Annotated in this window: 57 protein-coding genes (2 of these 57 cut by a window edge); 31 read left to right on the plus strand and 26 right to left on the minus strand. The window is 72.9% G+C overall.

Features of this window, described 5'->3' with window-relative positions; all coding sequences use genetic code 11:
• From glgA to VKA29_RS14595, 5 genes are all read left to right on the plus strand, one after another.
• Positions 1 to 124: the 3' portion of a glycogen synthase gene (glgA, locus tag VKA29_RS14575; protein ID WP_324785947.1), read on the plus strand. It extends 1040 nt beyond the left edge of the window; only the last 124 of its 1164 coding nucleotides appear in the window; its start codon lies beyond the left edge, outside the window; the stop codon is at positions 122 to 124.
• Positions 125 to 227: 103 nt separating this feature from the next.
• Complete coding sequence (gene glgC / locus VKA29_RS14580; protein ID WP_324785948.1) at positions 228 to 1448, plus strand: glucose-1-phosphate adenylyltransferase; 1221 nt, start codon at positions 228 to 230, stop codon at positions 1446 to 1448.
• 250 nt (positions 1449 to 1698) lie between these two features.
• Positions 1699 to 3018, plus strand: a complete 1320-nt coding sequence (locus tag VKA29_RS14585; RefSeq protein ID WP_324786087.1) for a wax ester/triacylglycerol synthase family O-acyltransferase — start codon at positions 1699 to 1701, stop codon at positions 3016 to 3018.
• Between the two features lie 104 nt (positions 3019 to 3122).
• Positions 3123 to 4598 (plus strand): SDR family NAD(P)-dependent oxidoreductase, encoded by a 1476-nt coding sequence (locus VKA29_RS14590; RefSeq protein WP_324785949.1) that lies wholly within the window; start codon positions 3123 to 3125, stop codon positions 4596 to 4598.
• A gap of 73 nt (positions 4599 to 4671) precedes the next feature.
• Positions 4672 to 4905, plus strand: coding sequence for a hypothetical protein (locus VKA29_RS14595; RefSeq protein ID WP_324785950.1), 234 nt, complete (start codon positions 4672 to 4674; stop codon positions 4903 to 4905).
• A gap of 141 nt (positions 4906 to 5046) precedes the next feature.
• Here VKA29_RS14595 and VKA29_RS14600 read toward each other — a convergent pair whose 3' ends face one another.
• Positions 5047 to 5460 carry a hypothetical protein gene (locus tag VKA29_RS14600; RefSeq protein WP_324785951.1) on the minus strand — a complete coding sequence of 138 codons (414 nt, stop codon included), beginning with the start codon at positions 5458 to 5460 and terminating at the stop codon, positions 5047 to 5049.
• 430 nt (positions 5461 to 5890) lie between these two features.
• On the opposite strand from VKA29_RS14600, the gene VKA29_RS14605 reads away from it, so the two are divergent.
• Positions 5891 to 6064 (plus strand): hypothetical protein, encoded by a 174-nt coding sequence (locus VKA29_RS14605; protein ID WP_249834998.1) that lies wholly within the window; start codon positions 5891 to 5893, stop codon positions 6062 to 6064.
• Positions 6065 to 6154: 90 nt separating this feature from the next.
• Here VKA29_RS14605 and VKA29_RS14610 read toward each other — a convergent pair whose 3' ends face one another.
• From VKA29_RS14610 to VKA29_RS14625, 4 genes are all read right to left on the minus strand, one after another.
• A complete protein-coding gene (locus VKA29_RS14610) occupies positions 6155 to 6802 on the minus strand; it encodes a LysE family translocator (RefSeq protein ID WP_324785952.1) in 648 nt (215 codons plus the stop codon).
• 129 nt (positions 6803 to 6931) lie between these two features.
• Positions 6932 to 8305 carry an amidase gene (locus VKA29_RS14615; RefSeq protein WP_324785953.1) on the minus strand — a complete coding sequence of 458 codons (1374 nt, stop codon included), beginning with the start codon at positions 8303 to 8305 and terminating at the stop codon, positions 6932 to 6934.
• 101 nt (positions 8306 to 8406) lie between these two features.
• Positions 8407 to 9312, minus strand: coding sequence for a helix-turn-helix transcriptional regulator (locus tag VKA29_RS14620; RefSeq protein ID WP_324785954.1), 906 nt, complete (start codon positions 9310 to 9312; stop codon positions 8407 to 8409).
• A 162-nt stretch (positions 9313 to 9474) separates the two neighbouring features.
• Positions 9475 to 9717 carry a DUF397 domain-containing protein gene (locus tag VKA29_RS14625; RefSeq protein ID WP_324785955.1) on the minus strand — a complete coding sequence of 81 codons (243 nt, stop codon included), beginning with the start codon at positions 9715 to 9717 and terminating at the stop codon, positions 9475 to 9477.
• 244 nt (positions 9718 to 9961) lie between these two features.
• Between VKA29_RS14625 and VKA29_RS14630 the strand changes: the two genes are divergently transcribed.
• Positions 9962 to 10510, plus strand: coding sequence for an ATP-binding protein (locus tag VKA29_RS14630; RefSeq protein ID WP_324785956.1), 549 nt, complete (start codon positions 9962 to 9964; stop codon positions 10508 to 10510).
• A gap of 136 nt (positions 10511 to 10646) precedes the next feature.
• Here the strand turns inward: VKA29_RS14630 and VKA29_RS14635 are convergent, their stop codons facing one another.
• Together VKA29_RS14635 and VKA29_RS14640 are read right to left on the minus strand one after the other, a co-directional pair.
• Positions 10647 to 11450 carry an SAM-dependent methyltransferase gene (locus VKA29_RS14635; protein WP_324785958.1) on the minus strand — a complete coding sequence of 268 codons (804 nt, stop codon included), beginning with the start codon at positions 11448 to 11450 and terminating at the stop codon, positions 10647 to 10649.
• 99 nt (positions 11451 to 11549) lie between these two features.
• Positions 11550 to 12971 (minus strand): lipase maturation factor family protein, encoded by a 1422-nt coding sequence (locus tag VKA29_RS14640; RefSeq protein WP_324785959.1) that lies wholly within the window; start codon positions 12969 to 12971, stop codon positions 11550 to 11552.
• A 169-nt stretch (positions 12972 to 13140) separates the two neighbouring features.
• On the opposite strand from VKA29_RS14640, the gene VKA29_RS14645 reads away from it, so the two are divergent.
• Together VKA29_RS14645 and VKA29_RS14650 are read left to right on the plus strand one after the other, a co-directional pair.
• Positions 13141 to 15234, plus strand: coding sequence for a SpoIIE family protein phosphatase (locus VKA29_RS14645; protein WP_324785960.1), 2094 nt, complete (start codon positions 13141 to 13143; stop codon positions 15232 to 15234).
• Positions 15235 to 15423: 189 nt separating this feature from the next.
• Complete coding sequence (locus VKA29_RS14650; RefSeq protein WP_324785961.1) at positions 15424 to 16287, plus strand: Fpg/Nei family DNA glycosylase; 864 nt, start codon at positions 15424 to 15426, stop codon at positions 16285 to 16287.
• A gap of 37 nt (positions 16288 to 16324) precedes the next feature.
• Here VKA29_RS14650 and VKA29_RS14655 read toward each other — a convergent pair whose 3' ends face one another.
• The 3 genes from VKA29_RS14655 to VKA29_RS14665 form a co-directional block, all read right to left on the minus strand.
• A complete protein-coding gene (locus tag VKA29_RS14655; RefSeq protein ID WP_324785962.1) occupies positions 16325 to 16981 on the minus strand; it encodes a zf-HC2 domain-containing protein in 657 nt (218 codons plus the stop codon).
• Between the two features lie 151 nt (positions 16982 to 17132).
• Positions 17133 to 17642, minus strand: a complete 510-nt coding sequence (locus tag VKA29_RS14660; RefSeq protein WP_324785963.1) for a hypothetical protein — start codon at positions 17640 to 17642, stop codon at positions 17133 to 17135.
• Positions 17643 to 17799: 157 nt separating this feature from the next.
• Entirely contained in the window at positions 17800 to 18345 is a 546-nt protein-coding gene (locus VKA29_RS14665) for a sigma-70 family RNA polymerase sigma factor (RefSeq protein ID WP_324786088.1), read from the minus strand.
• A 257-nt stretch (positions 18346 to 18602) separates the two neighbouring features.
• On the opposite strand from VKA29_RS14665, the gene VKA29_RS14670 reads away from it, so the two are divergent.
• Positions 18603 to 19757 carry a CapA family protein gene (locus tag VKA29_RS14670; protein WP_324785964.1) on the plus strand — a complete coding sequence of 385 codons (1155 nt, stop codon included), beginning with the start codon at positions 18603 to 18605 and terminating at the stop codon, positions 19755 to 19757.
• A gap of 155 nt (positions 19758 to 19912) precedes the next feature.
• Here the strand turns inward: VKA29_RS14670 and VKA29_RS14675 are convergent, their stop codons facing one another.
• The gene (locus VKA29_RS14675) at positions 19913 to 20374 is read right to left on the minus strand and encodes a universal stress protein (protein ID WP_324785965.1); all 462 of its coding nucleotides are present in this window, start codon (positions 20372 to 20374) and stop codon (positions 19913 to 19915) included.
• Positions 20375 to 20822: 448 nt separating this feature from the next.
• Between VKA29_RS14675 and VKA29_RS14680 the strand changes: the two genes are divergently transcribed.
• Positions 20823 to 21680 carry a polysaccharide deacetylase family protein gene (locus VKA29_RS14680; protein WP_324785966.1) on the plus strand — a complete coding sequence of 286 codons (858 nt, stop codon included), beginning with the start codon at positions 20823 to 20825 and terminating at the stop codon, positions 21678 to 21680.
• Between the two features lie 32 nt (positions 21681 to 21712).
• On the opposite strand, the gene VKA29_RS14685 is transcribed toward VKA29_RS14680, so the two are convergent.
• Complete coding sequence (locus tag VKA29_RS14685) at positions 21713 to 22378, minus strand: class F sortase (RefSeq protein WP_324785967.1); 666 nt, start codon at positions 22376 to 22378, stop codon at positions 21713 to 21715.
• A 333-nt stretch (positions 22379 to 22711) separates the two neighbouring features.
• Between VKA29_RS14685 and VKA29_RS14690 the strand changes: the two genes are divergently transcribed.
• Positions 22712 to 23251, plus strand: coding sequence for a hypothetical protein (locus VKA29_RS14690; RefSeq protein ID WP_324785968.1), 540 nt, complete (start codon positions 22712 to 22714; stop codon positions 23249 to 23251).
• Positions 23252 to 23416: 165 nt separating this feature from the next.
• Here the strand turns inward: VKA29_RS14690 and VKA29_RS14695 are convergent, their stop codons facing one another.
• On the minus strand, positions 23417 to 24181 hold the full coding sequence (locus VKA29_RS14695; protein ID WP_324785969.1) for a hypothetical protein: 765 nt from the start codon (positions 24179 to 24181) through the stop codon (positions 23417 to 23419).
• Positions 24182 to 24197: 16 nt separating this feature from the next.
• Positions 24198 to 24326, minus strand: a complete 129-nt coding sequence (locus VKA29_RS14700; protein ID WP_324785970.1) for a hypothetical protein — start codon at positions 24324 to 24326, stop codon at positions 24198 to 24200.
• Positions 24327 to 25074: 748 nt separating this feature from the next.
• Here VKA29_RS14700 and VKA29_RS14705 point away from each other — a divergent pair.
• The 4 genes from VKA29_RS14705 (at position 25075) to VKA29_RS14720 (ending at position 30333) form a co-directional block, all read left to right on the plus strand.
• Positions 25075 to 26022 (plus strand): SCO0930 family lipoprotein, encoded by a 948-nt coding sequence (locus VKA29_RS14705; protein ID WP_324785971.1) that lies wholly within the window; start codon positions 25075 to 25077, stop codon positions 26020 to 26022.
• A gap of 305 nt (positions 26023 to 26327) precedes the next feature.
• On the plus strand, positions 26328 to 27140 hold the full coding sequence (locus VKA29_RS14710; RefSeq protein ID WP_324785972.1) for an SAM-dependent methyltransferase: 813 nt from the start codon (positions 26328 to 26330) through the stop codon (positions 27138 to 27140).
• On the plus strand, positions 27137 to 29281 hold the full coding sequence (locus VKA29_RS14715) for a putative bifunctional diguanylate cyclase/phosphodiesterase (RefSeq protein WP_324785973.1): 2145 nt from the start codon (positions 27137 to 27139) through the stop codon (positions 29279 to 29281). The genes VKA29_RS14710 and VKA29_RS14715 overlap by 4 nt, the downstream gene beginning before the upstream one ends.
• Before the next feature lie 653 nt (positions 29282 to 29934).
• On the plus strand, positions 29935 to 30333 hold the full coding sequence (locus VKA29_RS14720) for a peptidase inhibitor family I36 protein (protein WP_324785974.1): 399 nt from the start codon (positions 29935 to 29937) through the stop codon (positions 30331 to 30333).
• Between the two features lie 93 nt (positions 30334 to 30426).
• On the opposite strand, the gene VKA29_RS14725 is transcribed toward VKA29_RS14720, so the two are convergent.
• On the minus strand, positions 30427 to 31314 hold the full coding sequence (locus tag VKA29_RS14725; RefSeq protein WP_324785976.1) for a LysR family transcriptional regulator: 888 nt from the start codon (positions 31312 to 31314) through the stop codon (positions 30427 to 30429).
• 120 nt (positions 31315 to 31434) lie between these two features.
• Here VKA29_RS14725 and VKA29_RS14730 point away from each other — a divergent pair, with 120 nt between their 5' ends.
• The 6 genes from VKA29_RS14730 (at position 31435) to VKA29_RS14755 (ending at position 37131) form a co-directional block, all read left to right on the plus strand.
• The gene (locus VKA29_RS14730) at positions 31435 to 32106 is read left to right on the plus strand and encodes a succinate dehydrogenase (protein ID WP_324786089.1); all 672 of its coding nucleotides are present in this window, start codon (positions 31435 to 31437) and stop codon (positions 32104 to 32106) included.
• 1 nt (position 32107) lies between these two features.
• Positions 32108 to 34054 (plus strand): fumarate reductase/succinate dehydrogenase flavoprotein subunit, encoded by a 1947-nt coding sequence (locus VKA29_RS14735; protein ID WP_324785977.1) that lies wholly within the window; start codon positions 32108 to 32110, stop codon positions 34052 to 34054.
• Positions 34051 to 34800, plus strand: coding sequence for a succinate dehydrogenase/fumarate reductase iron-sulfur subunit (locus VKA29_RS14740; protein WP_324785979.1), 750 nt, complete (start codon positions 34051 to 34053; stop codon positions 34798 to 34800). Before VKA29_RS14735 ends, VKA29_RS14740 begins: the two co-directional genes overlap by 4 nt.
• 287 nt (positions 34801 to 35087) lie before the next feature.
• Positions 35088 to 35855 carry a GNAT family N-acetyltransferase gene (locus VKA29_RS14745; protein ID WP_324785980.1) on the plus strand — a complete coding sequence of 256 codons (768 nt, stop codon included), beginning with the start codon at positions 35088 to 35090 and terminating at the stop codon, positions 35853 to 35855.
• Complete coding sequence (locus VKA29_RS14750) at positions 35855 to 36703, plus strand: lysophospholipid acyltransferase family protein (protein WP_324785981.1); 849 nt, start codon at positions 35855 to 35857, stop codon at positions 36701 to 36703. The genes VKA29_RS14745 and VKA29_RS14750 overlap by 1 nt, the downstream gene beginning before the upstream one ends.
• A 224-nt stretch (positions 36704 to 36927) precedes the next feature.
• Positions 36928 to 37131 carry a cold-shock protein gene (locus tag VKA29_RS14755; RefSeq protein ID WP_042152846.1) on the plus strand — a complete coding sequence of 68 codons (204 nt, stop codon included), beginning with the start codon at positions 36928 to 36930 and terminating at the stop codon, positions 37129 to 37131.
• A gap of 182 nt (positions 37132 to 37313) precedes the next feature.
• Here VKA29_RS14755 and VKA29_RS14760 read toward each other — a convergent pair whose 3' ends face one another.
• On the minus strand, positions 37314 to 37799 hold the full coding sequence (locus tag VKA29_RS14760) for an inorganic diphosphatase (RefSeq protein ID WP_324785985.1): 486 nt from the start codon (positions 37797 to 37799) through the stop codon (positions 37314 to 37316).
• Between the two features lie 328 nt (positions 37800 to 38127).
• On the opposite strand from VKA29_RS14760, the gene VKA29_RS14765 reads away from it, so the two are divergent.
• The 4 genes from VKA29_RS14765 to VKA29_RS14780 are packed head-to-tail and all read left to right on the plus strand — an operon-like array spanning position 38128 to position 41084.
• Positions 38128 to 38469, plus strand: a complete 342-nt coding sequence (locus tag VKA29_RS14765) for a metalloregulator ArsR/SmtB family transcription factor (RefSeq protein WP_324785986.1) — start codon at positions 38128 to 38130, stop codon at positions 38467 to 38469.
• Positions 38466 to 40196, plus strand: coding sequence for a SulP family inorganic anion transporter (locus tag VKA29_RS14770; protein WP_324785987.1), 1731 nt, complete (start codon positions 38466 to 38468; stop codon positions 40194 to 40196). The genes VKA29_RS14765 and VKA29_RS14770 overlap by 4 nt, the downstream gene beginning before the upstream one ends.
• Positions 40193 to 40618 carry an ATP-binding protein gene (locus tag VKA29_RS14775; protein ID WP_324785988.1) on the plus strand — a complete coding sequence of 142 codons (426 nt, stop codon included), beginning with the start codon at positions 40193 to 40195 and terminating at the stop codon, positions 40616 to 40618. The genes VKA29_RS14770 and VKA29_RS14775 overlap by 4 nt, the downstream gene beginning before the upstream one ends.
• 52 nt (positions 40619 to 40670) lie before the next feature.
• On the plus strand, positions 40671 to 41084 hold the full coding sequence (locus VKA29_RS14780) for an STAS domain-containing protein (RefSeq protein WP_324785989.1): 414 nt from the start codon (positions 40671 to 40673) through the stop codon (positions 41082 to 41084).
• 327 nt (positions 41085 to 41411) lie between these two features.
• Here the strand turns inward: VKA29_RS14780 and VKA29_RS14785 are convergent, their stop codons facing one another.
• From VKA29_RS14785 to VKA29_RS14800, 4 genes are all read right to left on the minus strand, one after another.
• On the minus strand, positions 41412 to 41810 hold the full coding sequence (locus tag VKA29_RS14785; protein ID WP_324785990.1) for a pyridoxamine 5'-phosphate oxidase family protein: 399 nt from the start codon (positions 41808 to 41810) through the stop codon (positions 41412 to 41414).
• A 35-nt stretch (positions 41811 to 41845) separates the two neighbouring features.
• On the minus strand, positions 41846 to 42343 hold the full coding sequence (locus VKA29_RS14790) for a hypothetical protein (RefSeq protein ID WP_324785991.1): 498 nt from the start codon (positions 42341 to 42343) through the stop codon (positions 41846 to 41848).
• Positions 42344 to 42462: 119 nt separating this feature from the next.
• On the minus strand, positions 42463 to 42999 hold the full coding sequence (locus VKA29_RS14795) for an ATP-binding protein (protein WP_324785992.1): 537 nt from the start codon (positions 42997 to 42999) through the stop codon (positions 42463 to 42465).
• Between the two features lie 20 nt (positions 43000 to 43019).
• Positions 43020 to 43358, minus strand: a complete 339-nt coding sequence (locus VKA29_RS14800; RefSeq protein WP_324785993.1) for an ArsR/SmtB family transcription factor — start codon at positions 43356 to 43358, stop codon at positions 43020 to 43022.
• Positions 43359 to 43516: 158 nt separating this feature from the next.
• On the opposite strand from VKA29_RS14800, the gene VKA29_RS14805 reads away from it, so the two are divergent.
• Positions 43517 to 43990, plus strand: a complete 474-nt coding sequence (locus VKA29_RS14805; protein WP_324785994.1) for a carboxymuconolactone decarboxylase family protein — start codon at positions 43517 to 43519, stop codon at positions 43988 to 43990.
• On the opposite strand, the gene VKA29_RS14810 is transcribed toward VKA29_RS14805, so the two are convergent.
• The 5 genes from VKA29_RS14810 to VKA29_RS14830 all read right to left on the minus strand — a co-directional run bounded on the left by VKA29_RS14810 (position 43966) and on the right by VKA29_RS14830 (position 49189).
• The gene (locus tag VKA29_RS14810) at positions 43966 to 44955 is read right to left on the minus strand and encodes a sugar phosphate isomerase/epimerase (RefSeq protein ID WP_324786090.1); all 990 of its coding nucleotides are present in this window, start codon (positions 44953 to 44955) and stop codon (positions 43966 to 43968) included. The genes VKA29_RS14805 and VKA29_RS14810 overlap by 25 nt on opposite strands.
• Positions 44889 to 45872: a polysaccharide deacetylase family protein gene (locus tag VKA29_RS14815; protein WP_324785995.1), complete on the minus strand. Its 984-nt coding sequence runs from the start codon at positions 45870 to 45872 to the stop codon at positions 44889 to 44891. Before VKA29_RS14815 ends, VKA29_RS14810 begins: the two co-directional genes overlap by 67 nt.
• Positions 45873 to 45901: 29 nt before the next feature.
• Positions 45902 to 46876, minus strand: a complete 975-nt coding sequence (locus VKA29_RS14820; RefSeq protein ID WP_324785996.1) for a glycoside hydrolase family 11 protein — start codon at positions 46874 to 46876, stop codon at positions 45902 to 45904.
• Between the two features lie 280 nt (positions 46877 to 47156).
• Entirely contained in the window at positions 47157 to 48749 is a 1593-nt protein-coding gene (locus VKA29_RS14825) for a cation acetate symporter (RefSeq protein ID WP_324785997.1), read from the minus strand.
• Positions 48743 to 49189 (minus strand): DUF485 domain-containing protein, encoded by a 447-nt coding sequence (locus VKA29_RS14830; RefSeq protein WP_324785998.1) that lies wholly within the window; start codon positions 49187 to 49189, stop codon positions 48743 to 48745. Before VKA29_RS14830 ends, VKA29_RS14825 begins: the two co-directional genes overlap by 7 nt.
• A gap of 586 nt (positions 49190 to 49775) precedes the next feature.
• Here VKA29_RS14830 and VKA29_RS14835 point away from each other — a divergent pair.
• The 3 genes from VKA29_RS14835 (at position 49776) to VKA29_RS14845 (ending at position 52080) form a co-directional block, all read left to right on the plus strand.
• Positions 49776 to 50699, plus strand: coding sequence for a universal stress protein (locus tag VKA29_RS14835; RefSeq protein ID WP_324785999.1), 924 nt, complete (start codon positions 49776 to 49778; stop codon positions 50697 to 50699).
• Positions 50700 to 50844: 145 nt separating this feature from the next.
• Positions 50845 to 51546 (plus strand): CBS domain-containing protein, encoded by a 702-nt coding sequence (locus tag VKA29_RS14840; protein WP_324786000.1) that lies wholly within the window; start codon positions 50845 to 50847, stop codon positions 51544 to 51546.
• Positions 51547 to 51789: 243 nt separating this feature from the next.
• Positions 51790 to 52080, plus strand: a complete 291-nt coding sequence (locus VKA29_RS14845; RefSeq protein ID WP_324786001.1) for a DUF1876 domain-containing protein — start codon at positions 51790 to 51792, stop codon at positions 52078 to 52080.
• A 118-nt stretch (positions 52081 to 52198) separates the two neighbouring features.
• Here VKA29_RS14845 and VKA29_RS14850 read toward each other — a convergent pair whose 3' ends face one another.
• Positions 52199 to 53062, minus strand: a complete 864-nt coding sequence (locus tag VKA29_RS14850; protein ID WP_324786002.1) for a universal stress protein — start codon at positions 53060 to 53062, stop codon at positions 52199 to 52201.
• Between the two features lie 620 nt (positions 53063 to 53682).
• Here VKA29_RS14850 and VKA29_RS14855 point away from each other — a divergent pair.
• Positions 53683 to 54217, plus strand: partial view of a CapA family protein gene (locus VKA29_RS14855; protein WP_324786003.1) — the 5' portion only. Its footprint extends 455 nt past the window's final position; only the first 535 of its 990 coding nucleotides appear in the window; it begins with the start codon at positions 53683 to 53685; the stop codon falls past the right edge of the window.

A 54217-nucleotide genomic window follows, 5' to 3' on the forward strand; every position in this document is an offset into this window, starting at 1 on the left:
CGCGCGGCGGATGGGCGAGGCCGGGCGGGAGCGCGCGGTGGACGAGTTCGGCTGGGACACCGTCGCCCGGCGCACGGTCGGGCTGTACGAGAAGATCCTCAAGCGGGACCCGAAGCCGGAATAGGCAGGACCCGAAGCCGGAACACAACGGCGGGAAGATCCTCGAACAGGCTTACTGTGCCCTGCTCAGGGGCAGGCATGGGTCAACCGGTGTGAGGAGAGCGGCCATGCGTCGTGGTGGTCCTTCGGTGCTCGGAATCGTCCTGGCGGGCGGAGAAGGCAAGCGTCTGATGCCGCTGACCGCCGACCGCGCCAAACCCGCGGTCACCTTCGGCGGCACGTACCGTCTCGTCGACTTCGTCCTCTCCAACCTCGTCAACGGCGACATCCTGCGCATCTGCGTGCTCACGCAGTACAAGTCGCACTCGCTGGACCGCCACATCACCACGACCTGGCGGATGTCGAGCCTGCTCGGCAACTACGTCACGCCCGTCCCGGCCCAGCAGCGCCTCGGCCCGCGCTGGTACCTGGGCAGCGCCGACGCGATCCTGCAGTCCCTGAACCTGGTCCACGACGAGCAGCCCGACTACGTGGTCGTCTTCGGCGCCGACCACGTCTACCGCATGGACCCGCGGCAGATGCTCGCCCAGCACATCGACAGCGGCGCGGGCGTGACGGTCGCGGGCATCCGCGTGCCGCGCACCGAGTCGTCGTCGTTCGGCGTGATCACCCCGGGTCCGGACGGGCAGACGGTGGAACGGTTCCTGGAGAAGCCCGCCGATCCGCCGGGCCTCCCGGACGACCCGGAGTGCGTGTTCGCGTCGATGGGCAACTACATCTTCACCACCAAGGCCCTCATCGAGGCCCTGCACCGGGACGCCGAGGACGAGAACTCCGTCCACGACATGGGCGGCTCCGTCCTGCCCCAGCTCACCGACCGGGGCGAGGCGCACCTGTACGACTTCAGCGCCAACCACGTCCCCGGCGAGACCACCCGCGACCAGGGCTACTGGCGGGACGTGGGCACCCTCGACGCCTACTACGACGCCCACATGGACCTCATCGCCGAGCGTCCCGCCTTCAACCTGTACAACCGCCAGTGGCCCATCTACACCCACTCCAACCAGCTCTCCCCGGCCCGCTTCAACGCCGGCGGCATCGCCAGCGAGTCGATCATCAGCGCGGGCTGCCTGATCCGCGGGCAGGTCACCCGGTCGGTCCTGTCGCCGGGCGTCGTGGTCGACCCGGGCGCGGTGGTGCAGGGCTCGATCCTGCACGACAACGTGCACATCGGGCGGGGCGCGATCGTGCGCGGGGCCGTCCTCGACAAGAACGTCGAGGTCCCGCCCGGCGCGACGATCGGCGTCAACCCGGAGCGGGACGCCGAGCTGTACACCGTCTCCAAGGGCGGCGTGATCGCGCTGGGCAAGGGCCAGCGGGTGCCGTAGGCCCGCCGGGGCCCCGCTCCGCGCGGCCGCCCGGTTCCACGGTCGGCCCGCACCCGTCGGAGTGGGTTTCGTCACCCCGGGCACGCCCCTGAGCCGCCGAAGTCACCACAGGTACCTCCTGAGTCCCGCCCCTTCCGGAGGGGCGGGACTTAATCTGGTGTTAACTGTGCGTAGCCTGATCGTACTTGACCGTAATCGCGGTGAGGGGTTTGACTGCTGGTCCACCCATTCGTCGATGCGAGGCAAGCCATTGACTTCTGACCTGCTCGCTCCTCTCGATCTTGCGTTCTGGAACATGGAGTCCGCCGAGCACCCCATGCACCTCGGCGCGCTCGGCGTCTTCTCGGCCCACTCGCCCACGGCCGGCGCCCACGCGGCCGACCTGCTCGCCGCCCGGGCCGCCGCGGTGCCCGGACTGCGCATGCGCATCCGGGACGTCTGGCAGCCGCTCTCCTTCGGCGGCGCCGCCCGTGAGCCCGACCCCGGCTTCGACCCGCTCGACCACGTCCGGCTGCACGCCCCCACCGCCGACTTCCAGGCCGTGGCGGGCCGGCTCATGGAACGCCCGCTGGTGCGCGGCCGGCCGCCGTGGGAGGCGCACGTGCTGCCGGGGCAGGACGGCGTCTCCTTCGCGGTCCTGTTCAAGTTCCACCACGCGCTCGCCGACGGTCTGCGCGCGCTGACGCTCGCCGCCGCCGTGCTGGACCCGATGGACCTCCCGGCGCCCCGGCCCCGCCCGGAGGAGCCCGGCCGCCGCCTGCTGCCCGACGTGCGCGAACTGCCCGGCAGGATGCGCGACGTCCTGTCCGACGCGGGCCGCGCCCTCGACATCGGCGCCTCGGTCGCCCTGTCGACGCTGGCCACCCGGTCCTCGCCCGCGTTCACCGCACGGCCCACCGGCACCCGCCGCACCGCCGGCGTGCGCATCGACCTCGACGACGTCCACCAGGTGCGCAAGTCCGTCGGCGGCACCGTCAACGACGTCCTGATCGCCGTCGTCGCGGGCGCCCTGCGGCGCTGGCTGGACGAGCGCGGCGACGGCAGCGAGGGCGTCGCGCCGCGCGCCCTGATCCCCGTCTCCAGGCGCCGCCCGCGCACCGCCCACCCACAGGGCAACCGGCTCTCCGGTTACCTGATACGGCTCCCCGTCGGCGACCCCGACCCGCTCGCCCGGCTCGGCGCGGTCCGCGCGGCCATGGACCGCAACAAGGACGCCGGCCCCCACCGGGGCGCGGGCGCCGTCGCGCTGCTCGCCGACCACGTCCCCGCGCTCGGCCACCGGCTCGGCGGACCGCTCATGGGCCAGGCCGCCCGGCTCTGGTTCGACATCCTGGTCACCAGCGTGCCGCTGCCCAGCCTCGGCCTGCAGCTCGGCGGCAACCCGGTCACCGAGGTCTACCCTTACGCCCCGCTCGCCCGCGGCCAGTCGCTGGCGGTCGCGATCTCGACGTACCGCGGACACGTCCACTACGGGCTCGTCGCGGACGCCGAGGCCGTCTGGGACCTGGACCGCCTGGCCGTGGCCGTGTCCGAGGAGGTGGCGGGCCTCATCGACGCCTGCTGCCCTTGATCGTCACCGGTTTGCGGGAATGGCCCGGCGCTGAAGTAAAATCCTCCGTTCGTAGGCGGGCGCGGTCGGAGCGCTGCGCGGGTGAAGCAGGGAACGGCAGCGCGATGACGGTGACAGAGGACGGCTCGGCGACCACGGACGAGGCCGGGTACGGGCCCGGCATCGACCCCGAGCGGCTGGCCGTCTGCCTCGGCGTGCTGGAGGAGCTCGACAAGCTGGACGTCGACCACCCCGACGCGATCGCCGTGCGCCGGGCGACCGCCGGCATCTACCGCACGGTCAAGCAGCGCCGCCGCCAGGAGCGCCGGGCCGCCAAGACCGCCCACGACAAGGCGGTCACGGAGGCCACGGCCACCGGCTCGGCCCAGCGCATCGACGACGAGACCGAGGGCATCCTGCCGTCGTCGCTCACCGAGGAGGGCCGGATCGCGGGGGTGCTCCAGCGCCCCCGCTCCTGCTACATCTGCAAGGCGCGCTACGTAGAGGTCGACTACTTCTACCACCAGCTCTGCCAGAAGTGCGCCGCCGAGAACCGGGCCCGCCGCGACGCCCGCGCCGACCTCACCGGCAAACGCGCGCTGCTCACCGGCGGCCGCGCCAAGATCGGCATGTACATCGCGCTGCGGCTGCTGCGCGACGGCGCGCACACCACCATCACCACACGCTTCCCGAACGACGCCGTCCGCCGTTTCAAGGCGCAGCCCGACAGCGACGAGTGGATCCACCGCCTGAAGATCGTCGGTATCGATCTGCGCGACCCGGCGCAGGTCGTCGCGCTGGCCGACTCGGTCGCCGCCGAGGGCCCGCTGGACATCCTGATCAACAACGCGGCCCAGACGGTACGGCGTTCCCCGCAGGCCTACAGCGAGCTGGTCGCCGCCGAGTCCGCCCCGCTGCCGGCCGGCGAGCTGCCCGCCGCCGAGGTGATCGGCACCTTCGGCTCCGGCGCCGTGGCCGCGCTGCCGGTCGCGGGCAGCGGCGCGCTGACCGCGCAGGACGTCACCGACCTGGCCCTGGTGTCGGGCTCGGCGTCCCTGGAGCGGATCGCCGCCGGCACCGCCATCGACGCGGGCGGACTCGTCCCCGACCTGCACGACACCAACAGCTGGATACAGACGGTGGAGGAGGTGACGCCGGTCGAGCTGCTGGAGGTGCAGCTGTGCAACTCCACGGCGCCGTTCATCCTGATCAGCCGTCTGCGTCCGGCGATGGCGGCCGCCACGGCCCGGCGGACGTACATCGTGAACGTCTCCGCGATGGAGGGCGTCTTCAGTCGCGGCTACAAGGGCGCCGGCCACCCGCACACCAACATGGCCAAGGCCGCGCTCAACATGCTCACGCGCACCAGCGCCCAGGAGATGTTCGAGAAGGACGGCATCCTGATGACGGCCGTCGACACCGGCTGGATCACCGACGAGCGCCCGCACCCGGACAAGATCCGCCTGGCCGAGGCGGGCTTCCACGCGCCGCTGGACCTGGTGGACGGCGCGGCCCGGGTCTACGATCCGATTGTGCGCGGCGAGCAGGGCGAGGACCTGTACGGCGTCTTCCTGAAGGACTACGCGCCCGGGAAGTGGTGATCCGCCGACCCGACGTGTGGCTCCGGCGCCCGGCGGGAACCCGGCCTGCGCAACCTCCCGCCAGGAGTGAGTCATGGCCAGTCCACGTGAGATCGATCCGCGAGCGTACGACGACCCGCGCAACCGCTATCCGACGGACCAGGAGTTCTACGCCAGCGACCGGCCCGAGCACCCCGTGCTGCCGGAGGACCGGCCGCGCGGAGGCGGGCCGGCCCGCCCGATCAGGCACCGCGGCCCGTGGGCCACGGCCGCGCTGATCGCGTTCATCGTTCTCGTGATCCTCCTGGGCATCGCGCTGTTCCCCTGAGCCGGACGGCGCCACCGTCGAGGGCGAGGCGGTGGCCCCTCCGGCGGACGGTCACGGACGGCGCGCCCGCGAACGCGCCGTCCGTCCCCGCCTTCCGGCGTCCCCGTCGTACGCCGTCCGGCACACGATGCCGCCAGGCCGTCAGTCGTTCGCGGCGAGGCGCCGGTCGCGTGCGGCGACGAGTTCCAGGACCGTGCGCCAGTCCTCCAGGACGCCCGCGTCGAACACCGCGCCACGGGCCTCCTCCTGCGCCTGGCGCAGGCGCAGCAGGTCGTCGTCCCACCCGGCCTCGGGCCCGGGCCGGCCGCGCACCAGACGGGCCACCCGCTCGCCGAGCAGGGACCGCACCGCGTCGGCCGCGCGGTCCGCACGGGCCGACGCGTCGCCGGGCCACGGCAGCGACGCGACGGCGGTGAGGAGACCGGCCAGTTGGAGCTCCTTGTCGGCGGGCCGGCCGCGGCGCAGCAGCGCGGCGGTCCGCAGCGCGTGCCGGCGTATGTCGCCGCGGCAGGCGTACAGCAGATCCATCAGCTCTTCGACACTCCGCGGCTCCATGCGTCGGTCCTCCCGCCGGACAAGCCGTTGCCGCCCGTCAGCAGAGCATGGCCGGCTTGCGGTCCGGCCAACGGGACCTGAACTGCCGGGCGAGCGGAGGGACGGTGCCCCGACAGCGGAGATGTACTCCCGACGAGTGGCGGAACGCCGGATGAACAGGGACGAATCGAGACAGTAACGTCAAGTTTTCAGCCCCATCGAGCAGGCGCCTGCTCATTTGGTTAATCTAGAGCGGACGGGCGGAACCACCGGGTCCCATCCACACCCATGTCCGTCCCGGGGCAAGCGGGCCGACAACGGTCTGCTCTCCCATGAAAGACCGGCGCCACCGCGTCCGAACGGCTTTCCCAACGAACCCGAGTGGCGTCCAGCGCCGACCGCAGACCGGCCGGCCCGCCCCGAGGGTGACCCGACACATAAGGAGTGCGCGGTGACACCGGAGAAGACGAATCGCGATCAACGTCCCAAGGAACGCTCGGAGCGTGCGGGCCGCCGGCCCGGAGAGCTCGGCAGCCTCGACGTGTGGGCCCGGTCCGCCCCGATCCGCCTGGCGGGCTACGAGGACGACCTCGCCGAGCCCCACATCCTGCCCAGCGTCGACTGACTCCGGCGGGACCCTCGCGATCGCCGACCGCACGGGCGTGCCGGACCACGCCCCTGCGGTCGGAGAAGCCACCGCGGACGTCCGGCTGATTCAGTCCTTGCGGCCCGTCACGGCCACGGTCACGCCAAGGCCGATCATGGTGAGGCCGCCCACCCCGCCGACCAGGGACAGACGGTGAGGGGAGCGGGCGAACCAGTCGCGGGCGGTGGCCGCGGCCAGGCCCCAGACGCTGTCCGAGGCGAGCGCGATGGCGTTGAACACCAGCCCGAGCAGCAGCATCTGCAGGGCGACGTGACCCCGCTCACGGTCGACGAACTGCGGGAGCACGGCCGCGAAGAACACGATGGTCTTCGGGTTGGTCACGCCGACCGCGAACCCCTCCCAGAACGTGCGCAGGCCGCCGTGGGCCACCGCCTCGTCCCCGTCACCGGCGAACGCGGCCCGCAGGGAACCGCGGTGCCGCCACGCCTTGATGCCGAGATACACCAGGTAGCCGGCGCCGGCCAGCTTCAGCACCGTGAAGACCAGCACCGAGCGCTCCACGACGGACCCGATGCCGACGGCCACGGCCACCACGAGCAGATAGGCGCCGAGCGTGTTGCCCACGACCGTGGTCAGCGCGGCGCGGCGCCCCTGCGCCAGCGCCCGGCCGATCACGAACAGCACGCTCGGCCCGGGGACCACGATCAACAGCAGCGACAGCGCCGCGAAGGCGAACAGGCGGTCGGTGGACATCATGCCGCCATGCAAGCACGGCGTACTCGCGGCCTGCCACCCCTTTCCGACCGCCTGCCCGGGCCCGGGACCGACCGCCTGCCCCGGGCCCGTCGGGCCGGCTGTCTGCCCGGGCCTGTCGGGCCGGCCGCCTCAGCCGGCCGCGGCGGGCTCGTCCGCGTCCCGCGCCAGGGGCGCCGTGCGCTGCCACGGGTGCAGCTTCTCCAACTGCTCCGCCAGCGCCAGCAGGTCCGCCTCCGTGCCCGGCAGGCCCACCAACTGCACGGCGCAGGGCGCGCCCGAGGGGAGCGTGCCGAAGGGGACCGCCATCGCCGGCCAGCCGGTGAGGTTCCACGGAGGGGTCAGCGGCGAGTAGTTGGTGTTGGCCAGCAGGTTGGGCAGCCAGCCCCGTTCGTGCCAGGCGACCGACCTGGGGGAGCGCCGGGCGAGCGCGGGCGTGAGCAGCACGTCGTGCTCGGCGAAGAACGGCTCCAGACGGCGGCGCAGCCGGTCCCGGCCGTCGCCGGTGCGGACGCCCTTCAGGAAGCGGCGGCCGACGGCCGCGTGCACCCGGGTGCGCCTGGCCAGCAGGCGCGGGTCGAGTCCCTGGGCGTCCACCGCCGTGCCGGCCGTCCAGTGGGCGAGCGACGTCGTGCTCAGCGACAGCGGATAGGGCGGGTCGGCGCGCCGCACCTGGTGCCCGGCCTTCATCAGCACGCCGGCCGCCTCCCGGGCCGCGTCCGCGTACGGCTTGGTGATCATGATGCCGGTCAGCGGGGAGCGCAGCGAGACGGCGATCCTGCGGCTGCCCGGCGTGGCGGACGGCGTCTCCTCCGTGCCGGCCAGGACCGCGAGCATCAGGCGGACGTCCTCGACCGTGGTCGCCAGCGGGCCGTTCTCGGACATGCCGAACCAGTCGCCGTCGCTGACGCCCGCGGGCACGACGCCGTGTCCGGGCTTGATGGTGACCAGGCCGCAGTTGGCGGCCGGAATGCGCAGGGAGCCCATGCCGTCGTTGCCGAGGGCGATGGGCACCATCCCGGCGGCGACCGCGGCGGCGCTGCCGCCTGAGGAGCCGCCGGCCGTGCGGGACAGGTCCCAGGGGTTGCGGGCGGTCCCGTGGACGCCCTCCGTGGTGCCGAAGACGCACAGTTCGGGCACGTTCGTCAGCCCCACGACGATCGCGCCGGCCGCCCGCAGCCGGGCCACCGTGACGTGGTCCTCGGCGGCGGGCGTGTCCGGGGTCGCGGCGGAGCCGACGCGGTTGGACTCGCCGCGCACGGCGAGATTGTCCTTGACCGCCACCGGCACGCCCGCCAGGGGCAGTCCGGCGAGGTCAGCGCGCGCGGCGACCTCGTCCGCCTCGGCGAGCGCGGCCTCGGCCCGCACCACGCGGAACGCCCCGACGCGGCCGTCGAGCCGCTCGATCCGGGCCAGGTGCTCGGCCACCACTGCCCTCGGGGTGGCCCGCTTCTCGCGTACGGCGGCGGCGATCTCGGCGGCGGTCCGCCCGGCCCAGCTGGTCACGGGAACTCCTCGGGGTGCGGTGCTTGCGTTACTCGTGAGTACGCACAGCACTCTGCACCGCCGCGGCCTCCGCGTCGAGAGTCATGCCCCAGGTCGCGGGCTCACATCTCCTTCAGGACGCGTTCCAGGAAGGCCACCGACTCGGCGGCCGGGGACGCCACCATGCTCAGCCGGTCCATGACCGCGAGGTAGTGGTCGACCTCCTCCGGCTTGTCCAGGTACAGGGCGCTGGAGAGCTGCTCGAGGTAGACGATGTCGGGCAGGTCCGGCACCGGGAAGCGCAGCACGGTGACCGGTCCGCCGGCCGCCGCGTGGCCGCCGACGTGGAAGGGCAGCACCTGCAGGGTGACGTTCGGCAGCGCGGCGGCCTCGATCAGGCGCTTCAGCTGGGCGCGCATCACCTCGGTCCCGCCGAGGGGCCGGCGCAGTGCCGCCTCGTCCACCACGACCCACAGCCGTGGCGCGTCGGGACGGGTGAGCAGTTCCTGCCGGCTCATGCGCAGCGCGACACGGCGCGCGACGGCGTCCGGGTCGGCGACGCGGTGGCCGAGCCGGACGACGGCCTCGGCGTACTCGGGGGTCTGCAACAGGCCCGGGACGAACTGGACTTCGTAGGTCCGGATGAGGGAAGCGGCCTCCTCCAGGCCCAGGTGCTGCTCGAACCAGGTCGGATAGGCATCGCCGTACGCGCGCCACCAGCCGGGTTCGTTGGCGCGGCGTACCGAGTCGAGGAACTCCTGCCGCTCGTCCGGGTCGTGGACGCCGTACAGGGTCAACAGGTCTGCCACGTCACGCGACTTGAAGCCGACCCGCCCCAGCTCCATACGGCACAGCTTGGCGTCCGAGGCGCGTATCGCCGAAGCGGCCGCGTCCCGGCTGATGCCGAGGGATTCGCGCAGGCGGCGCAGGCGGGTGCCCAGCACGACGCGCTGCACGGTCGGGCCGCCCCGCCGAAGGCTCAGGACCTCCTGGCCGGAGGGAACGGGTTCCGGCTGAGCTGCAGTCATGTCCATCCCCTCGGCCGCCGTACCGGCTGGCATATGCATGGTCCGGGACTCGACCAAGAAGGGTAGCACCTTGAGGCCGTACGGCTGCGGGGAGTGAAGGGGCGGAAGTGGGAGGGGAGTTCTGGCCGGGCTCCTCCCGGCCGTCCGCGGAGGCGGTCGTCCTCAGCGGCCGGGGAGCAGCCCGTCGAAGTCGCCGTCCTTCACGCCGCGGACGAAGGCGGAGATCTCGGCGCCGGTGTAGACGAGTGCGGGACCCTCGGGGTGGCGGGAGTTGCGCATGGCGACGCTGCCGTCCGGGAGCGCGGCGAGCTCGACGCAGTTGCCCTCCGGGTTGCTGTGATGGCTCTTGCGCCAGACCACTCCGCTCAGCAGGGTCGCCGGCATGCCGTTGCTCACGTGGTGCATCCAAAGCCTCTTCGAGGTGAAGTCGCAGGCGGTGGACCCAAGATCTGATGCAATTGCATCGTCAATTGCATCCAAGGGCGGTCGTGCGGGACGATAGCGCCACGGCGTTGACGCTCGCAAGATCATCTGCAATTGCAGCGGTAATTGCCGATGCACTTGCATTCGAACTGCCGGACGGAGCACGATACTTCGCACGGGAGTAGACGCGTTCCGTAGTTGTCTTGGCACGGTTTCAGGGGTTGCGATGTCCGCTGAGCAAGTCGTACGACCGGCAGACTCGCTGCGGATCGAGGCGACCTGGCAATGGCTGTGCCACGCCGTCGACGACATGGGACGCCCGGCGCCGGGGAAGCCGCTTCCCTCATCCGTCGCGCCCGGCAACGCCGTCGTCCCCACGCGGTGTTCGGTACTCCTGGTGCCGCCCGTGCCCCGGTCCGCCCACGTGGCGCGGGACTTCACGCGGTCCGCGCTCGGACGCGACGCGTCGGCGGAACGCCTCGACGACGTCACGGTCACGGTGTCGGAACTGGTCAGCAACGCCCTCCGCTACGGCCGGCCGCCCGGCCGGGACACCGCACCGCAACCGCTGCTGTGGATCGCCGTGTGGGACCGCCTGTCCTGCGCCGTGTGCGGTGTCACCGACGACAGCGACCGGGTCCCCGTGCCGACCGAGCCGGACGAGTTCGCCGAGTCGGGGCGTGGCCTGCAGGTCATCTCGGCGCTGAGCGACACCTGGGGGTGGAGCCCGCGGACCGGCGGCGGCAAGGTGGTGTGGGCGCTGTTCCGCCTGTGATCCGGCGGCGCCTCGGCGCCGCCGCCTCCGGCCCGTGGACCGGCGCCGTACGGCCCCGGACACAGGCCGTCGCCGGACGGCGGCCGGGCGGCGGAGGGGCGGCGCCGTCTCGCGGGCGCCCCTCCTCGCGCGGACCTCAGATCTTGCGGCCGATCCCGCAGATCGCGTCGACGTCCGAGGGCGCGCGGCCCACGTCGACCGGGTCGGGGTGCCACTGCGAGGTCGGGACCACGCCGGGCTCGACGAGTTCGAGACCGTCGAAGAAGCCCGCGATGTGCTCCGGGCTGCGCAGGTGGTACGAACTGGCGGAGTTGGCGTTGTAGACGGCGATCGCCCGGTTGAGCGCCTCGCTGGTGTCGGTGCCGTCGCCGAGGGCGAGGTAGCTGCCCGGCGGGAGGGCGTCCAGGAAGCGGGAGACGACCGAACCGGGGTCGTCGGAGTCCGGGATCTGTCCGAGGATGCCGAGCATCGTCAGCGCGACGGGTCGGCTGAAGTCCAGGGTCCGGGACGCCGCCTCGAGGATGCCCTCGGGGTCGCGCACGTCGGCCTCGAGGTAGGCACAGGCGCCCTCCGGCGTGCTGGTGAGCAGCGCCTGCGCGTGCACCAGGACCAGGGGGTCGTTGTCGACGTAGACGATCCGGCTCTCGGGGGCGATGCGCTGCGCGACCTCGTGGGTGTTGTCGACCGTGGGCAGGCCCGTGCCCACGTCCAGGAACTGGCGTATCCCGGCCTCGCCGGCGAGATGGCGTACGGCCCTTGCCAGGAAGCGCCGTTGGAGCCGGGCGAGCAGGGCGATGTCCGGGAACATCTGGAGGATCATTTCACCGGCCTGCCGGTCGGCGGCGTAGTTGTCCTTGCCGCCCAGCAGGTAGTTCCACACACGGGCCGAGTGCGGCCGGTCGAGCTGCAGCCGGTCGGCCAGCGGGTCTTCGGAGTTCATGGGCAAAGCCTCACACGAACTGCCCGCTCATGTCCGGTGGTTCACGCTCACAGCCGACACATGCGCACAGGTCGCCCCCGGTCACCGTCCCGCCGGTATTCAGGATCTCCGCGCCGCCCCCGCCAGCCGCGTCGGCGGCAGGTACTCCCGCACGTACGTCCGCCGCCAGCACGCGCCCGTCTCCCGCAACTCGCGCCAGTCCGTGTACTCGTAGCGGAAGAGGCGGGCGCGGACGAACCGGGGCGGCCGGTCCGCGGGGAACGGGGAGCGGCGCAGCAGCCGCAGGGTGTCGCGGTCGTTCTCCAGCAGCCGTTCCACCAGGGCGCCGAACCACGGGCCGGCGTACGCCGGGGAGAGAGCGGCGAACCACATCAGCCAGTCCAGACGCAGGTGGTAGGGAGCGAACTGGCGCGGCCAGCGCCCGGGGTCGCCCGGCTTGCCCCGGAAGTCGTACTCCCGCCAGTCCGAGTCCTCGCGCGGCACGTCGTCGGCGGTGCCCTCGATCACCACCTCGTGGCGGACCCGGCTCACGCTGCCGAACGCCCCGTAGGTGTTGACCAGGTGGAGCGGGTCGAAGGACCGGTTCATGACCTGGCGGCGGGAGAGCATGTTGCGGGCCGGGCGGTAGCTCAGGCCGAGCAGCAGCGCCGCGACCGAGAGGACCACGACCTCGTACCACAGCGGGGCGCCGGGCACGGACGGCGCGTGCGCCGGGAACCGCACCGCGGACAGGGCGACCACGATGGTGATCCAGTTCAGCCAGGAGAAGTTGCCGGACAGCACCAGCCACGACTGGGTGGCGATCATCAGCGCGGCCGCGACCGTGGCGACCGGCTGCGGGGTGAACAGGAGGAAGGGCACGACGAGCTGCGTGACGTGGTTCGCGGCCACCTCGACCCGGTGCAGGGGCCTCGGCAGGTGGTGGAAGAACCAGCTCAGCGGGCCGGGCATCGGCTGGGTCTCGTGGTGGTGGTCCAGGCAGGTCAGCCTCCGCCAGCACTCGTCGCCGCGCATCTTGATCAGACCCGCGCCGAACTCGACGCGGAACAGGATCCACCGCAGCAGGAACAGCACCACGACCGGCGGGGCCACCTCGTCGTTGCCGAGCAGGACGGCGACGAAACCGACCTCCAGCAGCAGTGACTCCCAGCCGAACGCGTACCAGGTCTGGCCGACGTTCACGATCGACAGGTACAGCGCCCAGGGCACCAGCCACAGCAGCATCCCCGCCCACAGGGGAAGCAGCGAGTCCACCCCGGCTGCCAGCGCCGCGGAGACCGCGCACCCCGCCCAGGCGCAGGAGGCGTAGAACCGGTCGGAGTAGTGCAGGTGGAAGAGGCTCGGGGCCCGTTTGAAGGGCACCCGCTCGACGAAACGGGGCACCGGCAGCATGCCGCGCTCGCCGAGCAGCGCCCGGAACTGCAGCGCCGCCGTCAGGAACGCCACCAGGTACACGCCGGCCAGAGCCCGCTGGAAGACCAGCCGGCTCAGCCAGTAGTCGGGTGCGGTGAACCAGTCCACGGCCGTGCGCTCCTCACTCCATTGTCCCGCCCGGACCCGCCGTCACCGTCCGTGTGACCGGCTCGCGCCCGCGCAACCCGGCGGGCGGGGCGGGAGCAGCGGAAGGACAATGACGGCGAAGTCCACCACCCCGGTCGAAGAAACGGGCAAAAACTGGCAAAGTGGCCTCATGGCTGATCGGGGAGCGAGCGCCCTTTCCCTCCCGGACGACTGGCCCGCTCATCCGGATCCGGTCCTGGCGCTCAACCGCATGGGCGGCTTCGACTGGGACCTGGACACCGGTCTGTTCCACATGGACGCCCAGGCGCACGAGGTCTTCGACCTGCGCCCGGACGAGTACGACGGCCACCCCGAGAGCCTCTCCGTCCGGGTCCCGCCGGTCGAGGCCTACCGGCTCGACGCCCTGGTCGCCCGGTCCATGAAGGACGGCAGCGAGAACTACGGCGCCTACTTCCGCATCCGCCGCCGCGACGGCAGCCTGCGCTGGGCGCACACCCAGGGCTACATACGGCGCGACGGGACGGGCCGCCCGCGCCGGATCGTCGGCATCGTCCGCGACGCCACCGAGGAACTCGCCGACAGCGAGGCGCGCCGCGAGCAGGCCGCCCGGGACGCGGACCGGCGCGAGCAGACCAACGTCGTCCAGCTGACCACGGCCGCCCTCGCCCACGCCCGCACCGTCCAGGACGTCGTCGACGTCGTCAAGGACACCCATGGCCTCACCCACCTCGGCGCCACCGGCCTGGTGATGGGACTGGTGGAGGCGGACCGCATCCGGCTGATCGCCGAGGGCCCCGCGGAGAGCGCCGTCCCCGAGACCCGCGTCACCCGTGTCGACGAAAACTGCCCGACGAGTGAGGTCGTGCGCACCCTCACCCCCCGGTTCATCGAGTCGCCGGAGGAGTTCGCCGAGCGGTACCCGGTCCTGTGGCACCACGTCACCGGCCTGGGCATCACCGCCGCCGCGTACCTCCCGCTGATCGTCCGGGCCCGCCCGATCGGCGTCATGGGCGTGCTCTACAGCGGCCGGAGCGGCTTCTCGCCCAAGGACCGCGGCGTCCTGCTCGCCCTCGGCAGCAGCATCGCGCAGAGCCTTCAGCGGGCCATGTTCTACGAGCGCGAGAAGGACCTCGCGACCGGACTGCAGCAGGCGATGCTGCCGCGCACCATCCCCAGCGTGCGCGGCGCCGACGTCGCCGTGCGCTACCGGTCGGCCGCGCTGGGCCGGGACATCGGCGGCGACTGGTACGACCTGATCCCGCTGCCCGGTGGCACCCCCTCCGGGGCGGGCCGGGTCGGCGCCGTCATCGGCGACGTCCAGGGCCACGACACGCACGCTGCCGCCGTCATGGGCCAGCTGCGGATCGTGCTGCGCGCGTACGCCGCCGAGGGCCACACCCCGGCCACCGTCATGGCCCGCGCCTCCGTCTTCCTCCACGAACTGGACACCGACCGCTTCGCGACCTGCCTGTACGCGGAGGCCGACCTGTCGACCGGGGTCGTGCAGGTGGTGCGGGCCGGCCACATCGACCCGCTGATCCGCGACGCCGACGGCGGCTGCCGCCGGGTCTTCGTCGACGGGGGCCTGCCGCTCGGACTGTCCGCCGAGTTCCACAGCCTCGCGTACCCCGTCGGCACGCTCGAACTGGACCCCGGAACCACCCTCGTGCTGTGCACCGACGGCCTGGTCGAACAGCCGGGCACGGATCTCGACGACGGCATGCGGACGCTCGTCTCCCTCGTCGGCAGCGGCCCGGACGACGTACGGAACCTCGCGGACCGCCTGATCGACGTGGCCGAGGAGCGCGGTGGCGACGACGACGTGGCCCTGCTCCTGCTGCGTCGCCGCGGCCTGGAGACCGCGCAGTCGGGCGGCCGGCTCCAGCGGCAGGTGGCGCCCGGCGACCCCGGGGCGCTCACCGAGGCGCGGCGCATGATCCGGGCGGCGGTCCGCGCGTGGGGCGGCCGGAACCGCGCCGATGAGATCGAACTGGTCGGCGACGAGCTGATCACGAACGTCCTCATGCACACCGAGGGCTCCGCGGTCGTCACCCTGCGGGTGTTCATCGGCAGCGGGCGCCGGCTGCGCGTCGAGGTCGAGGACTCCTCCAGCGCACTGCCGCGCCGCCGGGACGCGGGCGAGTCCGGCGTCTCCGGGCGTGGCCTGCTCCTGGTCGACCTGCTCGCCGACGCGTGGGGGGTGGAGTCGCGGGGCGGCGGCAAGTGCGTGTGGTGCGAGTTCGCGGTCCGGGACAACGACTGAACCCACCTGGCCGCTTGGCCGGGCCGGCGCGGCGGCTCGGCGGCGCGGCGGTGTGGCCGGGCCTGCCTGGCGGTGTGGCCGGGCCTGCTCGGCCGTGCGGCCGGACCCGCCCGGTGCCGCGGGCCGGGCCCGGCGGCGCCCCGAGCGGGCTCGCCTGGCGTCGTCGGTCCTGGGTGGCACTCTGGACGTATGCCGGAACTCCCCGAGGTCGAAGCGCTCAAGGACTTCCTGACCGAACACCTGTCCGGTCGCCGGATCGTCCGGGTGCTGCCGGTCGCCGTCAGTGTCCTGAAGACGTACGACCCGCCGCTCGACGCCGTCGAGGGCCGCGAGGTGGCGGCCGTGCACCGGTACGGCAAGTTCCTCGACCTGGAGACCGACGGCGGACCGCACTTCGTCACCCACCTGGCCCGCGCGGGCTGGCTGCGGTGGAGGGACCGGCTCCCCGACGGGCCGCCGCGCCCCGGCAAGGGCCCGCTCGCGATGCGGGTGGCGCTGGAGACCGGTGAGGGCTTCGACCTCACCGAGGCGGGCACCCAGAAGCGCCTGGCGGTCCACGTCGTCCGCGACCCGCGGGAGGTCCCGGGCATCGCGCGGCTGGGCCCGGACCCGCTGGCGGCCGACTTCGACGAGAAGGCGTTCGCCGCCCTGCTGACGTCCGAACGGCGCCGGCTCAAGGGTGCCCTGCGCGACCAGAGCCTCGTCGCCGGCGTCGGCAACGCCTACAGCGACGAGATCCTGCACGCCGCGAAGATGTCGCCGTACAAGGTGGCCGCCTCGCTCACCCCCGAGGAGACCGCGCGGCTGTACCGGGCGCTGCGGACCACCCTCACCGAGGCGGTCGAACGGTCCCGCGGCGTGGCGGCCGGCCGCCTGAAGGCGGAGAAGAAGGGCGGCCTGCGCGTCCACGGCCGCACCGGCGAGCCGTGCCCGGTCTGCGGCGACACCGTCCGCGAGGTCTCCTTCAGCGACTCCTCCCTCCAGTACTGCCCCACCTGCCAGACGGGCGGCAGGCCACTGGCGGACCGGAGGATGTCCAGGCTGCTGAAGTAGCGGCCACGACGGTGCGGCAGCCGCTCGGCGCGGAGCGCTACCGCGGTTCGAGCGTCACCAGGTGCTCGCCCTGGGCCGTGCGCACCTCGTAGCGGGCGATGTCGTCGCTGCGCAGGGGCGAACTGCCCCGCACGGTGTTCGGGCGGGCGTCGTGGCCGGGCACCGTCCAGTTCGTCACCGTCTGCTCGGAGCCGTCGCGGGCGACGACGACGAGGCGGCAGGAGTGCGGGCCCGCGCCGTCCTTCACCTGGAGTTCCAGCTCGGTGCCGTACTCCTCGTCCGCGACCGTCACCTGTGCCCAGACCCCCGACCGCTGGTCGGTCGCCGCGATCCGCGCCCGGTCCTCGTCGTTGCCGCCGCCCGCGGCCATCACGATGCCGGGACCGGCCACGGCGGCGACCACCGAGGCGGCCACGGCGTACAGCAAGCGCCGGCGGGTGGCCCGGTGACGGGCGGCCACCGCGCCGAGCAGCCGGTTCAGCAACTGGGGACCGGGCTGGGCCATGGGGTGCACGAGACGCGGGGTGGCCCGCCGGTACAACATCAACTGCCGTGCGGGGGGCCCGAACTCGGTCACGTGAGTCGCGCAGCGCGCGCACTCCATGAGGTGGTCCTCGAAGCGGAAGGCGTCCGCCTCGTCCAGCACGCCGAGCGCGTACGCGGCGACGTCGCGATGCCTCTCCAGGGACCTCATGCCGAATCCTCGTGCCGTCGGGTGCGGGTGGGGTTGCTCGTTGCTCCCACCGGTACGGACCGGACCGCCGAATCACTCAAGGCACACGTGAATCGCGGAACCCCGTTGTTCGGAGCGGTCCGGCCCGCGGATTGGTCCCGGGCGGAAAAATCTAGAAGAGGTGGATGGCGAGGTGGCCGAGGGGCAGCCCGAGCTGCCATGCCTTCGTCCACACCTTCGGGCCCTCGTCCTCACCCGCCCCCGCGGCGCCGCCCGGGACCGCGTTCAGGTCGGGCGCGAGCAGTTCGGTCTCCTCCAGCCAGCGCCAGGCCGCCTCCGCGAGCTCCAGGTCGGGTCCCGGGCCGCCGGGCTCGGCGGCCTCGGCGGCGAGCCGGGCCATTCCGTCGCGCACCCAGTCCTGCCACGGCTGGTCGTACGCGGTCAGCGACATCCAGGTCTCCAGCTGGGAGACCACCCGGATGCCGCAGAGCTCGCGGTCGGTGTCCGAGAGGAAGATGGTCAGCGCGAGCGCGTCGCGTCCGGCGCGGAACTCGAAGGACGTGGGCGGCATCAGATCGCCGGTCCGCAACAACTCGTCGGCGATGTACTCGGCGTACAGCCAGGCCATGGGGACGACCAGTCCGCCGTCGCCGTCCGTGCCCTCTTGACCTCTGTGCAGCATCCCTTCCTGCCTTCCTCCGGTGCGTGCGCGTCGCCCGGCCGCGGGCCCCCCTCGGGAACCCGTGGCCCCCCAGTCCGGAACACGGATGAAGACAGCCGATTACTCAACAGGGGTCCTCAGCAAGGCGCTTTACCGAGGTTTGACCCAGGCTCCGGTTTCAGCGCAGGTCGGCCGCGTAACCCGGAAGCACCCGGCGCAGGGCGCGCAGCGCGTAGTACGCGCGGGACTTCACGGTACCGGGCGGGATCCCCAGGGTTTCGGCGGCTTCCGCCACACTCGCCCCCTGGAAGTACACGAGCACCAGGACTTCACGGTGTTCGGGAGTGAGTGTCTTCACAGCCTCCCGCACATCGAGGGCCGCGGCCGCCCGTTCGGCGTGATCCGCGCACACCCGGGCGTTCTCCAGGATGGCGTCGCCGACCTCCGGCGGTCGTGCCTGCCGGGCCCGCCGTGCGTCGATGGCCAGCCGGCGTGCCACGGTGAGCAGCCAGGGCCGTACGGACTCGAAGGCGTCGGCGCGCAGCGCCTCGGGATGCTGCCAGGCGCGGACGAGGGTCTCCTGCACCAGGTCCTCGGCGCGCTGCCGGTCGCCGTCGCAGAGCCTCGTCAGCAGGGCGAAGAGGGGCCGGCCGTGCTCGCGCTGAAGTGCGGCGATCTCGTGCTCGGCGGTCGTCCCGTTCGTCATTGTGGTTACGGCCGTCATGCGCGTATGGCACCGCAGGGCGCGGTCGCGGGACAGGGTCCGTACCGGGATCTGCGACGGACGGTCGATCGCGTCGACGAACGGTTCGATGAACGGTCCCCTCCGCTCCGGCCGTTCGGTTCCGGTCACCTCCGGAGCGTCCCCGGAGCACCCCCGTCCGCGCGCCGGACGGGCTAATCGGGGGGCGCGGACCGTTTGGGAAGGCCGCCAGCTTCGTACCTATTCGTGGGTAAATATGACCACAGTGGGGTGAGCTGATGATTGCACGCAGACGACAGGTTGCCCTGGCCCTCACGGCCTTGCTCGCCGCGGGCGCCGCCTGTCAGTCCCAGCACCACACGCCGGCCGTGAAGGCCGGACGCCCGGCCCCGTCCGCCGTCACCAAGGGGTTCACGCTCGTCGCCTCCGGCGACGTCCTCCCGCACAGCTCGATCATCGAGCGCGCCCGCTTCGACGGCGGCGGCAGCGCCTACGACTTCCGGCCGATGCTGGCCGGCATCAAGCCCGTCGTCTCCCGCGCGGACCTGGCGCTGTGTCACATGGAGACCGTGTACGGCGCGAACGGCGACTACACCGGGTACCCCACCTTCAAGTCCCCGCCCGAAGTCGCCCGAGCCCTCGCCGCCACCGGCTACGACGGCTGCTCCACCGCCTCCAACCACACCCTCGACGACGGCGCCGGCGGCATCCGCCGCACCCTCGACGCCCTCGACCAGGCGGGCGTCCGGCACGCCGGCTCGGCCCGCACCGAGGAGGAGGCACACGCCGTCACGGTCCTGCGCGCGGGGGCGGCCAAGGTGGCCCACCTCTCGTACACCTACGACACCAATGGCATCCCGCTGCCGCAGGGCGAGCCGTGGGCGGTCAACCTGATCGACGCCGACCGCATCGTCGCGGACGCCCGGGCCGCCCGCCGGGAGGGCGCCGACGTGGTCGTGGTGTCGGTGCACTGGGGCACGGAGTGGCAGGACGACCCCGACCAGCAGCAGCTCACCGTGGCCCGGCAGCTCACCGCCGCCCGCACCGGCGGCCGCCCCGACATCGACCTCGTCCTCGGCACCCACGCCCACGTTCCGCAGGCGTACGAGAAGGTCAACGGCACCTGGGTGGTCTACGGCATGGGCGACCAGATCGCCGGTGACATGATCAACCACGAGGGCGTCCATGACCCGCGCGGGAACCAGTCGTCCGTCGCCCGCTTCACCTTCGCTCCGCCGGCCCGGCCGGGCGGGCGCTGGGAGGTGACCAAGGCGGAGTTCGTCCCGCAGTGGTTCGACGTGGACGCCGGGCGGGTGGTCGACCTGAACCGGGCGATCGCCCAGGGCGCCGGGCTGCAGGGCGTGCGGGACCGGATCCGGGACGTGGTGCTCAGCCGGGGCGCCGGGAAGGACGGGCTCGTGATGGCGCGTTAGCGGGTCCGCGGGGCGGGTCTGCGGGGCCGGGTGGCGGCGGGGCCGTGCGGCGGGGACACGGGGCGACCGGAGGAGTTCAGCCGGACCGTGCCGGATTTCCCGCCCGCGCTCCGAGGCGTGCGGTCACGGCACGACCGTCACCGGCCAGCGCCCGGTCACGGCACGACCGTCACCGGCCAGCGCCCGGCCTTCACCAGCCGCACCGCCACCGAGCCGATGATCCGGTGGCCGGCCTGTTCGGAGGTGCCCACCACCACCGCGTCCGCCTTCAGGTCGTCCGCCGCCTTCACCAGGCCGGTGTAGGGGTCGCCGCGGAAGGTGTGGAACTCCCAGCGCACCTCGTACAGCCCCTTGAGCCGCTGGGAGGCCTCCCGGATCTGCTTGACCAGGTCCTCCGCGATCTCGTCGGTCGTGTCGGCGACCGGTGCCCCCATCGCCGCGCCCGCCGCCATGACCGGCTGGACGTACACGGCGGCGAGCAGCGCGTGCTGCCGCCTGGCCAGACCGGCCGCGTACGCCGCGGCACGGAGCGAGGAGTCGGAGCCGTCGACGCCGACCACGATGACCTTCGGCCCGTCCGTGCCCCGCTCGAACTGGTGCGAGTGCTGTTCCGTCACGGCTTCGAGGCTATCGGAAGCCCCAGGTCCGGCCGCCGCGCGGGATCCTCCCAGGGGGCGGGGCGCACGTGGCGCGCACCGGGACCGCGGGGGACCGGGGGCCGGCCCGCCGGACCGAACGCCCCCGTGCCGCTGAGACGTCGGCGGGGCCCGTCGCCCGACCCGTGCGCGGACTCCGGTGGAACGGGCACCCGTGGACCGCGCCGCGGCCCGCGACCGACCGTGGGCCTGCTGCCGCCGTCGGCGCGCGGTCTCGCCGGAGGGGACGGGACCGGGCGCCGGCGCCCCCTTCTCCGGCCCGCGTCAACTGCCCGTTCCCGGCCTTCTCACCCGACCGGCAGACGGCGTTCGTCGTATGACCCGAATACTTGAGCCGGGTGAGTGCTTTCCTACCGCCGCATCGGTGTAGGTGGGGTGCGCCCGGCTACGGCCGGTCGACTGATGAGTCATGAAGAAGGATCAATTGCTCACCCGACGAAGGCTGTTGCTCGCAGGCGGAGTCGCCGCGCTGGGCGCGGCCGGCACGGCCGGTGTGCTCACGCTCGGCGGAGGCGCATCACCGTCCGGGTCCACCGCACCCGTCGCCGGCCCGGCGGGCCCCCAGTCGCGCGGGGCCCGCGAGGCGCTCAAGCCGTCCGCCTACCGCCTCCAACCCCTGACCGGATACGGCCCGCCGCGCGTCGCGCCCGTCCCGACCGTGGTGCGGCACGAGCCGTTCATGCGTCTGCCCGGACCCGGCCGCACCATGGTGCTGACCTTCGACGACGGACCCGACCCCCGGTACACGCCGCGCGTCCTGGACGCGCTGGCCGAGCACGACGTGCACGCGATGTTCTTCGTGTGCGGGGAGATGGTCTCCTACAACAAGGATCTGCTGGCCAGGATGGCGGACGCCGGTCACGTGATCGGCAACCACACCTGGTCGCACGCCCAGCTGACCCAGCTGAGCCGCGCCGGAATCCGCTCCGAGATGGAACGTACCAGCGCCGTCATCGAGGACGCCTGCGGCGAACGGCCTGCCTGGTTCCGCGCGCCCTACGGCGCCTGGAACCGCGCGGTCTTCCAGATCGGCGCCGAACTGGGCATGGAGCCGCTCGCCTGGAGCATCGACACCCTCGACTGGACCACCCCCGGCACGCGCGCCATCGTCGACCGGGTCGAGCACGGCGCCGCCCCCGGCGTCGTGGTGCTCTCGCACGACGCCGGGGGCGACCGCTCGCAGAGTGTCCGCGCACTGCGCGACTATCTGCCGTACCTGCTGAATTCCGGCTATCACATCACCGTGCCGCGACGGCGCGCGGTGTGATCCCGATTCCGCCCGCCCGGCCCGGGGAACGCTCAGCGGACCTCGGCCAGGCGGGCGAAGACGACGACATTGCCGTCGTATCCGTTCTGCTTGGAAAAGCCGCCCCCGCAGGTGATGACCCGCAGTTCCGGAGTGCCCTTGGAGGCGTAGACGCGGTCGCCGGGGAAGTCGCTCTTCGCGAAGACCTCGACGCCGTAGATCTCGAATACGGCCGTCTTCCCGTCCTGGCGGGCGACCTCGATGTGATTTCCCTTCTTCAGGGCCCCCAGGCCGTAGAAAACGGCGGGGCCCTGCATGTTGTCGACGTGGCCGACCACGACCGCGGTGCCCTTTTCGCCGGGAGTGACGGCGCCGGTGAACCAGCCCGCCAGATTGGGGTCCTCCGGCGGCGGTGCCGCCACCCAGCCGTCCGTGTCGAGCCCGACCGGCATGACGGGCGCGTCGACCTGGATGGCCGGGATCCGCACCCGGTCGGGGGCGGAGTACGGCAACGGCTGGACCGACGCGGGGGCGGCGGAGGGGACACGACGGTCCGCGGCTGCCGCCGAGGCGGGCTGCGGCGGACCCATGTCGAATTCCCCCGAACCATTCCGGATGAGCGCCAGGCCGGTCAGCAGAACCAGCGCTATCACGCCCCAGGGAGCCCGCTTCTTCGGCCGCAGCTCCTCCTCGTCCTCGGCCAGCTCGAACGCAGACATTCGACTTCCCCTCTCGACGCGGCCGTCGCCGTGTCATTCGCGCATACGAGAAAGCTATGTCCGCCGCACGGAACCGGCGACGGGGGAGAAGCGAACGGGTGGCCCCGTACTTCCCCGGTGAGCCATCCGAGTTGCCGAGTAAAGAAATTTTCTGACGGTCCGTGACCTGCGCTGATATCCGATTGCGCGGTCACCGCCCGGCGTGTTGTCTCACCAGGACGGACCATCCCCGAAATGCGGGCGCGCCCGCGGCAACTGAGGGTCATTTCCGGGAGGCGCTTTCTCGCCGACACACCGGGGACGGGCCCCGGGGCGCCTTCCGCGGAGGATCACATGCGTACTACTCGTGCCCTGGCTGCTTCTGCCGCCGTGGTCGCCGCCCTCGGGGTCGCCGCGCCGGCGGCGGTCGCGCGGGACGGCATGAACATCAACCCGAGGAACATCGTCGCCCTGCCCAGCGTCATCGCCCGCGGCGGGCAGCTCACCATCACCGTCGACGGCTGCCCCACCGGCGGCACCGCCACCTCGGACGCCTTCTCACCGACCCCGCTGACGCCCATCCGCGGTGACGGCAGGAGCGTCCACGGTGACGGCTCCAGCATTCACGACGACGGCACGACCGCGAAGGGTACGGCGACGATCAGCAACAACGCCAGGACCGGATCGCACAGCATCACCGTCAACTGCGGCGGCAAGACCCTGACCAACCCGGCCGCCTTCACCGTCATCGGTGGTGTCCGCGGCGGCCTCGGCGGCAGCAGCTCCAGCGGGGCGACGCCGACCGACCTGGCGATCGGCGGTGGGCTGGTGGCGGCCGCCGCCGTCGGCGGCGGGCTGTTCTGGATGCGCCGCCGCTCCGAGAGGCAGGTCTGAACCCTCCGGCGCACCGGACCCCCCGGACCCCCGCTTCCCTTCGCGGGTCCGGGGGGTCCGGTGCGTCCGGCGGGTGCGTCCGGCCGGAGCCTCCGGCCGGGTGCCCGCCCGGGGGCCGGTGCGCGGGTGGCTGCCGTGGGGCGCCGGTGCGCCGGGGCGGGCCCGTCAGCCCGTGACGTGCGGGAAGAGGCGCAGGAAGGGGGAGGCCGATGCGGGCAGGCCCCGGCTGTAGGGCGCGTCGAAGTCCCAGATGAGGAACAGCAGGAAGGCGATCAGGGCGGAGAACAGCCCGGCCAGCACCAGTTCGCGGGCGGTGCTGCGGATCTGCAGCGCGAACACCATCCCCACGGTGACCACGGCCCCGCCGATGAGCCCGAACCACACCACCCCCGGCATCGTCGCCCCCTGCGAGTCGGCGCGGGCGCTGCGTGCCTCGTCCGCCGCGGCGACCTGGTCGACCAGGGGCTGGTATGCCTGGGCCTCGAAGTCCGTCCCCGGCTGGTATTCGGTGACGTCCCGGCGGACGCGGCCGAGCAGTTCGGTGCCGCGCGCGGTGACCCGGTGGTGGTCCGCCATCGCCTTCCACTCGGTGCCGACCACGTACCCGACGTAGGCGTCGACATCGCCGCGGATGCGGTCGCGGACGCCGGCCGGGTACACCCGTACGCGCTCGGAGATCTCGTGCAGGGCGACGGCCTCGCTGCGGACATGGTCCTGGGCGGCGCTGCGCGACTCCCACACCCCGGCGATCGCCAGGCCCAGCACGATGGCGTACACCACACCGATCCACATGGTCATGTACTCGATGACGTCCGGGGTCTCGCTGGGATCCTCGTCGTCGGCGGCGGTGCGGTGGCGCAGCACGGTGACGGCGACCACCGCGACGCAGGCGGCCGGCATCGTGAGGGTGAGAACGAGCCAATCCGGCAAGACGTGCCTCCTGGGGTCAGCGCGGCCGCAGCGCGGCGACGGCGATCACGGCGGGTGCGGTGATGAGCAGGACGTAGGTGACGGGCGACCGGCGGTGGCGGGGAGGCCGCCGGGGCGGCTGCGCCTGGTGACGGGGGTAGCGCACCGCGGCCGCGGACGGGCGCGGGGCCGGTGTGGCCGAGGGCCGCGGGGCGGGTCTCGGAGCGGGTGCCGACGGGTGCGGGGTGGGTGCGAGTGGCGCGGGCGGCGGGGGAGCGGGCGGAGCGGGAGGAACGGGCGGTGGCTGGGGCCGCGGCTGCGTCGGCCGGACCGGCGGAGCCGGCGGGGGTTTCGGGGGCGGGGCCGGAATCGCGGTCGGCGGGGGTGTCGGCGTCGGGCTCGGGGTGGCCGGCGGGGGCGTCGGCGGGGGTTTCGGGCAGGCCGGGAGCGTCGGCCAGGCCGTCGGCCAGGCACCGCTTCCGGCGGCCGCCACCGCGGTGGCGCCGCCCGGCCCCGTCGACGCGTACGCGCAGGCGCCGGCGGCCGCGACCCCGGCCGGGGTGCCCAGCAGCAGCCAGATCAGCGTCGCCGACGCCAATGTCCGTGCGGCGCGGCCGGATCGGGACGGTTCGGGTCGATGCACGACGGAGAGCATGAGCCGCCGCGCGGTGTCACATGCGGCCGCGCCGGGAGGGTTGACCCGAAGGGGGGACGCGCGGGCTGTGCCGGTTTGGCGACGGTCATGGCCGCATGTCGTCGTCCTGGACACCTGCGCGGGATGTCGCGCCGGTTCACGGATCCCGGAAAGAAATTCGTGCCGCGGTTGAACACAACCGCGTGCTCCGTGCGTACCCAGTGTCGTGCGGCGGCGCAGCAGGGCGCTGCAACACCCATGTGATTTGGGGGAGTTGACGATGAAGACCTCCTGGCGGAGCGCCTCACTCGTGGCAAGCGCTGCGGCCGTTCTGGCGCTGACGACGGCGTGCGGTCAGGAAAACGCCACGTCGGCGGGCACCCAGAACGTGGGCGCCACGGCGGCGGGTGACTACGGAAGCGTGGGCGCCGCCGCGGGCGCGAGCCCCGGCAACGGCTACGGCGCGGACGGCCAGGACTCCGCGACCCAGACCTCCGCCGCGGGCAAGCTGTCCGTCGCCCAGAACCCGGAACTGGGCAAGGTGCTGACCGACGGCGCCGGCCTGACCCTCTACCGCTTCGACGCGGACACCGCCGAGCCGCCCAAGTCCAACTGCGACGGGGCCTGTGCCACGACCTGGCCGCCCGTGCCCGCGGACGACGCCACCGCGGGCGCCGGGGTCGACAAGTCGCTGCTCGGCGAGGTCACCCGGGCCGACGGCACCAAGCAGCTGACCATCGGCGGCTGGCCCGCGTACCGCTACGCGAAGGACACCAAGGCCGGGGACATCGCCGGACAGGGCGTCGGCGGCAAGTGGTACGCGCTGGCCCCGGACGGCAGGAAGGCCACGCCGGCCTCCCTGCCCGGACTGTCCACCCGCAACGACCCCGAGCTCGGTGAGATCGTCGTCGACGAGAACGGTCACACGGTCTACCGCTTCATGAAGGACGAGGCCTGGCCCAAGCCCGTGTCCGCCTGCACCGGCTCCTGCCTGGAGAAGTGGCCGGCGGTCGGCCCGGTGGCCGCGAACGACACCAAGGGCGTGCAGAAGAAGGGCCTGATGAGCTTCACCCGGCCCGACGGCGTCAAGCAGCAGACCATCAACTGCTGGCCCGTCTACACCTTCTCCGGTGACAAGAACCCCGGGGACACCAACGGTCAGGGCATCGGCGGCACCTGGTACGCCGTCGCACCCGACGGAAAGCCGGTCGGCGCGCCGAAGCAGTAGCGGTCGCCTCCCCACGGCTGATCGCCCGGCCCGCGCGCCCGACCGAACCGTCCGCCCCCTCCGCGCCGCACGGAGGGGGCGGACCGCTGTGCTGATGCCCGGACATGGTGGTATCGCTTCCTCCTGGACCGGAATCTTGCGGAAGGCTCCGATATCCTTCGTCGCGACCGTGTGGTATGCCAATTCGGCACATGCCGCAGGCAGTGACCGGGAACGGACGGTCGATTTCCGTTTCCTCTCGCCCTGTTGGCAGGCGATCAGTAGCCTCACTTCGAACACCGGATCGCCTACGCCTGGAGAGATTGATGGAGCGTCCCGCCTGGGCCCCACGGAGCATCGACATCTCGGTGCCGAGCGTTTCGCGAATCTACGACTACTACCTGGGCGGTTCGCACAACTTCGAGGTCGACCGGGAAGCGGCCCGCAAGGCCATGGAGTTCCTGCCGGGGCTCCCCAAGATCATGCAGGCCAACCGGGCGTTCATGCGCCGCGCGGTGCGCTTCGCGGCGGCCGAGGGCATCACCCAGTTCCTCGACATCGGGTCCGGCATCCCGACGTTCGGCAACGTCCACGAGGTGGCCCAGGCGGCCGCTCCCGGCACCCATGTCGTCTACGTCGACCACGACCCGGTCGCCGTCGCCCACAGCCAGGCGGTGCTGCAGGGCAACGAGGACTGCGGCGTCGTCGCCGCCGACCTGCGCAAGCCCGAGGAGATCCTCGAAAGTCCCGAAGTCCAGCGGCTGATCGACCTGAACCGCCCGGTGGCGCTGCTTCTGGTTGCCATACTGCACTTCGTGGAAGACGAGGACGACCCGTACGAGGCGGTGGCCCACCTGCGCGACGCGCTCGCGCCGGGCAGTCTGCTGATCCTCACTCACGCCTCGTACGAGGGAATACCGCTCCCGGAGGAGCGGGCCGCGGGCACCGTGGATGTGTACAAGGACATCCGCAACCCGCTGATCATGCGCTCGCGCGACGAGATCGCGCGGTTCTTCGAGGGGTACGACATGGTGGAGCCGGGACTGGTGCCGATGCCGCTCTGGCGGCCGGAGACGGCGCCGGAGGACGAGGACCCCTTCGCCTTCTCCGGGTTCGCGGGCGTGGGGCGTACGGCGTGATCGAGGAACCGGACGGCCCGGAGGGCAGAGTGCGCCGGTTCGCGACGATATGGAGCCGGGCGGTGTTCCCGGTGACCTCCACGTCGCTGACCCGTCCCGAGTTCGAGCAACAGCTCCTGCCGCTGGCGCGGCGGTTGAGCCAGGCCCTGCACACCCGGGCCTTCGACGCGGACCAGGGCAGGGCGGTCGGCACCGCCCTCGTCACCGCGCACTGCACCGACCCGGAGGCCCTCAGCCGCACCCTGGACTGCGTCGACGCCTACCTGGTGCTGTACTGCGGCGAGGACGGCGACCGGGAGGAAATGCGGGCCCGCTCGGCGCGGTTGCAGCACGCCATGGCCGCCGGGTTCGCGCAGGCGCTGCGCGAGCGGACGCTGGCCGAGCAGGAGGCCATCTCCGCGGCCGCCCTGACGGCGCAGGGCGTGGTGGCGCAGGCGCTGCACGCCAGCGAGGCCCGGTTCCGCGCGGTCTTCGAAGGCGCCGCCATAGGGATCGGAATCGCCGACCTGGAGGGCAACATCCTGCAGGTCAACGGCGCGCTGCTGCGCATGTTCGGCCAGTCCCCGCAGGGCTTCCGCGGCCGTAACGTGACGGAGTGGACGCACCCCGAGGACGCGCCGCAGACCTGGCGGCTCTACCAGGAACTCGTGCGCGGCGAGCGCGAGCACTACCACGTGGAGAAGGCGTTCAACCGGTCTGACGGAACGGTTCTGTGGACGAACCTGACGGTCTCCCTGCTGCGCGACCCCGACGGCAACCCGCAGTACCAGCTCGCCCTCATGGAGGACACCACCGAGCGGCGGCTGCTCAACCTGCGCCTGCGCTACGAGGCCACGCACGACGCGCTCACCGGCCTGCCCAACCGCACCTTCTTCTTCGAACGCCTGGAGAAGGCGCTCGGCGCCGGCGAGGGCCAGCGGTTCGGGCTGTGCTACCTCGATCTGGACGGCTTCAAGACCGTCAACGACAGCCTCGGCCACGCGGCCGGCGACCGGCTGCTGGTCGAGGTGGCGGACCGGCTGGAGGCGTGCGCGACCGCGCCCGGCGAGATGGTCGCGCGGCTGGGCGGCGACGAGTTCGTCGCGCTCACCACCGGCCCCGACACCGAACGCGGGGTCGACGAGCTCGCCACCCGCATCATGAACGCCCTCATCGCCCCGATCAGCGTCGACGGCCGGGAGCTGACCGTGCGCGGCAGCATCGGCATCGTCGAGGGCCCGGCGGGGGAGCGCAGCCCGGCGGAGGTGCTGCGCAGCGCCGACATCACCATGTACCGGGCCAAGTCGGCGGGCGGCAACCGCTTCGAGCTCGCCGACCCCGAGGCCGACGCCCGCGTCATCACCCGGCACGGGCTGACCACCGCGCTGCCGACGGCCCTGGACCGGGGCGAGTTCTTCATCGAGTACCAGCCGCTGGTGAACCTCGGCGACGGCAGTGTGCGCGGTGCCGAGGCGCTGGTGCGGTGGCTGCACCCGCAGCACGGTGTCCTGGGCCCGGACCGCTTCATCCCGCTCGCCGAACACACGGGCCTGATCGTGCCGCTCGGCCGCTGGGTGCTGGAGCAGTCCATCCGGCAGGCCCGTGCCTGGCGCGAACGGCGCGGTGCGGGGGCAGCCGCGGGGCCGTTGCGCGTCAACGTCAACCTCTCGCCGTGCCAGCTCACGCATCCCGGCCTGGTCCAGGACACCGTGGACATCCTCGAACGGGCCGGCGTCGAACCGCACGCGCTGTGCCTGGAGGTCACCGAGTCCGCGCTCATCGGCGCCGACGACGACCTGCTCAAACCGCTGCGCCGGCTGGCGGAGATGGGCGTCGACATCGCCCTGGACGACTTCGGCACCGGCTACTCCAACCTCGCCAACCTGCGCCGGCTGCCGGTGAGCGTCCTCAAGCTGGACCGCTCCTTCACCCAGAGCATGCAGCAGTTCCCCGCCGACCCCGTCGACCTGAAGATCGTCGAGGGGATCGTCTCGCTCGCCCACAGCCTGGACCTCGCGGTGACCGTGGAGGGCGTGGAGACCGGCGCCCAGGCCGAGCAGCTGCGGATTCTGGGCTGCGACACGGCACAGGGCTGGTACTACGCGCGTCCGGGCCCCCCGGACCGCCTGCACGAGCTCGCCCTGGTCGACGCGACGGGCTGACGCCACGCCCCGCACCGCTCCACGCCCGGGGCCGCACGCGATCACGCGCGGGTGACGCGTGAACGGGCCGCGGGTCCTCCGCGCCGGTCCTCCGCGCCGCTGACGCCGCGCGGGGCCCGCGCGAAAGACGGCGCATGGCGCACGGCGCATGGCGCACGGCGCACGGGCATGGCGCACGGGGCACGGGGCATGGCGCACGGCGCATGGCGCACGGGGCCCTGCGGGGCGGACGCGCACGGGGCCTGCGCGGTCGGCGGCGCGTGTCCGTCCCGTGCGCTGCCGACCGCCGGTGAGGCCCCGCGACTTCACGCCGCGCACTGCCCATCGATCCCCGGGCCGGCTCCGTCATGCGCACCGGAGCGGGCGGGCGGCGCGTGGGGGGCGGGTGCGCGAGCCGGGCGCCTCGGGGGAGCGGGCGGTCCGCCGCGGATGCGACCGGAGGCCCCGGCTCGTGTGGCGGAGGGGGAGGTGGCGGCGGTCTCCGCGGGTGCCTCCCGCGCCCCTGCGCACGCCCTGACGTCCGCCGTTTCCGGCGCACGAGACTGACGACTGTCGCCCGGGTGCCGCCCGGGGACACCGACGGAATCAACGGAATCGACGGAATCGACGGGTTCCATGGAACCCGTGGATTCCATGGAAAGGGGACGATCTCCATGCACCGTGTCACCGCACTCGCCGTCACCGCGCTCGCCATCGTGGCCTCCCTCGGCACGGCTCCCGCCACATCCGCCGCCGCCACGGTCCCGGCCGCCCCGGCGACCGTTGAGAGCGCCGCGGCCTTCCGCTGCGATCCGGGGCACTTCTGCATCTACAGCGGCTGGAGCGGCCGCGGCAGCCGCTGCCAGTGGACGGCGCAGAGGGTCGCGAACACCGCCGACCGGTGTTCCTTCATCCGCAGCGGCAGGAAGGTGCTGTCCGTGTGGAACGGGACCGGCCACCGGGTTCAGTACTACAAGCAGACCAACTACAACGCGCGCGTCGGATCGACGCCCGCCGGACGCGGGGGCAACCTCCAGGGCAGCTACCAGATCCGCTCCTTCAAGAAGCAGTAGTCCGGCAGGAAACGGGAGGCCGGCGAGAAGCGGGAGGCCGGCAGGAAGCGGGAGGCCGGCGAGCGCGCCGGTGTCGCGCGGGCCGGTGTCGCCTCACCGCTCCAGCAGCATCCGCTGCAGCTCGCGTGCCGCCCGGGGCGGGGCCACGTCGCTGCGGTGGGCCAGGGCGATGGTGCGGTGCAGGCCGGGGCGGGCCAGGGGAGTGACCCGCAGGCCGCGGCCCGAGCGGGCCGCGACCATGCGGGGGACGACGGCCACGCCCAGGCCCGCCCGCACGAAGCCGAGGACCGCGTCCATCTCGCCGCCCTCCACCGCGAAGTCCGGCTCGAACCCCTCGGCGCGGCACGCGGCCACGGTCAGTTCGCGCAGGTCGTAGCCGTGCCGGAACATCACCAGGCGCTCGCCCTCCAGGTCGGCGACCCGCACGGTCCGCCGGTCCGGACCGCCGGGCGCCGGCGCCTCCGGCGAGGAGACCACCACCAGGTCCTCGCGCAGCAGCTCCACCGTCGTCAGCGCGGGCGACGGCGTGGGCAGCGGCAGGACCACCAGGGCGAGGTCGAGGGCGCCACGGGCGAGCTCCCGCACCAGGTCGTGCGAGCCGCCCTCCTCGATCAGCAGCCGGATGCCCGGGTAGCGGTCGTGGAACGCGCGCAGCACCTCCGGCAGCAGGCCCGTGCACAGGCTCGGCGTCGCGCCCAGCCGGACCCGGCCGCCGCGCAGCTGCACCAGCTCCTGCACCTCGTAGCGGGCCGTCTCCGCGTCGGCCAGGATCCGCCGGGCCAGCGGCAGCAGGGCCTCGCCTGCGTCGGTGAGGCTGATGTTGCCGCGCGCCCGCAGGAACAGATCGGCCCCCAGCTCCCGCTCCAGCGCCTTGATCTGCTGCGACAGCGACGGCTGGGCGACGTGCACCAGTTCGGCGGCCCGGGTGAAGTGCCGGGTCTCGGCGACGGCCACGAAGTACTGGAGTTGCTGGAGCTGCATACTCGTACGATAGCTCCAGCCTATGGAAACAAGGCGGACCATGTCTTGGACCGATGGGGCCTTTCGGTCCTAACGTCAGGACTCATGGCTCTGGCAACGCGGACGGACCGACGGCCGTCCATTGCACGCACCGTGTGGGACTCCTCCGTCGGCAAGAAGACGGTGATGGCCGTCAGCGGCGTGATCATGCTGCTGTACCTGGTCGCCCACGTGATCGGCAACCTGAAGATCTTCTTCGGTCCGCAGGAGTTCAACCACTACGCGCACTGGCTGCGCACCGTGGGCGAACCGTTCATGCACTACGAGTGGACGCTGTGGCTGATCCGCGTCGTCCTGGTCGTCGCGGTCGTGGCGCACGCGGTCTCCGCGTACCAGCTCAGCCGCCGCGGCATCAAGGCGCGCCCCAGCAAGTACGTGCACTCCAGGCCGCGGGCGAGCTACGCGACGCGGACGATGCGCTGGGGCGGGATCATCCTCGGCCTGTTCATCGTCTGGCACATCCTCGACCTGACCACCGGCACCGCCCACCCGGGCGGCTTCCAGGAGGGCCACCCGTACCAGAACGTCGTGGACACCTTCTCCACCTGGTACGGCAACGCCGTCTACATCGTCGCGGTGCTGGCGCTCGGCCTGCACGTCCGGCACGGCCTCTGGAGCGCCGCCCAGACCCTCGGCGTCGGCAGCCGCGCCCGCGACCGCGCCCTGAAGACCGTCGCGAACGTCCTCGCGCTGCTGCTCACGGCAGGCTTCATCGCCGTCCCCGTGGGTGTCATGACCGAAGTGGTGAGCTGACATGACCTACACCGCCTACACGACCGGTGAGCCGGTCGCCGACACCAAGGCCCCGTCCGGCCCGGTCAACGAGCGCTGGGACAAGCGCCGTTTCGAGGCCAAGCTGGTCAACCCCGCCAACCGGCGCAAGCACACCGTCATCGTCGTCGGCACCGGTCTGGCCGGCGGTTCCGCGGGCGCCACACTCGCCGAACAGGGCTACCACGTCGTCCAGTTCTGCTACCAGGACTCCCCGCGCCGGGCCCACTCCATCGCCGCGCAGGGCGGCATCAACGCGGCGAAGAACTACCGCAACGACGGCGACTCCGTGCACCGCCTCTTCTACGACACGGTCAAGGGCGGCGACTTCCGGGCCCGCGAGTCCAACGTCCACCGACTGGCGCAGATCTCCGTCGAGATCATCGACCAGTGCGTGGCACAGGGCGTGCCGTTCGCCCGCGAGTACGGCGGCCTGCTCGACACCCGCTCCTTCGGCGGCGTCCAGGTCTCCCGCACCTTCTACGCCCGCGGCCAGACGGGCCAGCAGCTCCTGCTCGGCGCCTACCAGGCGCTCAGCCGGCAGATCGCGGCCGGGAACGTCGAGATGCACCCGCGCACCGAGATGCTCGACCTGATCGTCGTCGACGGCCGGGCGCGCGGCATCGTCGCCCGGGACCTGATCACCGGCAGGATCTCCACCTGCTTCGCGGACGCCGTGGTCCTGGCGTCCGGTGGCTACGGCAACGTCTTCTACCTGTCGACGAACGCCATGAACTCCAACGCCACCGCCATCTGGCGGGCGCACCGGCGCGGCGCGTACTTCGCCAACCCCTGCTTCACGCAGATCCACCCGACCTGCATCCCGCGCACCGGCGACCACCAGTCGAAGCTGACGCTGATGAGCGAGTCGCTGCGCAACGACGGCCGGATCTGGGTGCCCAAGGCCAAGGGCGACACCCGGCCGCCGAACCAGATCCCCGAGGACGAGCGCGACTACTACCTGGAGCGCATCTACCCGTCCTTCGGCAACCTGGTCCCGCGCGACATCGCCTCCCGCGCCGCGAAGAACGTCTGCGACGAGGGCAGGGGCGTCGGCCCCGGCGGACAGGGCGTCTACCTCGACTTCGCCGACGCCATCAAGCGCATGGGCCGCAAGGCCGTCGAGGCGAAGTACGGCAACCTCTTCGACATGTACCAGCGGATCACCGACGAGGATCCGTACCGGGTGCCGATGCGCATCTACCCGGCCGTGCACTACACGATGGGCGGCCTGTGGGTCGACTACGACCTGCAGACCACCGTCCCCGGCCTGTTCGCGATCGGCGAGGCCAACTTCTCCGACCACGGCGCCAACCGGCTGGGCGCCTCCGCCCTGATGCAGGGACTGGCCGACGGCTACTTCGTGCTGCCGGCGACCATCAACGACTACCTCGCCCGCAACCCGCACCAGGGCGAGGTGAGCGACGAACACCCGGTCGTGCGGGAGGTACTGGCGGAGACCGAGGACCGGCTGACGCGGCTGCTCTCGGTCGACGGCGACCGCACCCCCGACTCCTTCCACCGCGAGGTCGGCGAGCTCATGTGGGAGTTCTGCGGCATGGCGCGCACCGACGCCGGGCTGCGCAAGGCCCTGGAGCGCATCCCGCAGATCCGCGAGGAGTTCTGGCGGCGCATCAAGGTTCCGGGCACCGGCGAGGAGTTCAACCAGTCGCTGGAGAAGGCCAACCGCATCGTCGACTACCTGGAACTGGCCGAGCTGATGTGCCTCGACGCGCTGCACCGCGCCGAGTCCTGCGGCGGCCACTTCCGCGAGGAGTCCCAGACCCCGGACGGCGAGGCCGCCCGCCGGGACGACGAGTTCGCCTACGCCGCCGCCTGGGAGTTCACCGGCACCGGCGACGCTCCCGTCCTGCACAAGGAAGACCTGGTCTTCGAGTACGTCCACCCCACTCAGCGGAGCTACGCATGAAGCTCACCCTGCGCGTCTGGCGGCAGAAGAACGCCGACGCGGAAGGCACCATGTCCACGTACGAGGTGGACGGCATCTCCTCCGACATGTCCTTCCTGGAGATGCTCGACACGCTCAACGAGGAGCTCATCCTCAAGGGCGAGGACCCGGTCGCCTTCGACCACGACTGCCGCGAGGGCATCTGCGGCGCGTGCTCGCTCGTCATCAACGGCGACGCGCACGGGCCGGAGCGCACCACGACCTGCCAGCTGCACATGCGGTCCTTCAAGGACGGCGACACCATCGACATCGAGCCCTGGCGCGCGTCCGCGTTCCCGGTGATCAAGGACTTGGTGGTGGACCGCTCGGCGTTCGACCGGATCATCCAGGCCGGCGGCTACATCACCGCGCCCACCGGCTCCGCCCCGGAGGCGCACTCGACGCCGGTGCCGAAGCCGGACGCCGATTTCGCCTTCGAGCACGCCGAGTGCATCGGGTGCGGGGCGTGCGTCGCCGCGTGCCCCAACGGCGCGGCGATGCTGTTCACCTCCGCCAAGATCAACCACCTGAACGTGCTGCCGCAGGGCGCGCCCGAGCGGGAGACGCGGGTGCTGGACATGGTCGCGCAGATGGACGAGGAGGGCTTCGGCGGTTGCACGCTCACCGGCGAGTGCGCCACCGCCTGCCCCAAGGGCATCCCGCTGATGTCCATCACCAGCATGAACAAGGAGTGGCTGCGCGCCACCCGCAAGGTGGCGAGGCGCTAGCAGCCACACAGTGAACGTTCGCCGAGGGCGCGGACGGGCGGGGCCGGGAGTGGTGCTCCCCGGCCCCGTCTCGCACGTCCGGCGGTCGCCGGTGGTTCCGCGTGAGCCGTCCGACGCCCTGCGGCGGTCGCCGCAGGCACCGCGCGAGCCGTTCAACAACCTCACACCGGCACTCCTGGCGCCGGTCACGCGAAGGTCAGCCGGCCTCGGAAGAACAGGGGCGGCAGATCGCACGCCCCGGGTCTGCTCCCCGCCCCGCCGACCCGGCCCGCGACCAGGAGACAGCCATGACCGCCACCGCACTCGACCTTCCCCCGCAGCCCGCGGCCCCCGCCCGCTACACCGTCACCCTCGCCCGCGACGAGTCCGACGTGCGCGCCGCGCAGCGGCTGCGGCACGAGGTGTTCGCCGGGGAGCTGGGCGCCCTGCTCACCGGCCCGGAGCCCGGCCTCGACATCGACCCCTTCGACGCCTACTGCGACCACCTGCTGGTGCGTGAGGAGACGACCGGGCAGGTCGTCGGCACCTACCGGCTGCTGCCCCCGGAGCGCGCCGCGGTCGCCGGACGCCTCTACGCCGAGGGCGAGTTCGACCTCGGCGCGCTCGACGCCATCCGGCCGGGCCTGGTCGAGGTGGGCCGCTCCTGCGTGCACCCCGGCCACCGGGACGGCGCCGTCATCGGGCTCATCTGGGCCGGCATCGCCCGCTACATGGTCGACCGCGGCCACGACTGGCTGGCCGGCTGCTGCTCCGTCCCGCTCGCCGACGGCGGCGCGCTCGCCTCCGCGACCTGGGACCGGGTGCGCACCAAGCACCTCGCCCCCGAGGAGTACCGGGTACGGCCGCTGCTGCCCTGGATCCCGGACGAGGCGCGGCCCGCCGCCCCGGCCGAGCTGCCGGCGCTGCTGCGCGGCTACCTCCGCCTCGGCGCCTGGGTGTGCGGCCGGCCCGCGCACGACCCGGACTTCGGGGTCGCCGACCTGTACGTGCTGCTGCCGATGCGCCGGGTCAACCCGCGCTATCTGCGGCACTTCCTCTCCCTCGTCCCGGCCTGATGAGCGTCTGGCTGCCCAGCGCGCCCTGCACCCCCGGGGCGTGCCTGGAGCCGGCGCGGCCGGTGGCCGCGGGGCGGGCCGTGCTGCGGCTCGCGGCGGTGCTCGCCCTGGTCCTCGCCGGTGTCGTGCTGTCGCCGCTCGGCGGGCACCTGCCGGCCGGGCCGGTGCGGTGGTGGTGCCGGTGCGTCGTGCGGGCCGCCGGAGTCCGCGTCCGGGTCACCGGCGCGGCCCCGCCCACCGGCGGACTGCTGCTGGTCGCCAACCACATCTCGTGGCTGGACATCCCGCTGCTGGCCGCCGTCCGCCCGGCCCGGACGCTGGCCAAGGCGGAGATCCGGCGGTGGCCGGTCGTGGGCCGGCTGGCCGCCCGGGGCGCCCTGTTCATCGAACGCGACCGGCTGCGTGCGCTGCCCGGCACGGTGGCCCGCATCGCGGACGCGCTGCGTGACGGCCGGGCGATCGCGGTGTTCCCCGAGGGCAGCACCTGGTGCGGCCGCGCCCAGGGCCCCTTCCGCCGCGCCGCCTTCCAGGCCGCGCTGGACGCCCGGGTCCCCGTGCAGCCGGTGCGGCTGCGTTACCGGAGCGCCGCCGGAGCGGCCAGCACGGCGCCCGCCTTCGTCGGCGACGACGCGCTGGCGGCCTCGGTGTGGCGGGTGGTGTCGACGCGCGGCCTGGTGGCCGACGTCGAGATACGCGCCGTCATCCCCCCGGGCAGCCACCCCGACCGGCGCGGCCTGGCCCGTGCCGCCCAGCCGGACCCGCCGGCCGCACCGGACCCGGCCCACCGCGGGCGGACCACGGCCGCCGCCGGGCCGCCGGACGGAGCAACCGCGGCGGGAAAATCCTGACGGCGCGGGAGTGGAGAAAATCCGGTGGGGAAAAGGGGGCCCGGCTTGGTGGCCGGTTTTCCCGGCCGGTGATTTTCCGCGGCGCCGATTCGTTCCGTGCTAGGCTCGGCGTCAGTTGCAGTCGTGGTTGCCATTCTTGCCATTTTTCGGGCAGGTGATCATCACAGCGATGAGGAGGCCCGCGAGGTGCGGGCACCCTAGCACTTGCCTTAGGAGAATGTGACATGGCCACCGGTACCGTGAAGTGGTTCAACTCGGAAAAGGGCTTCGGCTTCATCGAGCAGGACGGCGGCGGCGCTGACGTCTTCGCCCACTACTCGAACATCGCCACCCAGGGCTTCCGTGAGCTGCAGGAAGGCCAGAAGGTGACCTTCGACGTCACGCAGGGCCAGAAGGGCCCGCAGGCGGAGAACATCCTTCCCGCCTGACACCAGGGACGGTCGTGACGCGCGCCTGAGTTTCCGGCGCGCGGTCGCGAGCCAGGGGCCCGCACCTCGGTGCGGGCCCCTGGGTTGTTTCCGGACGATTTTTCGGCCGTCCGATCGAGCGACATTTCCCGGCGCGAAGACGTGCTTTTCCGCGGCCGGTTTTTCGTCGTGTCCGGACGGCGTCAGTGGGTGCCGGCCGCGCGCTCCCGGGACGCCTCGATCTCCGCGTACGCCGCGTCCCGGCCCTCCCAGTGCGATCCCTCGACGGACTTGCCGGGCTCGAGGTCCTTGTAGACCTCGAAGAAGTGGGTGATCTCCAGCCGGTCGAACTCGGCGATGTCGCCGATGTCCTGCACACCGGCGTAGCGCGGGTCGTGCGCCGGGACGCACAGCACCTTCTCGTCGGGCCCGTGCTCGTCCTTCATGCAGAACATGCCGACGGCCCGGCACTCGACGGCGCACCCGGGGAAGGTCGGGTCGGCGGTCAGGACCAGGGCGTCGAGCGGGTCGCCGTCACGGCCCAGCGTGCCGTCGATGTAGCCGTAGTCGGCCGGGTACTGGGTCGAGGTGAACAGCATGCGGTCCAGGCGGATGCGGCCCAGCCGGTGGTCCATCTCGTACTTGTTGCGGGAACCCTGCGGAATCTCCACGATCACGTCGAACTGCACGAACGCCTCCTGGTGTCGTCGGTGTCCTCGTCCTGCCGGTCGGGTGCTGTGCTCCTTCCGGGTCGCCCCGCCCCGCCCGTCCCGGGCCGGGCGGGGCGACCGCGGGGGACCGCCGGCGTACGGCCGTCGGTGAGCGCGGTCACATAGGCCTGTTCCCAGGATCCGTACCCCGGCACGCCGGGGGTCCTCCGGGAGGCGCAACGACGGGATGCAGAGTTGCAAAATTTCGCAATTCGTTAGATGCTGTATTCGCTGTGCTCGTAGTAGCCGCGGGCACAGCCTTACGCACCGGCCCCGAGACGGGGCGTCGCAGAAAAGCCGAGGGTTCGTGTCCGTTCCGCTGTACCAGGCCAAGGCCGAGTTCTTCCGGATGCTCGGACATCCGGTCCGTATCCGAGTGCTGGAGCTGCTGCAGAGCGGGCCCAAGCCGGTACGGGATCTCCTCGCCGCCATCGAGGTCGAGGCCTCCGGCCTCTCCCAGCAACTGGCGGTGTTGCGCCGGTCAGGCATCGTCACCGCCACCCGGGAGGGCTCGACGGTCGTCTACGAACTGGCCGGCGGCGACGTCGCCGACCTGCTCAGGGCCGCCCGCCGCATCCTCACCGAGATGCTGTCCGGGCAGCACGAACTGCTGGCCGAGCTGCGGGAAGCCGAGGTCGCCGCGCGATGACGACCCCCACGCGAACCGGCCGGACATGGGCCCGGATCGCCGCACTGCTGCCCGGCCGTGACGATCTGACACAGATGCGGCGCGACCCGCGCCGGGACCTCCTCGCGGGCCTGACCGTCGCCATCGTCGCCCTGCCCCTCGCCCTGGGCTTCGGCGTCTCCTCCGGGCTCGGCGCGGAGGCGGGACTGGCCACCGCGGTGGTGGCCGGCGCGCTCGCCGCGGTCTTCGGCGGGTCCAACCTGCAGGTGTCCGGGCCGACCGGCGCGATGACCGTGGTCCTCGTGCCGATCGTCGCCCGGTACGGGCCGGGCGGCGTGCTCACCGTCGGCCTCATGGCGGGCCTGATACTCGTCGGCCTGGCCCTGCTGCGGGCCGGGAAGTACATGCGGTACGTGCCCGCCCCCGTCGTCGAGGGCTTCACCCTCGGCATCGCCTGCGTCATCGGCCTGCAGCAGGTCCCCAACGCGCTCGGCGTGCCGAAGCCGGAGGGCGACCGGGTGCTGGTGGTGACCTGGCGGGCGGTCGAGGCGTTCGTCGGCTCCCCGAACTGGACGGCGGCCGGCTTCGCCGTCGCGGTAGCCGCGGTCATGCTGATCGGCGCCCGCCTGCGGCCGACCGTGCCGTTCTCCATCCTCGCCGTGATCGCGGCGACCGTCGTGGCGCAACTGGCCCACCTGGACGCGGCGAAGCCGATCGGCGATCTGCCGGCCGGGCTGCCCGCCCCCTCGCTGTCCTTCCTGGAACTCGGCTCGCTCGGGACGCTGCTCGCCCCCGCCGTCGCGGTCGCGGCGCTGGCCGCGCTGGAGTCGCTGCTGTCGGCTTCGGTCGCCGACGGCATGACGGTGGGCCAGCAGCACGATCCGGACCGCGAACTCTTCGGCCAGGGGCTGGCCAACATCGTCGCCCCGCTGTTCGGCGGCGTGCCCGCGACCGGCGCCATCGCCCGTACCGCCGTCAACGTCCGTACCGGCGCGGGCTCCCGGCTGGCGGCGCTGATCCACGCCGCGATCCTCGCCGTGATCGTCTTCGCGGCGGCACCCCTCGTCTCGAAGATCCCGCTGGCCGCGCTGGCCGGCGTCCTGCTGGCCACCGCGATCCGGATGGTCGAGGTCGGCTCGCTGCGGGCGATGGCCCGGGCCACCCGGTCCGACGCGCTGATCCTCGTCCTGACCGCCGTCGCCACCCTGGCCCTCGACCTGGTGTACGCAGTGATCATCGGCCTGGTCGTGGCCGGCGCCCTCGCCCTGCGCGCGGTGGCCGCGCAGGCCCGGCTCGACCAGGTGCCCCTCGACCGCGGCGACCACAGCGCCGAGGAACACGCCCTGCTCGCCGAGCACATCGTCGCGTACCGCATCGACGGGCCCCTGTTCTTCGCCGCCGCCCACCGCTTCCTGCTCGAACTGACCGAGGTCGCCGACGTGCGCGTCGTCATCCTGCGCATGTCGCGGGTGTCCACCATCGACGCCACCGGCGCGCTGGTGCTGAAGGACGCGGTGGAGAAGCTGAAGCGGCGCGGCATCCTCGTCATCGCCTCGGGCATACGCGCCGAGCAGCGCCAAGTCCTCGACTCCGTGGGTGCGTTGGACCTGCTGTGCCCCGGCGGCCGCGAGTACGCCACCACCCCGGAGGCGATCCGGGGCGCCCGGCACCTGCTGGAGTTCTCCGGAGTGCTGCCGGCCGTCTCCGCCCGGCGGACCGGGGCCTCCCACGAGGAAGCCGTGCGATGACCGCACAGCTGGCGGCCCTGCCCTTCCGGCACGTGCTCACGGTGCCCGCGGAACCCTCCGCCGTCCGGCTCGCCCGGGAGACGGCCGAACTGGCGCTGGCCGAGTGGGGGATCAACCCCCACCATCCCAGCGTGGACCCCGCCCTGCTGATCCTGAGCGAGCTGGTCACCAACAGCGTCCGGCACGCCGCCGACCGCTCCCCGCAGGTCACGGTGATCTACGCGGCCGGCGCCGACTGCCTGGCCCTGGCCGTCCACGACCGGCACCCCCACCGGCCCACGCTGCCCGGACCGGCCACCGGCGACGGCACGGGCGGGCTCGCCACCGTCATGGAACTCACGCTCGGCCTGGGCGGTACCGCCGTGATCCGCGCCGACGCGGACGGCGGCGGCAAGAGCATCTGGATCACCCTGCCGCTCTGACCGACCGGACAGCAGACCCCGACCGGCAACCCCCGCAAGGAAGTTCATCACCATGACCATCGACTGGCGCTACACCGTCGAGGAGAACATCGGCATCCTGTCCGTCGCCGGCTACCTCGGCCCGGAGGCCGTCCGCCGCTTCAGCGGAGCGGTCGGCTGGGCGCTGGCCCGGGGCACCGGCCCGGTCGTCGTCGACCTCACGGAGCTGCGCAGTTGGTCGCCCGAGGGACAGCTGGCGATCACCGAGGCCGCCGTCCGGCTCGCCCGGGCGGGCCGGCGCCTGGAGCTGGCCGCCATCCCGGCCGACGGCTCCCTCGTCCCGGTCGGCGACTGCCCGCCGATCCCCGTCCACCCCGACCTGGCCGCCGCCCGCGCCGCGCACAGCGCGGACCCCGGCGAACAGGTGGAGGGCCGCCACGAGTGGTGCACCACCGGCTGGCCGTCCGGGGACCACGCGGGCGCCTGACCGCCCGGCCCACCACGCCGTGCCGCCCGGCCGAGCGAGCGCGAGCCCGCGGTCGCCGGTCCGCTCTCCCGCGTGCGCCGAGCCCACGGTCGTCCGTCCGCGCTCCGGCGCCGGTACGACCGGTACGGCGTCGCTACGACCGGTACGGCGCCGGGTCGTCCGTGCCCCGCTCACCGGCTGGCGCGAACCCGTGGCGCCGTCCTGCCCGCGTACGCCGGTGCGGTGCGCGTGAGTCCGCAGGGGTGCCCGACCCGGCGGGCGCCGCCTGGCCACCGGGCGCGGCGGCACGCCGCTCGGGCGGGTCCCGCTGCCCGCACCGTTCGCGGATCAGTCGAGCTCCGCTCCCACCACCCGGTACCCGGTGACGATCACCGGGCGGATGCGGATCACCTGACCCGACTCCGCGTCCAGCCACGGCATGAGCAGCCGGTGGTAGCGGGCGAGCGCGTCGGGGTCCTCCACCCGGGTCGCCGTCCCGGTCACCACCACGCTCCATCCGGTACGCGTCGTCGCGTCGATCTCGTCGGCCTCGTAGGCCACCACCTCGGACAGCAGCGCACGCCCCAGCAGGGCGGCCCCGCCGTGCGTGCGCACGATGAGGTCACCGCCCTCCACGAGGTGGTTCACCGGGCGGATCGCGGGCAGCGCCTGCTCACTGAACGCCACCCGCCCCAACTGGACGGTCCCCAGCAGTCTCAGCGCCTCCGTGTGGCTCAGCTCGACCATGCGCCGGGACGAACCGGACGCGGGTAGCCGCGGGATCACCGCGTCCTCGCGCCCTGCGCCACCCGACAGGCTCCCTCGGGCCACAGGATCTCGACGTCCATGCCGCTGCTGCGGGCGAAGGCCACCAGATGGGCGGTCGCGTCACGGCCGCTGGAGGGGGAGCCGTCCCAGACCGCCAGCAGGCGCCCGCAGGAGCGCAGCAGGCTCTCGTCCGCGCCCACGCACGCGTCGCGGTCGGACGGGTCGTACTCCAGCAGCCGCACCTGCTCCGAGAGCAGCAGCAGCTCTCCGGCCGCCCTGCGATCGCCCGGCCGCAGCACCTCGGGCACGCCGTTCCTGGAGGGCAGGACGGTCACCAGGGCCAGTCCCGCGGCGCGGGCGGCCCTGCCGAAGGCGACCGGCAGCCCCTGCCCGGCGCGCACCAGCCCGGCCCTGCCCGCCCTCGCGAAACCGGCCAGCCGCTTGCGCAGCTCTTCCTCCAGCATCGCCAGCGTGGGCGCGGTGAGGTCGGAGTGTCCCACCACAGCGATCACTTCGGGCAGTCCTTCCGGGCTTGTGCGGGGGGTGGTGATTGTCCAATTGGGGAGACTTCCCCCTCGAACGCCGCACAGCGTGCCAGACCGCACGCGACCGGCAACAGGGCCGGTCGGCCCTACCCCCGGGGGTTTGTGCCGTACCCCCGGGGGGTTGGCTCGTAACTCCCGGGGCTCGTGCCGTGACCCCCGGGGCTTGTCCTCGACTCCGCGGGCAGGCCGAAGCGGACGAGGACGATCTTCCCGTCGTGGTCGACGGCGGGCTCCGCGCCGACGGCGCCGCCGTGGTCGGCGGCCAGCTCGGTCACCAGGCGCAGCCCGGCGCCCATGCCCTCCTCGCTGAGGTCCGGCAGCCGGGGCTCGGCGTCGGCCACGCCGACGACCAGTTGCCCGGCCGCGACGGTCAGCCCCACGTCGATCACCGGGGTGTGCGGGGCGTGCCGCAGCGCGTTCGCGACCAGCTCGCTGGTCGCCAGCACTACCGCGTCCGCGAACGCCGACCGCGGTGCGACACCGATCGCGGGCAGCTGCCCGGTCAGCGCCTCCCTGGCGCGCCGCACCGTCTCGGGGCCCGGCGGGAGGGAGGCGACGTGCCGGCGGAGCGCCCGTGGCGCGGGTTCGACGACCGCCCGCGGTCCGCCCCGCCGCCACGGCATTCGGAAACGTCCGCCGACGGTCAACGCGCCGGTCCCGTCGCGCGCAGTTCGTCCAGCAGGTCCTGCCTCCCGGTCAGCAGGGTGGCCAGGATCCGCCGGGCGGCGGCGAGCAGTTCGGCCACGTCGCCGCCGGCCAGCTCGTACACCACCGTCGAGCCGGTGCGGGTGGCGGTGACGATGCCGGCGCGGCGCAGCACGGCGAGTTGCTGGGACAGGTTCGACGGCTCCACCTCGATCGCGGCGAGCAGCTCGCGCACCGGTTTCGGTCCGTCCTGCAGCAGCTCCAGCACGCGTATGCGGACGGGGTGGCCGAGCATCCGGAAGAACTCGGCCTTCGCCTCGTACAGCGGAACCGGCATCCCGGTCACCCTCCTGTCGCCTAGTGAATTGAAGAACTCTTCAAGTCTAAGGCCGCGGTGCGCGAGGTGGAGACGCAGGTCACATCCACCCACGTCACACCGCGCCCGGCCGTTCCGTCAGAGACGTGCAAGCACCGTCCAGTACAAGGGAGTTCACCATGGACGCTCGCCTGAACCTCTTCTCCAGCGCGGTCGCAGGCCGGTTCTTCAAGCACCTGAACGCGGCCGGCGGCGCCGTCACCGACTCGCCGTTGCCGCTCGCGACGCAGGAACTGGTGAAGCTCCGCGCCAGTCAGATCAACGGCTGCGGGTTCTGCACCGACATGCACAGCAAGGAGGCGGCGCACGCCGGGGAGAGCCGGACGCGCCTGAACCTGGTGGCGGCCTGGCGGGAGGCCACGGTGTTCACCGACGCGGAGCGCGCCGCGCTCGAGCTGGCGGAGCAGGGCACCCGGATCGCGGACGCGGCCGGCGGTGTCACGGACGAGGCGTGGGCGAACGCCGCCGAGCACTACGACGAGGACCAGCTCGCCGCCCTGGTGTCCCTCATCGCCGTCATCAACGCCTACAACCGACTGAACGTCATCGTCCGGCAGCCCGCCGGCGACTACGAGGTGGGCCAGTTCGGCTGACACCGAGGGGGCCGGGCGTCGGGCCGGGCGGTGGTGTCACCGTCGCCGGGCCGTCGTCCGCCCTCGGTCGTACGGCGGCCGCGGCTGTTCCGGGCGACGAAGGGCCGCAGGTGATCGGCGGCGATCCGCAGTCCGGTCTTCGTCCGGTCGAGCGTGCCGCCCCACACGGGGTCCTCGTGCTCCACCGCGACGGCGCCGTCGTAGCCGGCCTCGTGGAGTCTGTCGACGAGGCGGTTGAAGTCGATCGAGCCCCGCCCGGGGACGCGGTAGCGCCACCGTCCCCCGTCCGTGGGCGAGCCGCGTCCCACCGTCCGGCCGAAGACGCCGTAACGGGTGCGCGCGGCCTCGTCGATCTCGACGTCCTTCGCCTGGACGTGCGCGACCATGCCCCGGTCCAGGGCGTGGTCCAGCGCGGCGACCGGGTCGATGCCCAGCCACACCAGGTGGGAGGGGTCGTAGGTGAGGAGGGAACCGCGGCCCTCGCCGCCGAGGCCGGCCATCCAGTCCCCCAGCTCCGGGGAGTCGGCCAGGTTGCCCGGATACCCGTCCGGGTGCCATCCCTCCATCGGGCAGTTCTCGGCGAGCAGCCGGACGCCGCGTTCGGCCGCGTAGTCCAGCAGCGGCGGCAGGATCCGTTCGGCCGGCTCGACGCTGCCGGCGACGGGCCGTGTGACGTCGCGGCCGACGAAGGTGTTGACGTACGGGACGTCCAGGGCTCGCGCGGCGTCGACACGGGCCCGAAGGTGCCGGTGGACGCGGTCGCGTTCGGCGCGGTCGGGGGGCCCGGGCCGTCCAGGTGCCGGCGGTGCCCCCGCACGATTCCGGCCGGCCGCCGGCAGGAGTCCGGCAGCGCTTCGCCGGGCGGCGCGGCGGCCGGAGGGGTCGCCGCGCCGCGGGGTCAGCCGGTGGTGCAGGAGACGGTGGGCCAGGTCCAGTTGCCGTTGTGCTGGATGGTGACGCCCCAGTTGTTGCCGCTGCCGTTGGGTTTGGCGGTGAGTACCTGGGCGCTGGGGTAGCTCGCGGTGATGTTCCAGGTGGAGAGGATCTTGGCGGGGGAGGGGACGTTCATGGTGACGGTCCAGTTGTCGGAGCCGGTGACCGATACGTTGAGGTTGTAGCGGTCGCTCCACTGCTGGCCGGCGGAGAGCGTCGCGGTGCAGCCGCTGTTCCCGCCCCCGCCGCCGGTGCCGCCGCCGTCCGGGGCGACGGCGCGGCCGGTCTGCGGGGAGATCGTTCCGGCGCACATTCCGCGGGCGGCCAGTTGCTGGGCGATCCGCGGGATCGCGGCGAGCGTGTTGGCGGGCCAGTCGTGCATGAGGATGACCTGGCCGTCGGTGAGCCGGCCGGCGGCCTGCACGATCGCGTCGGTGCTCGCGCCGTTCCAGTCCTGCGAGTCGACGTCCCACAGGACCTCGGTCAGGCCGTACTTCGCCTCGACCGACCTCACCGTCGCGTTGGTCTCGCCGTACGGGGGGCGGAACAGCTTCGGCGTCCCGCCGCCCGCGCCCGAGACCGCCTGCTGGGTCCGCGAGATCTCCGAGTCGATCTGCGACTGGCCGAGCTGGGTGAGGTGCGGGTGGGTGTAGCTGTGGTTCCCGACCCACATTCCGGCGTCCACCTGGGCCCGCACCAGGGAGGGGTTGGCGGCGGCGTTCTGGCCCACGTTGAACATGGTGGCCCGCAGCCCGTTCTGCCGGAGTGCGGTGAGCAGGGCCTGGGTGTTGCCGGACGGGCCGTCGTCGAAGGTGAGTCCGACGTAGCCGCTGCAGCCGGCGGCCCGCGCCGGGGCCGGGCCGGCGGCCAGGGTGCCCGCGGCGGCCAGGGCGACGGCGGCCAGCCCGGTGACCAGGGAGCGCGCCGACAGGAGTGGTCCGACTCTCATGGGGGTCCTCCAGCCTCGGGGATACGGGGTCAGCCGGTGGTGCAGGAGACGGTGGGCCAGGTCCAGTTGCCGTTGTGCTGGATGGTGACGCCCCAGTTGTTGCCGCTGCCGTTGGGTTTGGCGGTGAGTACCTGGGCGCTGGGGTAGCTCGCGGTGATGTTCCAGGTGGAGAGGATCTTGGCGGGGGAGGGGACGTTCATGGTGACGGTCCAGTTGTCGGAGCCGGTGACCGATACGTTGAGGTTGTAGCGGTCGCTCCACTGCTGGCCGGCGGAGAGCGTCGCGGTGCAGCCGCTGTTCCCGCCCCCGCCGCCGCCCGAACCGGTGTCGCCCACCGTGATGCTGGAGTTGCCGCTGCTCTGGTATCCCTCGGTGGCCATGATCATGTAGTTGAAGCTGCCGAGGTTCATCCCGTGGCCGGCCCACGCGTCGAAGTGGTTGCCGGTGGTGATGGTGCCGCCGGTCCGCCTGGTCTGACGCACGCTCCAGTACTGGTTGAAGGTCTTGTTGCCCTCGATGGAGGGGGCGTTGTAGCGCGTCGTCTCGTAGATGTCGTAGGTGCCGCCGTCGCTGGTCACCGTGCCCTTGTAGGTTCCCGTCGGCCGGTAGTTGCCCCAGTTGTCGACGATGTAGTACTCCACGAGCGGGTTCTGCGACCAGCCGTACAGCGCGAGGTAGGCGTTGCCGGACGTGTTGAAGCTGCCCGAGTAGTTCACGGTCCGGCGCCCGCCGGTGCTCCAGCCCTTGCCGGCGACGAAGTTGCCGGTGTTGCTCCAGGAGGTGCCGTAGCCGCCGCCGGAGCCCAGGTTCATCGAGACCGATCCGGGCGAGTCGGTCCAGAAGGAGTAGAAGTAGCCGTTGTTCGTGCCGGTCTGGTTGCTGGTGACGACCGTGTCCGCCTGCGCGGTGCCGGGCAGGACCAGCGCGGCGACGGCGACCAGCAGCAGGGTGCAGACGCTGCTGAGGAGCAGCCGGAAGCGGCTGCGTAAGCGTACGTCTCTCATGGGCGTGCTTCCTCCTCGTCCTCGTGGGGCTGTTGGTGAGGCCGTTGGTGCCGGGGCCCTCTGCCAGTGGCGAACAGTGTTGGTCTGCCCCTGCCGACTGTCAACAGTTTCGGAAGCTGTTGCGAAAGATGCGAGGGGCGGGCCTGTGCCATGCTGGGGTTTTCGCCGCAGGTCAGATGGGTGATTGCGGCGATCCGGCCATTGAGGACGAGGAGGAGTGCGTCGACGTGAGGATCGTTCGGTGAATACGATCTTTCGAATGTTTCGAAGATCTTCCGGGTCACTCGCTGCCGACGAGCATCTTCACCTCGAACTCCTCGTCGACGCCGGTCTCCTGACGTGCCGTCAGTGACGTGCCGAGCCAGCCCAGCAGGAAACCGGCCGGGATGGAGACGATGCCGGGGTTCTGCAGCGGGAAGAAGGCGAAGTCGGCGTCCGGGTAGATCGAGGACGGCGTCGAAGAGACGACCGGGGAGAACACGACGAGGAGGACGGAGCACGCCAGTCCGCCCCACAGGCTGAGCAGCGCGCCCTGCCCGGTGAAGCGCCGCCAGAACAGGCTGTAGACGATCGTCGGCAGGATCGCGGACGCCGCGATGGCGAACGCGAGGAAGGCGAGGTTCGCGGTGTTGGCCTGCCAGGAGAACAGCGACAGCAGGATGCCGAGGACGCCGATGACGACCGCGGACAGGCGGGCGACGGTGAGTTCCTCGGCCTCGGTCGCCCGGCCCTTGCGGATCACCTCGCCGTACACGTCGTGGGCGAGGGAGGAGGCGGCGGCGAGGGTGAGTCCGGCCGCGACGGCGAGCAGGGTGACGAAGGCCAGGCAGGACAGCAGTGCGGTCAGGACGCCGCCGCCCAGGGCGTGCGCGAGCAGCAGGATGGCCGCGTCGCCCTTGCGGTCGGTGGCGGCGATGGTGTCCCGGCCGACGACGGCGGTGGCGCCGAGGCCGAGGATGCCGGCTGCCAGGCAGACCAGGCCGACCAGGCTCACCGCCCACACCACGGAGGTGCGCAGTACGGTGCCGGTGCGCGGGGCGAGCAGCCGCATCAGCACGTGGGGCAGGGCGGCGAGGCCCAGGACGATGGCCAGTTCCAGGCTGAAGAAGTCCAGCTTGCTGGAGGTGCTGGCCCCGTAGCGCAGTCCGGGCTGCAGGAAGCGCTCGCCGTCGCCGCTGCCGTCGGCGGCCGCGGAGAGCAGGGCGCCGGGGCTCCAGTGGTAGTGGTGGAGCACCATCACCGTGGTGATCGCCACCCCCGCCAGCAGCATCACGGCCTTGATGATCTGGATGACGGTCGCTCCCGGCATGCCGCCGATGGAGGCGTAGGCGATGACGATGGTGCCGATGACGACGATGCACAACGTGCGTGTCGTGGCGCCGGGTTCGCCGGTGAACTGGGTCAGCAGGGCGACGCTGCCGAGCAGTTGGGCCACCAGGTAGAGGGTGGTGAGGGTCAGGGTGCACACCGCCAGGGCGATCCGCACCGGCCGCTGCATCCGGGGCAGACGCAGGGCGATCATGTCGCCGGGGGTGAACCTGCCCGCGTGGTGCAGGGGCTCGGCGATCAGCAGCACCACCATCATCCAGGCCACGGTGGTCCCGCCCAGGTACAGCAGTCCGTCGTACCCCGTCAGGGCGACCAGTCCGGTGGTGCCCAGCAGGGTCGCCGCGGACAGGTAGTCGCCGCACATGGCCAGGCCGTTGCGCAGTGCGGACATGCCCCGGTTGCCGAGGTAGAACTCGCTGATCTCGTCGCGGTGCGGAGCGGTCAGCAGGGCCATGAACAGCGTGACGACGACCACCGACAGGAACAGCAGGAACGTCAGCTGCATGCTGAAGCGGTCGACCACGCCCGCGGAAGTGGTCACCACGTGCGGTACCCCCTCGGACCCTGGTCCGGCTGCTGCCCGTCGGCCTCGTGCGCCGCGGCCGTGCGGTCGCGGCGGCCCGGGTGCTGGTGCAGGTGCGCGCGCACGCCGCGGGCGAGCGGGTCGACACGGGTGCGCATGTGCCGTGTGTACGCCCACACGGTCACCGCCATCACGGCGAACTGGCCCAGTCCCAGGGCGAGTCCGAGGGTGAGGTGACCCGCCAGTGGCTGGTTCATGAGGCCCGGCGTGAAACTCGACAGCAGTACGTACAGCAGGAAACCGCCGACCGACCACACCGTCGCCCGGACGCCGAACCGCCGGTGCGCATGGCGTAGCGAGCGGAATTCGGGATGGGCGGAAATAGGGGGCGGTTCCACCCGGCCGCCGTGTGCGCGGGGGTAGGCGGGCGAGTCGTCGGGCCATGCGGACTGCTCGGGCACAAAAGCACCTTCTTCGCTGCTTCGTGCCCGCACCGGCTCCGGGGGAGCCGTCGGGCGTCCTGCTTCCCTGAGCGGTGGGAAGGGACGGACGCGCTGGTGAGGTGCGGGCTAAGTCGGGTGCCGTGAATCCGAATTACTCGGTCTCTGAATTCACGGGGGTGGTTCTCGGGGATTTGGTGTGAAGATCCCGGGGCCTTGTCTGGGGGTGAGGACGAGGCCGGAAGCGGAGTATGACAGCGACGTCTTTGCGTAATCAACAGGCGGGGTGAATTTGTTGGGCATCTGTCGTGTTCCGGTGCGGGACGGGGATTCCGGGATGAACGTGCCGCCTTGTCCGCGGGGGCGCTTTCCGGCGAAAAGTCCGGACCAATTTCCCGGTCAAAGTATCTCGAATACGACGACCCGCCGGGACGGGAGTGCGACGGGCACGGGGGTGGGTGGGCCGATCGGCGTGGCTTGTGCCCGTTGGACCCATGAAACCCGCGTCGCACCGCACAAGGCTGGACGTGACGGAAGGGGTGGACCAGCACACCGGGAGCCGTGACGACACGGGCGGCGACGGCCCGGAGCGAGGAGCGGATTGGACATGACGTACGAGCACAAGACCCTCTGGGACTACGGCAAGTACGCCCCCCGGACACCCTTGAGCGGACACGTCCTGGTCGGCGTCGACGGTTCGGCCGAGGCGGCACGCGCTCTGGACCGCGCGGTCGCCGAGGCCCAGGCCCGCCGGACGCCGCTGGAGGTCCTGCACGGCTGGCCGTGGGCCAGGCACGGGACACCCGAACCGGCGCGCGGCGCGGACGAGACCACGCACTCCCTGCTCGACCGGGCCCACGGTGTGCTGCGGACCGCCATGGCGCAGGTCCGCGAGCGCGCTCCCGGGCTGCGCGTGACGGCGACCCTGAGCCCGCAGCCCGTCGCGGCGGAACTGGTGCGCCGGGGCCGCAACGCCGCGCTGACCGTCATCGGCAGCCGCGGCCTGGGTGAGATCACCGGGCTGACGGCCGGGTCCGTCGGCTGGCGGGTCGCCGCGCACTGCGCGAGTCCGCTGCTGGTCGTGCGCGGGGAGGCGGCGTACGGATGGCCGGAACACGGCACCGTGCTGGTGGGCGTGGCCACCGACCTGGACACCGAGGCCACCCGATTCGCCTTCGAGCAGGCCCGGCTGCGGGGCGCCCGGGTGCGGGTCCTGCACGCGTGCGCCGTGCCGGTGCCCGCGGGAACCGCTCCCGCGGCCGACGCGGACGCCGTCGTACGGAGGCGGGCGGCCGTGCCGGGGCGGGCTGCCGCCGCGCTGCGCGGGAAGTACCCCGAGGTCGAGGTGGAGACCGACACGGTGTGGGGCGGCACGACCCAGGCGCTGGTCGAGGCCACCCGCGCCGCCGACGCGGTCGTGATCACGGCACACCGGCGGCACGGTCAGCGGCCCGGTCCGCGGCTCGGCCCGGTCACGCACGCCCTGCTGCACCACGCGCACTGCCCGGTCTTCCTCGTGCCTGCCCCCTGAGCGTGGCGTCCGCCACCACTCCGCCCGGACCCGCTCCGGCCCTGGCTCCGGCGCCGACCCGGCTCCGGCCCTGGCTCCGGCGCCGACCCGGCTCCGGCCCCGGCCCCGACTCCCACCCGGACCCGGAAGGAACACGAACACGACGATGAGGCACCGCAGGATCACCGACGTCATGACCCGCGAGGTCGTACGCACCACCGGCGACACGCCGTTCAAGACAGTCGCCCGCCTGCTGGCGGACCACCGCATCAGCGGGCTGCCCGTGGTGGACGACGAGGAGAGGGTCCTCGGGGTCATCTCCGAGACCGACCTGCTCCAGCACCAGGCGGGGCAGGACGAGGAACGCCGTGGCCGGCGCTTCCACCTGCCGCCGCTGACCCGGTCCGCGCGCGCCGCGGCGGTCAAGGCCCGCGCGCGGACCGCGGAAGACCTCATGACCCGGCCCGCCGTCACCGCGTCCCCCGGCCAGACCGTGCGGGAGGCCGCGCACACCATGCAGTGGCACGGCGTGGAACGCCTGCCCGTGGTCGACGAGCAGGACCGCCTGGTCGGCATCGTCACCCGTGGTGACCTGCTCCGGGTCTTCCTGCGCCCGGACGAGGAACTCCGGCGCGACGTGCGCGGCCAGGTGGCCGGCGCGCTCTCCCGGCCCCCCGCCACCGTCGAGGTCGGGGTCCGCGGGGGAGTGGTCACCCTCACCGGGCAGCTGGAGCGGCGCAGCGACGCCGCGCTCGCGGTACGGGTCGCCGGTGGCGTGGACGGCGTCGTGGCGGTCGTCGACGGCCTCGCGTACAGCCTGGACGACACCCAGCCGCTGCCGACCGGCTTCTCCCCCGGCCACATGTGAGGGCTTCCCGTCCGGATCTGCGGGGCTCGGCGGCCAGGTCCGAGGGGCTTCGCGGCCAGGTCGAGGGGCTCGGCGGCCCGGTCGTCGGCCGCGTGGGACCAACGGCCCCGTGACGCGGGCCCGCCGCCGTCCGATCATGAATACGGGAGCGAGAGCCGAAGCTCCCGGGCCGGACCGGCCCGTACGGACCGCACGGGCCGGATCAGGGGCCGGCCCCGACCGTGCCGGCATCAGGAGGAGACCATGCCGCACACCAAGGAATGGAAGGTCCGTCTCCACCTCTTCGAGGACGCGGGGACGACGAAGGCGCACGCGGTGCTGGAGACCGGCACCACGTCACTCACCGGCCGCGGGACCGCGCACTGCAACCCCGCGGACACGGAGGTGCCGGAGATCGGCGACGAACTGGCGGTCGGCAGGGCGCTGGGCGACCTGAGCCGGCAACTGGTGGCCATCGCCGAGCGGGACGTCGAGGGCATGGGCGCCTCCGGGAACGAGCGGGACAGCCGTCCGGCCTCCGGCTGGTCCATCTGAACACCGATCACGTCCTGGCGGGCCGGCCGGCCCGCCACCGGCGCCCCCGGGCGTGACGGCGACGTCGCCGGACCGCGAACCGGACGCGGAAGGAGGCCGGACCGGGTCCGAGACGCCGTCACGCCTGCGGGACGAGGAACACCGGGCAGGCCGCGTGGCGTACGGCGGAGTGGACGACCGCGCCGAGCCGGGATCCGGCGCCGTACCCGACCCGGTGGCCGAGCACCGCGAGGCCGGCGCGACGCGTCTCGGCGCTGACGGCGCCCGCGGGCACGTCCTCCTGGCAGACCTCTTCCACCCGGACGTCCGGATACTTCTGCCGCCACGGCAGCAGGGCCTCGGCGAGCCGCTGCGCGGCCTGCCGGGCCGCGTTCGAACGAGTCCCGTGCCCCTGCGCGACCGGGTAGGTGCGCGCCGGACCGGGCGGCGTCCACGCGTACAGCGCCCGCAGCGGCACCCCCCGCATCGCGGCCTCCTCGAAGGCCACGGCGATGACGTCCTCCTGCTCGGCGTGCCCGGCGTCGAGCGCCAGCAGCACCGGTCCGGCCGGCCGGTCACCGGGGTGGGGCACCGGCCGGACCAGGACGACGGGGAAGTCGGCGCGTGCGGCGGTGTGCGCGCCGGTGGAGCCCAGCAGGAGGGCGGACATGCCGCCCAGGCCACGGGAACCGAGTACCAGCAGGCCCGCGCCGACCCCGGAGAGCAGCAGCGCCTCGTGCGGCGGCAGGCCCAGCAGCGTGGCGTGGATGGGAAGGCCGGGGTGGCGGCTGCGGAGACGGTCCCTCGCGAGTTCGAGGGAGCGGGTGGCCCAGCTGCGCCGTTCGGCCGCCTCCGGCGGCTCGGGGGCGGTGCCGCCCGGTGGCGACCAGGCGGACACCAGGCGCAGGGAGGTGCCCCGGAGCTCGGCTTCGCGGGCGGCCCAGGCGGCGGCGGCGAAGCTGGCGGCGCTGCCGTCGATGCCGGCGGTGACGGGGCGGGTCATGTCGTACTCCTCCGGGCGGGCGGACTGGGTCCCCGTTGCGGGACACGGCGGGGCGTCCTCACTCTGACGCGGACACGGGCACCGGCGGGAGGGCTCCTCGGGTCCCGTCATGGGGCCGAACGGCTACTTGGCGTGCCCCGGGTGCGGGGTGCGGGGTGCGGGGTGCGGGGTGCGGGGTGCGGGGTGCGGGGTGCGGGGTGCGGGGTGCCGGGCCGCCGGCCGCACGCCCTCCCGCCGGGCGCGCCCGCGCGACGACCTGCGGTGCGGCCCCGCCGTCGGGCAGGGTGAGGCGGCCGACGGGTTCCAGGTCCCGCGCCGGACGCGGTGGCCGCGCGGGCCTCCGGGGGCGGGGCCGCGTCGCCCCGGCGTTCGGGGCGGTGCGGGGCGAGGGAGCGGGGGCGGACACGGGCGCGGTGCGGGAGGTCGTTCGCCGCGTGGGGCCGGGTCGCCCTGGCGCCCGCGGGCGGCCCCGTGCGGGAGCCCGTCCGGTCCGGCCGCGTTCCCGTCCGTCTGGAGTGACACTGGGTGCGGAGGGCCGCGCGCACGCGGTTCGGGACGCCGGTTTCGCGTTCCGGCGTCGCGGCGGGCCGCGGAGGAGACCGGACGCGGGAGGCGGAGCCATGGCCGTCACCATCGCCCTGGCGGGCGACACCATGCTGGGCCGCGGGGTCGCCGAGACACTCGCCCACAAGAAGCCGCATCCCCTGTTCAGTCCGGCTATCGAGCGGATCGCCGGGGGCGCGGACCTGTTCCTGCTCAACCTCGAGTGCTGCGTGTCGGACCGGGGGTCCCGCATCGACGTGCCCGGCAAGCCGTTCTTCTTCCGCGCCCCGCCCCGGGCCGCCGCCGTGCTGGCCGACCTGGGCGTGGACGTGGCGTCCCTGGCCAACAACCACGCCCTCGACTACGGTCCCGAGGCGCTCCTCGACACCCGGGACCACCTCGGCCGGGCCGGCATCCGGACGCTCGGCGCGGGCGCCGACGTCGGCGAGGCCCGCGCCCCCCTCGTCCTGGAGGCCGGCGGGCTGCGCGTCGGGATCCTCGCGTTCACCGACCATCCCCCCGAGTACGCCGCGGGCCCCGGCCGGCCCGGTGTGGCGTACGCGAACCTGTGGGAGGAGGACGTGCCCGCCTGGCTCACCGACGCCGTCCGGG

Source organism: Streptomyces sp. H51 (assembly GCF_035656535.1).
Taxonomy (GTDB): domain Bacteria; phylum Actinomycetota; class Actinomycetes; order Streptomycetales; family Streptomycetaceae; genus Streptomyces.

What these genes read in the sequence shown, in the direction of transcription:
- glgC (WP_324785948.1), top strand. Translation starts at nt 228, where the DNA reads ATGCGTCGTGGTGGTCCTTCGGTGCTCGGAATCGTCCTGGCGGGCGGA.
- VKA29_RS14590 (WP_324785949.1), top strand. Translation starts at nt 3,123, where the DNA reads ATGACGGTGACAGAGGACGGCTCGGCGACCACGGACGAGGCCGGGTAC.
- VKA29_RS14595 (WP_324785950.1), top strand. Translation starts at nt 4,672, where the DNA reads ATGGCCAGTCCACGTGAGATCGATCCGCGAGCGTACGACGACCCGCGC.
- VKA29_RS14600 (WP_324785951.1), bottom strand. Translation starts at nt 5,460, where the DNA reads ATGGAGCCGCGGAGTGTCGAAGAGCTGATGGATCTGCTGTACGCCTGC.
- VKA29_RS14610 (WP_324785952.1), bottom strand. Translation starts at nt 6,802, where the DNA reads ATGATGTCCACCGACCGCCTGTTCGCCTTCGCGGCGCTGTCGCTGCTG.
- VKA29_RS14620 (WP_324785954.1), bottom strand. Translation starts at nt 9,312, where the DNA reads ATGACTGCAGCTCAGCCGGAACCCGTTCCCTCCGGCCAGGAGGTCCTG.
- VKA29_RS14625 (WP_324785955.1), bottom strand. Translation starts at nt 9,717, where the DNA reads ATGCACCACGTGAGCAACGGCATGCCGGCGACCCTGCTGAGCGGAGTG.
- VKA29_RS14630 (WP_324785956.1), top strand. Translation starts at nt 9,962, where the DNA reads ATGTCCGCTGAGCAAGTCGTACGACCGGCAGACTCGCTGCGGATCGAG.
- VKA29_RS14635 (WP_324785958.1), bottom strand. Translation starts at nt 11,450, where the DNA reads ATGAACTCCGAAGACCCGCTGGCCGACCGGCTGCAGCTCGACCGGCCG.
- VKA29_RS14645 (WP_324785960.1), top strand. Translation starts at nt 13,141, where the DNA reads ATGGCTGATCGGGGAGCGAGCGCCCTTTCCCTCCCGGACGACTGGCCC.
- VKA29_RS14650 (WP_324785961.1), top strand. Translation starts at nt 15,424, where the DNA reads ATGCCGGAACTCCCCGAGGTCGAAGCGCTCAAGGACTTCCTGACCGAA.
- VKA29_RS14655 (WP_324785962.1), bottom strand. Translation starts at nt 16,981, where the DNA reads ATGAGGTCCCTGGAGAGGCATCGCGACGTCGCCGCGTACGCGCTCGGC.
- VKA29_RS14660 (WP_324785963.1), bottom strand. Translation starts at nt 17,642, where the DNA reads ATGCTGCACAGAGGTCAAGAGGGCACGGACGGCGACGGCGGACTGGTC.
- VKA29_RS14665 (WP_324786088.1), bottom strand. Translation starts at nt 18,345, where the DNA reads ATGACGGCCGTAACCACAATGACGAACGGGACGACCGCCGAGCACGAG.
- VKA29_RS14670 (WP_324785964.1), top strand. Translation starts at nt 18,603, where the DNA reads ATGATTGCACGCAGACGACAGGTTGCCCTGGCCCTCACGGCCTTGCTC.
- VKA29_RS14680 (WP_324785966.1), top strand. Translation starts at nt 20,823, where the DNA reads ATGAAGAAGGATCAATTGCTCACCCGACGAAGGCTGTTGCTCGCAGGC.
- VKA29_RS14685 (WP_324785967.1), bottom strand. Translation starts at nt 22,378, where the DNA reads ATGTCTGCGTTCGAGCTGGCCGAGGACGAGGAGGAGCTGCGGCCGAAG.
- VKA29_RS14690 (WP_324785968.1), top strand. Translation starts at nt 22,712, where the DNA reads ATGCGTACTACTCGTGCCCTGGCTGCTTCTGCCGCCGTGGTCGCCGCC.
- VKA29_RS14705 (WP_324785971.1), top strand. Translation starts at nt 25,075, where the DNA reads ATGAAGACCTCCTGGCGGAGCGCCTCACTCGTGGCAAGCGCTGCGGCC.
- VKA29_RS14710 (WP_324785972.1), top strand. Translation starts at nt 26,328, where the DNA reads ATGGAGCGTCCCGCCTGGGCCCCACGGAGCATCGACATCTCGGTGCCG.
- VKA29_RS14720 (WP_324785974.1), top strand. Translation starts at nt 29,935, where the DNA reads ATGCACCGTGTCACCGCACTCGCCGTCACCGCGCTCGCCATCGTGGCC.
- VKA29_RS14725 (WP_324785976.1), bottom strand. Translation starts at nt 31,314, where the DNA reads ATGCAGCTCCAGCAACTCCAGTACTTCGTGGCCGTCGCCGAGACCCGG.
- VKA29_RS14735 (WP_324785977.1), top strand. Translation starts at nt 32,108, where the DNA reads ATGACCTACACCGCCTACACGACCGGTGAGCCGGTCGCCGACACCAAG.
- VKA29_RS14740 (WP_324785979.1), top strand. Translation starts at nt 34,051, where the DNA reads ATGAAGCTCACCCTGCGCGTCTGGCGGCAGAAGAACGCCGACGCGGAA.
- VKA29_RS14745 (WP_324785980.1), top strand. Translation starts at nt 35,088, where the DNA reads ATGACCGCCACCGCACTCGACCTTCCCCCGCAGCCCGCGGCCCCCGCC.
- VKA29_RS14750 (WP_324785981.1), top strand. Translation starts at nt 35,855, where the DNA reads ATGAGCGTCTGGCTGCCCAGCGCGCCCTGCACCCCCGGGGCGTGCCTG.
- VKA29_RS14755 (WP_042152846.1), top strand. Translation starts at nt 36,928, where the DNA reads ATGGCCACCGGTACCGTGAAGTGGTTCAACTCGGAAAAGGGCTTCGGC.
- VKA29_RS14770 (WP_324785987.1), top strand. Translation starts at nt 38,466, where the DNA reads ATGACGACCCCCACGCGAACCGGCCGGACATGGGCCCGGATCGCCGCA.
- VKA29_RS14775 (WP_324785988.1), top strand. Translation starts at nt 40,193, where the DNA reads ATGACCGCACAGCTGGCGGCCCTGCCCTTCCGGCACGTGCTCACGGTG.
- VKA29_RS14780 (WP_324785989.1), top strand. Translation starts at nt 40,671, where the DNA reads ATGACCATCGACTGGCGCTACACCGTCGAGGAGAACATCGGCATCCTG.
- VKA29_RS14785 (WP_324785990.1), bottom strand. Translation starts at nt 41,810, where the DNA reads ATGGTCGAGCTGAGCCACACGGAGGCGCTGAGACTGCTGGGGACCGTC.
- VKA29_RS14795 (WP_324785992.1), bottom strand. Translation starts at nt 42,999, where the DNA reads ATGCCGTGGCGGCGGGGCGGACCGCGGGCGGTCGTCGAACCCGCGCCA.
- VKA29_RS14800 (WP_324785993.1), bottom strand. Translation starts at nt 43,358, where the DNA reads ATGCCGGTTCCGCTGTACGAGGCGAAGGCCGAGTTCTTCCGGATGCTC.
- VKA29_RS14805 (WP_324785994.1), top strand. Translation starts at nt 43,517, where the DNA reads ATGGACGCTCGCCTGAACCTCTTCTCCAGCGCGGTCGCAGGCCGGTTC.
- VKA29_RS14815 (WP_324785995.1), bottom strand. Translation starts at nt 45,872, where the DNA reads ATGAGAGTCGGACCACTCCTGTCGGCGCGCTCCCTGGTCACCGGGCTG.
- VKA29_RS14820 (WP_324785996.1), bottom strand. Translation starts at nt 46,876, where the DNA reads ATGAGAGACGTACGCTTACGCAGCCGCTTCCGGCTGCTCCTCAGCAGC.
- VKA29_RS14835 (WP_324785999.1), top strand. Translation starts at nt 49,776, where the DNA reads ATGACGTACGAGCACAAGACCCTCTGGGACTACGGCAAGTACGCCCCC.
- VKA29_RS14840 (WP_324786000.1), top strand. Translation starts at nt 50,845, where the DNA reads ATGAGGCACCGCAGGATCACCGACGTCATGACCCGCGAGGTCGTACGC.
- VKA29_RS14845 (WP_324786001.1), top strand. Translation starts at nt 51,790, where the DNA reads ATGCCGCACACCAAGGAATGGAAGGTCCGTCTCCACCTCTTCGAGGAC.
- VKA29_RS14850 (WP_324786002.1), bottom strand. Translation starts at nt 53,062, where the DNA reads ATGACCCGCCCCGTCACCGCCGGCATCGACGGCAGCGCCGCCAGCTTC.